Source organism: Pseudooceanicola batsensis HTCC2597, assembly GCF_000152725.1.
Taxonomy (GTDB): Bacteria; Pseudomonadota; Alphaproteobacteria; order Rhodobacterales; family Rhodobacteraceae; genus Pseudooceanicola; species Pseudooceanicola batsensis.
In genome coordinates this window covers 915326-971750 of record NZ_CH724131.1, presented here as the reverse complement: position 1 = coordinate 971750, position 56425 = coordinate 915326, and the positions used below count along the sequence as shown (strand labels likewise).

Annotated in this window: 53 protein-coding genes (1 of these 53 only partly in view); 39 read left to right on the top strand and 14 right to left on the bottom strand. The window is 68.8% G+C overall.

The window, feature by feature from the left end; all coding sequences use genetic code 11:
* The 16 genes from OB2597_RS08655 to cysE all read left to right on the top strand — a co-directional run.
* Window positions 1–481: the end of a phage portal protein gene (locus OB2597_RS08655; protein ID WP_009805166.1), read on the top strand. The gene continues 692 nt to the left of window position 1, outside the view; only the last 481 of its 1173 coding nucleotides appear in the window; its start codon lies beyond the left edge, outside the window; its stop codon occupies window positions 479–481.
* A complete protein-coding gene (locus tag OB2597_RS08650; RefSeq protein WP_009805165.1) occupies window positions 474–713 on the top strand; it encodes a GTA head formation protein, RCAP_rcc01685 family in 240 nt (79 codons plus the stop codon). The genes OB2597_RS08655 and OB2597_RS08650 overlap by 8 nt, the downstream gene beginning before the upstream one ends.
* Window positions 714–758: 45 nt before the next feature.
* Window positions 759–1295 carry an HK97 family phage prohead protease gene (locus OB2597_RS08645; RefSeq protein ID WP_009805164.1) on the top strand — a complete coding sequence of 179 codons (537 nt, stop codon included), beginning with the start codon at window positions 759–761 and terminating at the stop codon, window positions 1293–1295.
* A 17-nt stretch (window positions 1296–1312) separates the two neighbouring features.
* Window positions 1313–2503: a phage major capsid protein gene (locus tag OB2597_RS08640; RefSeq protein WP_009805163.1), complete on the top strand. Its 1191-nt coding sequence runs from the start codon at window positions 1313–1315 to the stop codon at window positions 2501–2503.
* Between the two features lie 136 nt (window positions 2504–2639).
* Window positions 2640–3236, top strand: a complete 597-nt coding sequence (locus OB2597_RS08635; RefSeq protein WP_009805162.1) for a head-tail connector protein — start codon at window positions 2640–2642, stop codon at window positions 3234–3236.
* Complete coding sequence (locus tag OB2597_RS08630) at window positions 3233–3568, top strand: head-tail adaptor protein (protein ID WP_009805161.1); 336 nt, start codon at window positions 3233–3235, stop codon at window positions 3566–3568. Before OB2597_RS08635 ends, OB2597_RS08630 begins: the two co-directional genes overlap by 4 nt.
* Window positions 3565–3975 (top strand): DUF3168 domain-containing protein, encoded by a 411-nt coding sequence (locus OB2597_RS08625; RefSeq protein WP_009805160.1) that lies wholly within the window; start codon window positions 3565–3567, stop codon window positions 3973–3975. The genes OB2597_RS08630 and OB2597_RS08625 overlap by 4 nt, the downstream gene beginning before the upstream one ends.
* A gap of 22 nt (window positions 3976–3997) precedes the next feature.
* Complete coding sequence (locus OB2597_RS08620) at window positions 3998–4411, top strand: phage major tail protein, TP901-1 family (RefSeq protein ID WP_009805159.1); 414 nt, start codon at window positions 3998–4000, stop codon at window positions 4409–4411.
* Window positions 4411–4734 (top strand): gene transfer agent family protein, encoded by a 324-nt coding sequence (locus OB2597_RS08615; RefSeq protein WP_009805158.1) that lies wholly within the window; start codon window positions 4411–4413, stop codon window positions 4732–4734. Before OB2597_RS08620 ends, OB2597_RS08615 begins: the two co-directional genes overlap by 1 nt.
* Window positions 4731–4937 carry a rcc01693 family protein gene (locus OB2597_RS08610; RefSeq protein WP_009805157.1) on the top strand — a complete coding sequence of 69 codons (207 nt, stop codon included), beginning with the start codon at window positions 4731–4733 and terminating at the stop codon, window positions 4935–4937. Before OB2597_RS08615 ends, OB2597_RS08610 begins: the two co-directional genes overlap by 4 nt.
* Entirely contained in the window at window positions 4921–5583 is a 663-nt protein-coding gene (locus tag OB2597_RS08605) for a phage tail tape measure protein (protein ID WP_009805156.1), read from the top strand. The genes OB2597_RS08610 and OB2597_RS08605 overlap by 17 nt, the downstream gene beginning before the upstream one ends.
* Window positions 5584–5779: 196 nt before the next feature.
* Window positions 5780–6412: a DUF2460 domain-containing protein gene (locus OB2597_RS08600; protein ID WP_009805155.1), complete on the top strand. Its 633-nt coding sequence runs from the start codon at window positions 5780–5782 to the stop codon at window positions 6410–6412.
* Complete coding sequence (locus tag OB2597_RS08595; protein WP_009805154.1) at window positions 6412–7296, top strand: DUF2163 domain-containing protein; 885 nt, start codon at window positions 6412–6414, stop codon at window positions 7294–7296. Before OB2597_RS08600 ends, OB2597_RS08595 begins: the two co-directional genes overlap by 1 nt.
* Before the next feature lie 309 nt (window positions 7297–7605).
* Window positions 7606–8031 (top strand): C40 family peptidase, encoded by a 426-nt coding sequence (locus OB2597_RS08590; protein WP_009805153.1) that lies wholly within the window; start codon window positions 7606–7608, stop codon window positions 8029–8031.
* Window positions 8032–8034: 3 nt separating this feature from the next.
* Window positions 8035–11925: a baseplate multidomain protein megatron gene (locus tag OB2597_RS08585; protein ID WP_009805152.1), complete on the top strand. Its 3891-nt coding sequence runs from the start codon at window positions 8035–8037 to the stop codon at window positions 11923–11925.
* 94 nt (window positions 11926–12019) lie between these two features.
* Complete coding sequence (cysE, locus tag OB2597_RS08580; protein WP_009805151.1) at window positions 12020–12823, top strand: serine O-acetyltransferase; 804 nt, start codon at window positions 12020–12022, stop codon at window positions 12821–12823.
* 76 nt (window positions 12824–12899) lie between these two features.
* On the opposite strand, the gene OB2597_RS08575 is transcribed toward cysE, so the two are convergent.
* The 4 genes from OB2597_RS08575 to OB2597_RS08560 all read right to left on the bottom strand — a co-directional run bounded on the left by OB2597_RS08575 (window position 12900) and on the right by OB2597_RS08560 (window position 16270).
* Window positions 12900–13721 (bottom strand): hypothetical protein, encoded by an 822-nt coding sequence (locus OB2597_RS08575; protein ID WP_009805150.1) that lies wholly within the window; start codon window positions 13719–13721, stop codon window positions 12900–12902.
* Between the two features lie 305 nt (window positions 13722–14026).
* Window positions 14027–14803 carry a transglutaminase-like domain-containing protein gene (locus tag OB2597_RS08570; RefSeq protein WP_009805149.1) on the bottom strand — a complete coding sequence of 259 codons (777 nt, stop codon included), beginning with the start codon at window positions 14801–14803 and terminating at the stop codon, window positions 14027–14029.
* Window positions 14804–15222: 419 nt separating this feature from the next.
* Window positions 15223–15771, bottom strand: coding sequence for a peptidylprolyl isomerase (locus OB2597_RS08565; protein ID WP_009805148.1), 549 nt, complete (start codon window positions 15769–15771; stop codon window positions 15223–15225).
* Entirely contained in the window at window positions 15764–16270 is a 507-nt protein-coding gene (locus OB2597_RS08560) for a peptidylprolyl isomerase (RefSeq protein ID WP_009805147.1), read from the bottom strand. The genes OB2597_RS08565 and OB2597_RS08560 overlap by 8 nt, the downstream gene beginning before the upstream one ends.
* Window positions 16271–16996: 726 nt before the next feature.
* Here OB2597_RS08560 and OB2597_RS08555 point away from each other — a divergent pair.
* The 8 genes from OB2597_RS08555 (at window position 16997) to OB2597_RS08520 (ending at window position 25963) form a co-directional block, all read left to right on the top strand.
* Window positions 16997–18181 (top strand): phosphoglycerate kinase, encoded by a 1185-nt coding sequence (locus OB2597_RS08555; RefSeq protein ID WP_009805146.1) that lies wholly within the window; start codon window positions 16997–16999, stop codon window positions 18179–18181.
* Window positions 18182–18285: 104 nt separating this feature from the next.
* The gene (locus tag OB2597_RS08550) at window positions 18286–19179 is read left to right on the top strand and encodes a fructose bisphosphate aldolase (protein WP_009805145.1); all 894 of its coding nucleotides are present in this window, start codon (window positions 18286–18288) and stop codon (window positions 19177–19179) included.
* A gap of 804 nt (window positions 19180–19983) precedes the next feature.
* The gene (locus tag OB2597_RS08545; RefSeq protein WP_009805144.1) at window positions 19984–20283 is read left to right on the top strand and encodes an FtsB family cell division protein; all 300 of its coding nucleotides are present in this window, start codon (window positions 19984–19986) and stop codon (window positions 20281–20283) included.
* A gap of 546 nt (window positions 20284–20829) precedes the next feature.
* Window positions 20830–21879 (top strand): pyruvate dehydrogenase (acetyl-transferring) E1 component subunit alpha, encoded by a 1050-nt coding sequence (gene pdhA, locus OB2597_RS08540; RefSeq protein ID WP_009805143.1) that lies wholly within the window; start codon window positions 20830–20832, stop codon window positions 21877–21879.
* Window positions 21879–22259, top strand: coding sequence for a VOC family protein (locus OB2597_RS22400; RefSeq protein WP_009805142.1), 381 nt, complete (start codon window positions 21879–21881; stop codon window positions 22257–22259). Before pdhA ends, OB2597_RS22400 begins: the two co-directional genes overlap by 1 nt.
* Window position 22260: 1 nt before the next feature.
* Window positions 22261–23697: a pyruvate dehydrogenase complex E1 component subunit beta gene (locus tag OB2597_RS08530; RefSeq protein ID WP_009805141.1), complete on the top strand. Its 1437-nt coding sequence runs from the start codon at window positions 22261–22263 to the stop codon at window positions 23695–23697.
* 12 nt (window positions 23698–23709) lie between these two features.
* Complete coding sequence (locus tag OB2597_RS08525; RefSeq protein ID WP_009805140.1) at window positions 23710–25119, top strand: pyruvate dehydrogenase complex dihydrolipoamide acetyltransferase; 1410 nt, start codon at window positions 23710–23712, stop codon at window positions 25117–25119.
* 127 nt (window positions 25120–25246) lie between these two features.
* Window positions 25247–25963 (top strand): VPLPA-CTERM sorting domain-containing protein, encoded by a 717-nt coding sequence (locus OB2597_RS08520; protein ID WP_148234700.1) that lies wholly within the window; start codon window positions 25247–25249, stop codon window positions 25961–25963.
* Window positions 25964–26096: 133 nt separating this feature from the next.
* Here OB2597_RS08520 and OB2597_RS08515 read toward each other — a convergent pair whose 3' ends face one another.
* On the bottom strand, window positions 26097–26915 hold the full coding sequence (locus OB2597_RS08515) for an isocitrate lyase/PEP mutase family protein (RefSeq protein ID WP_009805138.1): 819 nt from the start codon (window positions 26913–26915) through the stop codon (window positions 26097–26099).
* 476 nt (window positions 26916–27391) lie between these two features.
* The gene (locus tag OB2597_RS08510) at window positions 27392–27739 is read right to left on the bottom strand and encodes an MmcQ/YjbR family DNA-binding protein (RefSeq protein ID WP_009805137.1); all 348 of its coding nucleotides are present in this window, start codon (window positions 27737–27739) and stop codon (window positions 27392–27394) included.
* 520 nt (window positions 27740–28259) lie between these two features.
* On the opposite strand from OB2597_RS08510, the gene cysS reads away from it, so the two are divergent.
* The 4 genes from cysS to OB2597_RS08485 all read left to right on the top strand — a co-directional run bounded on the left by cysS (window position 28260) and on the right by OB2597_RS08485 (window position 33372).
* Window positions 28260–29693, top strand: coding sequence for a cysteine--tRNA ligase (gene cysS / locus OB2597_RS08500; RefSeq protein ID WP_009805135.1), 1434 nt, complete (start codon window positions 28260–28262; stop codon window positions 29691–29693).
* 304 nt (window positions 29694–29997) lie between these two features.
* Window positions 29998–31626, top strand: coding sequence for a citramalate synthase (gene cimA / locus OB2597_RS08495; RefSeq protein WP_009805134.1), 1629 nt, complete (start codon window positions 29998–30000; stop codon window positions 31624–31626).
* Window positions 31623–32606 (top strand): alpha/beta hydrolase, encoded by a 984-nt coding sequence (locus OB2597_RS08490; protein ID WP_009805133.1) that lies wholly within the window; start codon window positions 31623–31625, stop codon window positions 32604–32606. The genes cimA and OB2597_RS08490 overlap by 4 nt, the downstream gene beginning before the upstream one ends.
* Window positions 32599–33372, top strand: a complete 774-nt coding sequence (locus OB2597_RS08485) for a squalene/phytoene synthase family protein (protein WP_009805132.1) — start codon at window positions 32599–32601, stop codon at window positions 33370–33372. Before OB2597_RS08490 ends, OB2597_RS08485 begins: the two co-directional genes overlap by 8 nt.
* A 194-nt stretch (window positions 33373–33566) precedes the next feature.
* Here OB2597_RS08485 and OB2597_RS08480 read toward each other — a convergent pair whose 3' ends face one another.
* From OB2597_RS08480 to truA, 4 genes are all read right to left on the bottom strand, one after another.
* Window positions 33567–34790: an MFS transporter gene (locus OB2597_RS08480; protein ID WP_009805131.1), complete on the bottom strand. Its 1224-nt coding sequence runs from the start codon at window positions 34788–34790 to the stop codon at window positions 33567–33569.
* 59 nt (window positions 34791–34849) lie between these two features.
* Complete coding sequence (locus OB2597_RS08475) at window positions 34850–36133, bottom strand: cobyrinate a,c-diamide synthase (RefSeq protein ID WP_009805130.1); 1284 nt, start codon at window positions 36131–36133, stop codon at window positions 34850–34852.
* A 4-nt stretch (window positions 36134–36137) separates the two neighbouring features.
* A complete protein-coding gene (cobA, locus tag OB2597_RS08470) occupies window positions 36138–36998 on the bottom strand; it encodes a uroporphyrinogen-III C-methyltransferase (RefSeq protein WP_040609218.1) in 861 nt (286 codons plus the stop codon).
* Between the two features lie 189 nt (window positions 36999–37187).
* Window positions 37188–37955, bottom strand: a complete 768-nt coding sequence (gene truA / locus OB2597_RS08465; protein ID WP_009805128.1) for a tRNA pseudouridine(38-40) synthase TruA — start codon at window positions 37953–37955, stop codon at window positions 37188–37190.
* 120 nt (window positions 37956–38075) lie between these two features.
* Here truA and OB2597_RS08460 point away from each other — a divergent pair, with 120 nt between their 5' ends.
* The 5 genes from OB2597_RS08460 to ileS all read left to right on the top strand — a co-directional run bounded on the left by OB2597_RS08460 (window position 38076) and on the right by ileS (window position 45190).
* Window positions 38076–39503: a YcjX family GTP-binding protein gene (locus tag OB2597_RS08460; RefSeq protein ID WP_009805127.1), complete on the top strand. Its 1428-nt coding sequence runs from the start codon at window positions 38076–38078 to the stop codon at window positions 39501–39503.
* Window positions 39500–39949, top strand: a complete 450-nt coding sequence (locus OB2597_RS08455; RefSeq protein WP_009805126.1) for a GNAT family N-acetyltransferase — start codon at window positions 39500–39502, stop codon at window positions 39947–39949. The genes OB2597_RS08460 and OB2597_RS08455 overlap by 4 nt, the downstream gene beginning before the upstream one ends.
* On the top strand, window positions 39946–41025 hold the full coding sequence (locus tag OB2597_RS08450; protein WP_009805125.1) for a YcjF family protein: 1080 nt from the start codon (window positions 39946–39948) through the stop codon (window positions 41023–41025). The genes OB2597_RS08455 and OB2597_RS08450 overlap by 4 nt, the downstream gene beginning before the upstream one ends.
* A 53-nt stretch (window positions 41026–41078) precedes the next feature.
* A complete protein-coding gene (locus OB2597_RS08445; protein WP_009805124.1) occupies window positions 41079–41732 on the top strand; it encodes a VPLPA-CTERM sorting domain-containing protein in 654 nt (217 codons plus the stop codon).
* 461 nt (window positions 41733–42193) lie between these two features.
* Window positions 42194–45190 carry an isoleucine--tRNA ligase gene (ileS, locus tag OB2597_RS08440; RefSeq protein ID WP_009805123.1) on the top strand — a complete coding sequence of 999 codons (2997 nt, stop codon included), beginning with the start codon at window positions 42194–42196 and terminating at the stop codon, window positions 45188–45190.
* A gap of 351 nt (window positions 45191–45541) precedes the next feature.
* Here ileS and OB2597_RS08435 read toward each other — a convergent pair whose 3' ends face one another.
* On the bottom strand, window positions 45542–46558 hold the full coding sequence (locus tag OB2597_RS08435) for a ketopantoate reductase family protein (protein ID WP_009805122.1): 1017 nt from the start codon (window positions 46556–46558) through the stop codon (window positions 45542–45544).
* Between the two features lie 299 nt (window positions 46559–46857).
* On the opposite strand from OB2597_RS08435, the gene OB2597_RS08430 reads away from it, so the two are divergent.
* The 5 genes from OB2597_RS08430 to preA all read left to right on the top strand — a co-directional run bounded on the left by OB2597_RS08430 (window position 46858) and on the right by preA (window position 52806).
* Window positions 46858–49026 (top strand): anthranilate synthase component I, encoded by a 2169-nt coding sequence (locus OB2597_RS08430; RefSeq protein WP_009805120.1) that lies wholly within the window; start codon window positions 46858–46860, stop codon window positions 49024–49026.
* Window positions 49027–49403: 377 nt separating this feature from the next.
* Window positions 49404–49733 (top strand): H-NS histone family protein, encoded by a 330-nt coding sequence (locus OB2597_RS08425; RefSeq protein ID WP_009805119.1) that lies wholly within the window; start codon window positions 49404–49406, stop codon window positions 49731–49733.
* Window positions 49734–49999: 266 nt separating this feature from the next.
* A complete protein-coding gene (locus tag OB2597_RS08420) occupies window positions 50000–51334 on the top strand; it encodes an NAD(P)-dependent oxidoreductase (protein WP_009805118.1) in 1335 nt (444 codons plus the stop codon).
* A gap of 5 nt (window positions 51335–51339) precedes the next feature.
* Window positions 51340–51486, top strand: a complete 147-nt coding sequence (locus OB2597_RS22495; protein WP_009805117.1) for a hypothetical protein — start codon at window positions 51340–51342, stop codon at window positions 51484–51486.
* Between the two features lie 15 nt (window positions 51487–51501).
* Complete coding sequence (gene preA, locus OB2597_RS08415) at window positions 51502–52806, top strand: NAD-dependent dihydropyrimidine dehydrogenase subunit PreA (RefSeq protein WP_009805116.1); 1305 nt, start codon at window positions 51502–51504, stop codon at window positions 52804–52806.
* A 30-nt stretch (window positions 52807–52836) separates the two neighbouring features.
* Here preA and OB2597_RS08410 read toward each other — a convergent pair whose 3' ends face one another.
* The 3 genes from OB2597_RS08410 to OB2597_RS08400 all read right to left on the bottom strand — a co-directional run bounded on the left by OB2597_RS08410 (window position 52837) and on the right by OB2597_RS08400 (window position 54900).
* Window positions 52837–53283 (bottom strand): DUF892 family protein, encoded by a 447-nt coding sequence (locus OB2597_RS08410; RefSeq protein WP_009805115.1) that lies wholly within the window; start codon window positions 53281–53283, stop codon window positions 52837–52839.
* A 12-nt stretch (window positions 53284–53295) separates the two neighbouring features.
* The gene (locus tag OB2597_RS08405; RefSeq protein ID WP_009805114.1) at window positions 53296–54117 is read right to left on the bottom strand and encodes a manganese catalase family protein; all 822 of its coding nucleotides are present in this window, start codon (window positions 54115–54117) and stop codon (window positions 53296–53298) included.
* Window positions 54118–54282: 165 nt separating this feature from the next.
* Complete coding sequence (locus tag OB2597_RS08400; protein ID WP_009805113.1) at window positions 54283–54900, bottom strand: TetR family transcriptional regulator C-terminal domain-containing protein; 618 nt, start codon at window positions 54898–54900, stop codon at window positions 54283–54285.
* A 200-nt stretch (window positions 54901–55100) separates the two neighbouring features.
* On the opposite strand from OB2597_RS08400, the gene OB2597_RS08395 reads away from it, so the two are divergent.
* Window positions 55101–56351: a Zn-dependent hydrolase gene (locus OB2597_RS08395; protein WP_009805112.1), complete on the top strand. Its 1251-nt coding sequence runs from the start codon at window positions 55101–55103 to the stop codon at window positions 56349–56351.
* Window positions 56352–56425: the final 74 nt, after the last annotated feature.

Sequence of the window (56425 nt, the reverse complement as noted above, 5' to 3'; positions counted from 1 at the left end):
GGACCAGTTCGACCGTCTTTCCAACGAGTTGGAGGCGCATCACATGGGCGCGCGCAACGCGGGCCGGCCGATGCTGCTGGAAGGCGGGCTCGACTGGAAACCGATGGGGTTCTCGCCCTCGGACATGGAATTCCACCGCACGAAAGAGGCCGCGGCGCGCGACATCGCGCTGGCCTTCGGGGTGCCGCCCATGCTGCTGGGGATTCCCGGCGACGCGACCTACGCCAATTACCAGGAGGCGCATCGCGCGTTCTTCCGCCTGACCGTGCTGCCGCTGGCGACGCGGGTGACGGCGGCGGTCTCGGCCTGGCTGCAGGGCTTTACCGGAGACGCCGCAGCCATGACGCCGGACCTCGACCGGGTGCCCGCTCTCTCGGCGGAACGGGACGCGCACTGGGCCCGGGTGGCATCGGCGGACTTCCTCACGCGGGCCGAGAAACGGTCGATGCTCGGACTGCCGGCGGAGTCGCCCGATGACTGAGCAACGCCCGCCAAGACGTTACGGATTCGAGAGTTTCGACTGCGCGCCCGCGCTGCGGCTGGAGGCCCATGAACGCGTCTCAAGGTTGCAGATCGACGGGTTGCAGGACCGGCTTGCCCGGCTGGAAACGGCGATCGAACGGCTCGAGCGGCGATTGTGGCTGACCGTCTACGGGGTGGTTGCGGTGATACTTGCAGAAGCCTTCCAGAGCTTCTTAGTCCAGCTGCCTTAATGATGAGTTTACCTCTTCTCCGATCACAGGGACAGGGATCAACCAATGGAACTTGAACATAAATTCTGCGCCTTCGACGCCGATCTCTCGGTCTCCGACGACCTCGGGATCGCGGGCTACGCCTCGCGCTTCGGGGCCGAGGATCAGGGTGGCGACGTGGTTCAGAGGGGCGCTTTCGCGGCTTCGCTGGCCTCGGGGCGCGGGGCAAAGATGCTCTGGCAGCACGATCCGGCACAGCCGATCGGTGTCTGGACCGAGATGCGTGAAGACAATCAAGGGTTGTGGGTCGCGGGTCGTCTGCTTGACGGCGTGGCCCGGGCGAAAGAAGCCGCCGCTCTGATCCGGGCGGGCGCGATCGACGGGCTGTCGGTCGGCTACCGGACGCGGCGGGCGACCAAGAACGAGGGGGGCGGACGCACCCTCATGGAACTGGAGCTTTGGGAGGTGTCGCTGGTGACCTTCCCGATGCTGCCCAGTGCGCGGGTGGCGGCCAAGGGGGATACCCCGGGCGACACGCTGCGCGACCTGGCGGCGGTCTTCGACGACGCGCGGCTGACCATGGCGGGGCGCAGGCCCGGCTGAACCGAAGGGACAGAGAGATGGAAACACCCGAGAGCATTTCTCGGCACGGAGAAGCCTTGTCTCCGGCCGCCGAGGTGAAGGCCGCCGTCGCGGGCTTCGTGACCGAATTCCAGACCTTCCGGGACCAGGTGACGGACCGGATGAAACAACAGGAAAACCGTATGACCATGCTTGACCGCAAGACGAACATCGGCCACCGCCCCGCGCTGGCCACCGAGGCCGACCGGGGCGCGCCGCATCAAAAGGCGTTCAACGCCTATCTCCGCTCGGGCGATGACGACGGGCTGCGCGGGCTCGACCTCGAGGGCAAGGCGATGACCACCGCCGTCGCGGGGGATGGCGGCTATCTCGTCGATCCGCAGACCTCCGAGACGATCCGGGGCGTGCTGCATTCCGCCGCCTCGCTGCGCCAGGTGGCCAATGTCGTGACGGTCGAGGCGACCTCGTATGACGTGCTGGTCGATACCACCGATGTGGGCACCGGCTGGGTCACGGAAACCGGTGCGCTGAGCGAGACCGACACCTCGACGATGGACCGCATCTCGATCCCGCTCTTCGAGCTGGCCGCGCTGCCCAAGGCCTCGCAGCGGCTGCTCGACGACAGCGCCTTCGACATCGAGGCCTGGCTGGCCGAGCGCATTGCCGACAAGTTCGCCCGCTCCGAGGCCGCGGCCTTCATCTCGGGCGACGGCAGCGACAAGCCCACGGGGATGCTCGATCATCCTGCGGTTGCGAATGCCGGCTGGTCCTGGGGCAACCTGGGCTACATCGCCACGGGGCAGGACGGGGGGTTCGATCTGAACGATCCGGTCGATGCGGTGGTCGATCTGGTCTACGCGCTCGGTGCGCGCTACCGGGCCAACGGCACCTTCGTGATGAACTCCAAAACCGCCGGTGCCGTGCGCAAGCTCAAGGATGCCGAGGGGCGGTTCCTCTGGACCGACAGCCTCGCCGCCGGGGAACCCGCGCGGCTGATGGGCTATCCCGTGCTGCTGGCCGAGGACATGCCCGACATCGCCTCGAACAGCTTCGCCATCGCCTTCGGGGATTTCCACGCCGGCTACACGGTCGCCGAGCGTCCCGACCTGCGGGTCCTGCGTGATCCGTTCAGCGCCAAACCGCACGTTCTGTTCTATGCGACCAAGCGCGTCGGCGGCGACGTGAGCGATTTCGCGGCGATCAAGCTGCTGAAATTCGGGGCCTCCTGAGGCCTCGGGTCGTCGGGGGCCTGACGGCCTCCGGCGGGCGCGTGGCCGTCGGACAAGGCGCTGACCAGCTGCTCCCTCCGTCCGCATCAGCGTGGACGGGCACGCGCCGGAGGGCGGCAATCGAAAGGGTTCGGGAATGTTGATCGAAGACACCGATGTAGAAACGGCCGCCTTGCCGGTCGAGGATTTCAAGGCGCATCTGCGCCTCGGACGGGGGTTCACCGGCGACACGGTGCAGGATGCGGTGCTCGACTCCTTCCTGCGCGCCGCCATGTCGGCCATCGAGGGGCGGACCGGCAAGGTCCTGATGACGCGCGATTTCACCTGGTCCTTTCCGACCTGGCGCGACGACCTGCGCGCGGTGCTGCCGGTCGGGCCGGTCACCGCGCTGATCGAGGTCGCGCTGCTGGACGGCGACGAAGCCGTGACGGTGGTCGACCCGGCGCGCTACCGGCTGGAAAAGGACCTCAGCTTTCCCGCGCTCTGCGGCCGGAGCGGCGGGTTGCCCTGGCCCCCCGCCGACGGGCGGATCCGCATCCGCTTTACCGCCGGCTTCGGCCCCGCGTGGTCCGACCTTCCGGCGGACCTGGCGCAGGCGGTGATGCTGCTGGCCGCGCATTACTACGAACACCGCGAGGCGACGGGGCTGGGCGGCGGCTGCATGCCCTTCGGCGTGACCTCTCTCATCGAACGCTACCGGCCGTTGCGCCTGCTGCACGGGGGCCGGACATGACCGCGCATCTCAACCGCCTGCTCAAGCTCGAGGATCCGCAGCGTGTGCCGGATGCCTCGGGCGGGTTCACCGAGGTCTGGGTCGAACTGGGCGAGGTCTGGGCCGACGTCACCGCCCGCACCGGGCGGGGCACGGAATACGGCCAGGTGGCCACGGGGCGCACCGCCTATCGCATCGTGGTGCGCGGCGCGCCGGTCGGCGTGGTCTCGCGCCCGCAGGCCGGGCAGCGGTTCCGCGAGGGCGCGCGGCTCTTCCGGATCGAGGCGGTGGCGGAACGCGATCCGCAGGGCCGGTTCCTGACCTGTTTCGCGACCGAGGAGGTGGCGGCATGACCTATGCGCTTTCGGTCGCGTTGCAAAAGGCGGTCTATGCCGCGCTCAGCGCCGATGCGGCCCTGCAGGCCCTTGTCGGCACTGCGGTTTTCGACGCGCCGCCGGCCGGTTCGATCCCGGCGCTCTATGTCTCGCTCGGCCCCGAACGGGCGCGCGAGCGGTCGGATCGGACGGTGCAGGGCGCGCGGCATGATTTCGTGATCTCGGTCGTGACGGATGCGGGCGGGTTCCAGGAGGCCAAGGCCGTGGCCGGTGCCGTATCGGACGTTCTGGCCTCTGCCTTGCCCGCGCTCGATCGCGGCCGGGTGGTGACGCTGAATTTCGTGAAGGCCCGCGCGCGGCGCGACGAGGCCGGGCAGCAGAGGCGGATCGACATGACCTTCCGCGCCCTGCTCGACGACGATTAACCCCTTGTAAGGAGACGGAAAGATGGCAGCCCAGAATGGCAAGGACCTTTTGATCAAGGTCGACATGTCCGACGACGGGACATTCCAGACGCTGGCGGGCCTGCGTGCCACCCGCGTCAGCTTCAACGCCGAGGCGGTCGATGTGACCAGCCTGGAGAGCCAGGGCGGCTGGCGCGAATTGCTGGGGGGCGCGGGGGTCCGCTCGGCCTCGATCTCGGGGGCGGGGGTGTTCCGCGACGAAGGCTCGGACGAACGCGCGCGGCAGATCTTCTTTGACGGGGAGACGCCGGATTTCCAGGTGGTCATCCCCGATTTCGGCATCATCGAGGGGCCGTTTCAGGTGACCGCGATCGAATACGCCGGGGCCCACGACGGCGAGGCGACGTATGAAATGGCCCTGGCCTCGGCCGGGGCCCTGAGCTTCACGGCGATCTGATGGCCAATCCCCATGCAGGAGAGGTCGCGCTGGTGATCGACGGGCAGCGGCAGGTGATGCGGCTGACCCTCGGCGCGCTGGCGGAACTCGAGGCGGGTTTGGGCGCGGGATCGCTGGTCGACCTGGTGCAACGGTTCGAAACCTCGTCCTTTTCCTCGCGCGATGTGCTTGCGCTGATCGTCGCGGGCCTGCGCGGGGGCGGGTGGCAGGGCGCGGCGGCGGACCTGATGACGGCGGATATCGCGGGCGGGCCGGTCGGCGCGTCGCGCGCCGCGGCCGAGCTTCTGACGCGGGCCTTCGCCCTGCCGGGGGAAGCGGAATGACCGGTTTCGACTGGCCCGCGCTGCTCCGGACTGGGGTGAAGGGGCTGGGCCTGCGCCCGGCGGAATTCTGGGCGCTGACCCCGGCGGAACTGCGGCTGATGCTGGGCGATGCCGCCCCCGCGCCGTTGCGGCGCGCGCGGCTGGACGAATTGCTGGCGGCCTATCCGGATGGCGAAGGAGGCGGGAATGATCGAGGAATTTGAGGGGCTTGGCGATCTTCAGTCGCAGGTCGAGGCGCTCGAGGTCTCGCTTGGCGGGGCGGCGGGCATGGCGGCGGGCTTCGACAGCGAGTTGCGCCGGATGCGCGCCGCGCTGGCCGAGACGGGCAAGGATGTGCAGACGCTGGAGCGGGGCCTGTCGCGCGGTCTGCGCCGGGCGCTGGATTCCGTCGTCATGGACGGGGCGAAGCTTTCCGATGCGCTCGGCACCGTGGCGAATTCGGTGATTTCCTCGGCCTATTCGGCGGCCGTGCGGCCGGTGACGGACCATTTCGGCGGGCTGATCGCCCGGGGCGTCGGCGGGCTGTTCCAGACCATGATGCCCTTTGCGCAGGGGGGCGCGTTCTCGCAGGGGCGGGTGATGCCCTTCGCCGATGGCGGCGTGGTGCGCGGGCCGGTCACTTTCCCGATGCGCGGCGGCACCGGGCTGATGGGCGAGGCGGGGCCCGAGGCGATCATGCCGCTCTCGCGCGGGCCGGACGGACGGCTGGGCGTGAAGGCGCAGGGCGGGCGGCCGGTGACGGTGGTGATGAACATCCAGACGCCCGACGCCGAGAGCTTTCGCCGCAGCCAGGCGCAGGTCGCCAGCCAGATGAGCCGCGCGCTGGCGCGGGGGCAGCGGAACCGGTGAGGGGGGTGCTGAGCGTGTGGGACGGGATAACATCCATGAGTGCACCATTGTCGAACGTCCCGCCCGGCGTTCACGCCGGGCAGCGCCGACCCGCCCCCCTGGGGCGGCGCTTATGCGCCACCCCGCGGGCCGGCGCTGCCCTCGACTTGATGCCCGTCCGTGAGCTTTGTGCCGATCCACCACAGGAGCCAACCCCATGACCTTCCACGATATCCGCTTTCCCGCCGCGCTCTCCTTCGGTTCGTCCGGAGGGCCGGAGCGGCGGACCGAGATCGTCACCCTTGCCAACGGGTTCGAGGAACGCAACGCGCCCTGGTCGCAGTCGCGCCGGCGCTACGACGCGGGCGTCTCGATGCGGTCGCTCGACGATATCGAGACGCTGCTGGCCTTTTTCGAGGCCCGGCAGGGCCAGCTTTGCGGGTTCCGGTGGAAGGACTGGTCGGACTACCGCTCCTGCCTGCCAACGGGGGAAATCTCGCATACCGATCAGCTGCTTGCACGGGGCGACGGGCTGACCGACACCTTCCAGCTTTGCAAGACCTATCGATCCGGCATGCAAACGGCGCGGCGCGAGATCACCAAGCCGGTCGCGGGCACCGTTCGGGTCGGGGTGAACGGGTCCGAGCTTCGGGAGGGGGCGCATTTCGAGGTCGACACCACGACCGGCACGATCGTTCTGCAAGAGGCCCCGGTTCACGAGGCCGAGGTGACGGCGGGGTTCGAATTCGACGTGCCGGTGCGGTTCGACACCGACCGGATCGCCACCTCGGTCGCCTCGTTCCAGGCCGGCGACATGCCGAGCGTCCCGGTGGTGGAGCTTCGGGTCTGATGGCGTTCCACGAGGGGCTGGCCGCGCATCTGGCCACCGGCGTCACCACGACCTGCCATGCCTGGGCCATCGACCGGGCGGATGGTGTGGTGATGGGGTTCACCGATCATGACCGGGGGCTGGTCTTCGAGGGCATCGACTTCCGCGCCGACAGCGGGCTCTCGGCGCTGGCGCTGCAACGGGGGACGGGGCTGGCGGTGGACAATTCCGAGGCCATCGGCGCGCTGACCGATGCGGCGATCCGCGAGGCGGATATCGACGCGGGCCGGTTCGACGGGGCCGGGGTGCGCGCCTGGCTGGTGAACTGGACCGACGTGGCGCAGCGGCAGCTGATGTTCCGCGGCACGATCGGAGAGATCCGGCGCGCGGGCGGGGCCTTCACGGCGGAACTGCGGGGCCTGACCGAGGCGCTGAACCAGCCGCGCGGCCGGGTCTACCAGACGCCCTGCGGGGCGGTGCTGGGGGACGCGGCCTGCGGGGTGGACCTGGGGGCGCCGGGCTATGCCGCCGAGGCCGAGGTGCTGGGGGTCGAGGAGGGGCAGCGGCTTGTTCTGCCGGGCCTTCCGGATTTCGAAGCCGGGTGGTTCGCCCGTGGCAGACTGGTGGTTCTGGATGGCGCGGCAGAAGGGCTTTCCGGCGTGGTGAAACGGGACGTGATCGCCGAGGGCGCGCGGCATGTCGACCTCTGGCAGGCGCTGCGCGCGCCGCTGTCGGTGGGCGACCGTATCCGGATCGAGGCGGGCTGCGACAAGCGAATGGAAACCTGCCGGTACAAGTTCAACAACCTTCTGAATTACCAAGGTTTCCCGGACATCCCGGGCGAGGATTGGATGACCGTCATGCCCGCGCAGAGCGGCGCGACCGGCGGCGGGAGCCGGCGGTGATATGGCGGCGTGCGGTGGAGGTTTTTCGGTCGGCGGGGCCCCGGGGCGCAGCGGTGGTCTTATGGTCGGCGGGGTTCCGGGGCGGAGTAGAGGTATCCCGATCCGCGGGGTCCCGGCTCGGGGGCCGGGACGCGTGGGGCGTGGGTGTCCCGGCCTTGCGCCGGGACCTCGCGGAGACGCGCCAACCCCCCGGGAGTCGCTCCAACGCCCGGAAAACGCACCAAGCCCCCCCGGAAAGACGCGCCGGGACCTCGTGACCCTGATCGGACCCGGACGGCCCCGTGGAGGGCCACAAGGAAGGAGAACCCCATGACCGACGTGGTCGCCATCGCACGGGGCTGGATCGGCACGCCCTATCTGCACCAGGCCTCGGTCAGGGGCGCGGGGACGGATTGCCTCGGGCTGCTGCGCGGCATCTGGCGCGAGCGGCACGGGGCCGAACCCGAGGCGATCCCCGCCTACAGCCGCGACTGGTCCGAACCGGGCGGAGAGGAACGGCTCTGGCGCGCGGCGCGGCGGCACCTGGTGCCCGCCACCGGACCCGGGCGCCCGGGCGAGGTGCTGCTGTTCCGCATGATGGACGGGGCCGTGGCCAAGCATCTGGGCGTGCAGGCCGAGACCGGCGCGCGCGCCTCCTTCATCCATGCCTACGCGGGGCACGGGGTCGTCGAAAGCCCCCTGTCGCGCCCCTGGCGCCGGCGCATCGTGGCGCGGTTCGCATTTCCGGAGGTCTGATCCATGGCAACCCTTCTACTCTCTGCCGCCGGCGCGGCCATCGGCGGATCGCTCGGCGGGACGGTCTTCGGCCTGTCCTCGGTCGTGGCGGGCCGCTTCGTGGGCGCGGTCATCGGACGGGCCATCGACCAGCGGCTCATGGGGCAGGGCTCGGACCCGGTCGAGACGGGCCGGGTCGACCGGTTGCGCATCATGGGCGCGGGCGAGGGCGATCCGGTGGCGCGGGTGCATGGCCGGATGCGCGTCCCGGGACAGGTGATCTGGGCCACCCGGTTCGAGGAGATCGTGACCGAGACCGGCGGCGGCAAGGGCGCGCCGCCGCAACCCAAGGTCCGGCGCTACAGCTACCGGGTCAGCCTGGCCATCGCGCTCTGCGAGGGCGAGATCGCGGGCGTGAGGCGGATCTGGGCGGACGGGGCCGAGATCGCGGGAACCTCGCTGGCGATGCGGGTCTATACCGGCGCGGCGGACCAGCTGCCCGATCCCAAGATGGAGGCGGTCGAGGGCGCGGGCGCGGTTCCGGCCTATCGCGGCACGGCCTACGTGATGATCGAGGACCTGGATCTCGGGACATGGGGCAACCGCGTCCCGCAGTTCTCGTTCGAGGTGATCCGTCCGGCGCCGGAGGAGATCGGGCCGGACGATCCGGCGCGCGCGATCCGGGGCGTGGCGATGATCCCGGGCAGCGGGGAATACGCGCTGGCGACGGTGCCGGTCAGCCGGGACCTGGGCGCGGGCCGGGTCGAGATGGCGAATGTGCATTCCCCCTCGGGCAAGGCCGATCTGCCGACGTCGCTGGATCAGCTCGAGGCCGAGTTGCCGGGCTGCGACCATGTCTCGCTGGTGGTGAGCTGGTTCGGGGACGATCTGCGCTGCGGGTCGTGTTCGGTGCAGCCGGCGGTGGAGCAGCAGGAGAGCGACGGCGCCGAAATGCCCTGGACGGTGGCCGGGCTGACGCGGGGGACCGCGCCGGTGGTGCCGCGAGAGGACGGCCAGCCGCTCTATGGCGGGACGCCCTGCGACGCCTCGGTGATCCAGGCGATCCGCGAGATGACGGCGCGCGGTCGGAAGGTGATGCTTTATCCCTTTCTGCTGATGCGGCAGGCGGCGGGGAACGGGCTGGCGGATCCCTACGGCGGGAGCGGCCAGCCGGTGTTTCCGTGGCGCGGGCGGATGACCTGTTCCGTGGCGCCCGGCATCGAGAGCTCGCCCGACGGGACGGCGGCGGCGGGGGCCGAGGTGGCGGCCTTCTTCGGAACGGCCCAGGCGTCGGATTTCACCGTGACGCCGGGGGCGGCAAATTATTCCGGCCCGGCGGAATGGAGTTACAGACGGTTCATTCTGCACCTGGCCGCGCTCTGTGCGGCGGCCGGGGGCGTGGACAGCTTCTGTATCGGGTCCGAGATGCGGGGACTCACGCAGATCCGCGACGACCAGGGATTTCCGGCGGTGGCGGCGCTGCGGGCGCTGGCGGCAGAGGTGCGGGCGATCCTGGGGGCCGTGACGCGCATCGGCTATGCCGCCGACTGGTCGGAATACGGGGGGTACCAGCCCGAGGGCACGGCGGACCGGTATTTCCACCTCGATCCGCTCTGGTCCGATCCGCAGATCGATTTCATCGGAATCGACAATTACATGCCGCTGTCGGACTGGCGCGACGGCGAGGGGCACGCGGATGCCGAGGCCGGGTCGATCTATGACCTCGATTATCTCAGGGCCAACATCGAAGGCGGCGAGGGCTACGACTGGTTCTATCATTCCGACGCGGCGCGGGCGGCGCAGATCCGCACCCCGATCACCGATGGCGCCCATGACGAGCCCTGGGTCTGGCGGGTCAAGGACATCCGGTCGTGGTGGGAGAACGCCCATCACGAGCGGATCGGCGGGGTCCGGCAGGCGGAACCGACCGGCTGGGTGCCGCAGTCGAAGCCTGTGTGGTTCACCGAACTGGGCTGCGCGGCGGTGGACAAGGGAACGAACCAGCCGAACAAGTTTCTCGACCCCAAGTCGTCGGAATCCGCGCTGCCGCATCACTCGACCGGGCGGCGCGACGACCTGATCGCGATGCAGTACCTGCGGGCGATGCATTCCTACTGGGGCGACGGGGCGAACAACCCGGTCTCGGCGGTCTATGGCGCGCCCATGGTGGACATGGCCCGCGCCCATGTCTGGGCCTGGGACGCGCGGCCCTTTCCGTGGTTCCCGGCCAATTCCGATGTCTGGTCGGACGGGGGCAACCATGCGCGGGGGCACTGGCTGACGGGGCGCGCCTCGGCCCGGTCGCTGGCCGGCGTGGTGCGCGAGATCTGCGCGGCCTCGGGGCTGCGGGACGTGGATGTGAGCGGGCTGCACGGTCTGGTGTGGGGCTACGAGGAACCGGCGGGCGGGACGGCGCGGCAGGCGCTCCAGCCGCTGATGCTGCGCTTTGGCTTCGACGCGGTCGAGCGCGAGGGGGCGCTGCGCTTCGCCATGCGCGACGGAAGCATCGACCGCGAGATCGCGCCGGAGCGCCTGTGCCACAGCACGGAGCTGGACGGCACGCTGGAGCAGACCCGCGCGGCCGAGGCCGAGATGGCGGGCCGGGTGCGGATCCGCTTTGTCGAGTACGGCGCGGATTTCGAGACGGTGGCGGAAGAGGCCACCCTCCCGCGGGAGGACAGCGACGTGGTAGCCGGGCAGGAGCTGCGGCTTGCGATGCTGCGCGGCGAGGGGCGGCAGGTGGCCGAGCGATGGCTGGCCGAGGCGCAGGTGGCGCGGGACACGCTGCGGTTCGCCCTGCCGCCCTCGCTGGCGGATCTGGGGCCGGGCGACGTGGTGCGGATCGGCGAGGGGCCCGAGGGCTACCGGATCGACCGGGTGGAGCGCGGCGCCTTCCAGATCGCCGAGGCGGTGCGGGTCGAACCCGAGAGCTACCGCGCGGTCGAGGTGGCCGACACGCTGCCGAAACAGAGCGCCTTCGTGCCGCCGGTGCCGGTACTGCCGCTGTTCCTGGACCTGCCGCTGATGCGTGGCGACGAAGTGCCTCATGCGCCGCACCTGGCGGTGACGGCGCAGCCCTGGCCGGGGACGGTCGCGGTCCATTCCGCCGCCGAGGATGCGGATTACGCGCTGGACCGGGTGATCGACGCGCGGTCGGTCATCGGCGTAACGGAAACGCCGCTGGCCGCCGCCGCGCCGGGGCGGATCGACCGGGGCGTGCCGTTGGCGGTGCGGCTGACGAGCGGGGCCGTGGCCTCGGTCACGGACGCGGGGCTGCTGGCGGGGAAGAACCTGATGGCGATCGGGGACGGAACGCCGGGCGGATGGGAGCTTTTCCAGTTCCGCGACGCGGTGCCGGGGGGCGAGGGGCTCTTTCTGCTCAGCCACCGTCTGCGGGGGCAGTTGGGCACCGATGCCGAGATGCCGGACGTCCGGCCGGCCGGGTCCTATGTGGTACTGATCGACGGCACGCCCGCGCAGATCGGGCTGAGCCCGGCGCAGCGCAACCTTGCGCGGCACTTTCGGATCGGCCCGGCACGGCGCAGCTATTCCGACGGCTCCTATCGCCACCTCGTTCATGCCTTCGCCGGGATCGGGCTGCGGCCGCTCTCTCCGGTGCATCTCCGGGTCGCGCCCTCGGGCGGCGACCTCGTGGTGCGCTGGACGCGCCGGACCCGGATCGGGGGCGATGGATGGGAGGGGCTGGACGTGCCGCTGGGCGAAGAGTCGGAGCGCTATCTGCTCCGCGTGATGGACGGGCCGCAGGTGGTGCGCGAGGTGACGCTCGACGCGCCGGTCTGGACCTACCGGGCGGCGGACCAGGCGACGGACGGGGGGACCCCCGGGCGGCGGATCACGGTGGCGCAGGTCTCGGCGAGCTTCGGGCCGGGGGCCTGGGCGGGACAGGAACTCTGACCCATTCGGGCCCGCAATCGCGCTCATCACATCATTGCGTTTTCACCCCGGGCGGCTATTTGCTAGGCTGGCGGCGAACAGGAAAGGATGCGCCATGGCCCATACGCAACCCTCGGTCACCGCGGTCGACCCCGTCTGGGATCGCATGACGCAGGAAGCCGAAGACGCCATCTCGGAGGAACCGCTCCTGGGCGGGCAGATCCATTCCGCCCTGCTGCATCATCCGTCGATCGAGAACGCGCTGGCCTATCGCATCGCGATGAAGCTGACCAATTCCGAGATGTCCGAGCAGCTTTTGCGGGAGATCTGCGACGAGGCCTATCGCGCGGATCCCGATCTGGCGGCCTCGGCCCGGGCGGATATCGTGGCGACCTACGACCGCGACCCGGCCTGTCACCGGTTCATCCAGCCGTTGCTGTATTTCAAGGGCTTCCAGGCGGTGCAGGCCTATCGCGTGGCGCATTGGCTGTGGCGGGAGGGCCGGCAGGACCTGGCCTATTTCTTCCAGATGCGCTGTTCCGAGGTCTACGGGATCGACATCCACCCGGCGGCCCGGATCGGGCAGGGGATCATGATCGACCACGCCCATTCCATCGTCATCGGCGAGACGGCGGTGGTCGGCAACAACGTGTCGATGCTGCATTCGGTGACACTCGGCGGGACCGGCAAGGAAGAGGAGGACCGGCACCCCAAGATCGGCGACGGAGTCCTGATCGGTGCGGGGGCCAAGGTGCTGGGCAACATCCGCATCGGCCACTGTTCGCGGATCGCGGCGGGATCGGTCGTTCTGCACGACGTGGACTCCTGCAAGACGGTGGCCGGCGTTCCCGCGAAGGTGGTGGGCGAGGCGGGCTGCGACCAGCCCTCGCTGACGATGGATCACCTGTTCGGGGGGTGAGGCCCTTGGGTATATGAGCGAATGAAAAGGGGGGCCTGCGTTCAGGCCCCCCTTTCTTCCGTCGATCGGCGAGGCGTCAGCCTTTGCGCCGCCGCATGCGCAGTCCGCCCAGTGCCAGCGACCCGGCAAGAAGCAGTGGCAGCGAGGCCGGCAGCGGAATGGCGGGCGTCGTGGCTTCGAAATCGTAGTTGCCGTCGAGCAGCGTTCCCGAGATCCGAATGTCGTCGACGTAACCGGTCTCGGACGGATTGTAGGACCCGAGGCCGACGGAGATTCCGACAAGGTTCGCGTCGAGGAAAGCGGGGTCGGACAGGGCCGCCCACTCCGTGATCGTCTGGTTGGGAGGACCTCCCGCGGAGCTGGCGACGCCGAACATGCCGGAGTTCCAGAACTTGCCGCTGTTCAGGTTGATCGTTTCGGTCACCCAGTCGCCCTGGGTCGGAGTGATCGATGCATTCGTCGGTCCCTGCCAATAGGGTTCGAAAATCAGTTGGCCGTAACCATCGTTCCCTGCACCCGCGTCGTAGGTGGGATTGTCGAACGCCAGTTTCAGGGACGGAGCCGCGACCGGCGTTCCCGCCGTGTCGTACCAGGAATACTGAACCGTCAGGCCTCCATTGAGGAGGTCGGAAACCAGCCCGAAATTACCTTCAAGGCTGACCTCGGCCCGTCCGGCGTTCGTGGCGTCCGTGGTGAGCTTGACCGCGCCGGTCGGCTGCGGCGCATTGTTCTCGAGCGCGCCTCCTTCCCCGGTCAAATCGACGATTTCTGCCGTGCCGTTGGCGTTGGTCGGACCCTTGTCCCAGCCTTGCGAACCGTCCAGGTAGTTGATCTCGACAGCCCATGCAGGCGACGAGATCGCCGCAATCGCTGCGGCAATCAGAAGTTCTCTTCTCATTGTATCTCCCCCAATAAAATATTTGTCTGGTTCAATCTCAGTCCCAAACACGTTCAGCCAAACATGTTCTTGCTTGCCATGTAAACGAGTTCCGGGAATAGATGGCTCACGTCATACGTGCATTGCTAAAAATGTTATCGTATATTCAGCGACTTGCGTTTCTGCAACGGCGCAATTGCATGAAAAGAAATTCTTCAGGGCGCGTGCACCATTTCCCGAGTACAGGACGGGCCCGGCTGAAAGCCGGATACGGCCGCCAACGAGGACGCAATGCTGGGTGGTGCCCACATGCGGCCCAAGCCCGGCTACACCCGCCAGACCTGGACCTGCAGCAACAGCAGTTGCGCGGGCGCTTGGCTTTCCATGAAGGCGATGTCGTAGGCGTCGCGGCCCACGGCGATCACGGCGAGGGTTTCCGGGCCGCCCATGCCCGTCGCATCGACGAGGTGCCAGGCGCCGTTCAGCCAGACCTCGGCCACGGCGTGAAAATCCTGCGGCCAGACGTCCGGGCCGTAGGCCGCGACGGCGCGGGCCGGGATCTGGGCGGCGCGGACCATGGCGCAGAGCAGGTGCGCATAGTCGCGGCAGACCCCCTGCCGGCTGGCGAAGGTTTCCAGAACGTTCGTGTCGGAATCCGAGGCGCCGGGCACGTAGGTAAGGTTCTCCTCGATCCAGTCGCGGATGGCGGCGACCTTGGCCCCGCCCTGAAGATGGCCGAAGCGCTTGTCGATGAAGGCGACGAACTTGTCCGACTGGCAGTAGCGCGAGGGGCGCAGGTAGGGTGCGGCCTCGGCCGGGATCAGGTGGACGGGCGTGGCGGGCAGCATCTCGAGCGGGGTGGCGGTGCGGGTGATGTCCACCGTCGCGGCGTAGTCCACGACAAGGTCGTTGCCCGGCACCGTGGCCCAGAACCGTTCGCCGACGCCGGCATCGCCCGCGATCCGGTACTGGGTGGCGTTGCCGGTCAGGAGGGATTGCGCGCGGAGGATCTGCCCGTCGGTCTCGGCGGCCTCGAGCGCGAGGAAGACCGTATTCGGGACCGGAAAGCGGTAGTGCATCTTCACGTCGATGGCGAGGCGCATCGCGGCTCCTTCTGCGGGGTACGGGGTGATCCAACCACAGGAGAAGCTGGAGGGAAACGTGCGGATTTCAATGACGCCGGCGCGCGGAGGCTGGGGAAGGGCGCCGGAGGGGCGCCTTGCGGATGGCGTGTCGGCTCTGCCGCTCTTCTGGCGTCGTGGGGGAGCGGGGAGGCGGTTTTGGCGCGGGGTGTCCCGGGATCTCCGGTCGGGGCCGGGGATGAGGTTGATACGGGCTGGCGAAAGACCCGCAGTTGCGACCGGGCACGGCGGTGGTGCGGGGGAGGGAGATCCGCGGCCGGCGATGAGGTTCGCGCGAGGTGGCTGGAGATCCCCGGTCGGGGCCGGGGATTCCGTCGGTGTCGGGTGACCGGTGCCTCGGTGCGGTCCGGGGCGGACGGAAGGCCGCCGGTCGGGGTGGGTCAGTCGGTGACGGTGACCGTGACCATCCGGTCCGGCTCGCCGATGACGGCGCCGTTGGGGCCGTCGCCGCGCTTGATGGCGTCGATCACCTCCATGCCCTCGGTCACCTCGCCGACGACCGTGTACTGGCCGTTGAGGAAGTGCCCCCGGTCGAACATGATGAAGAACTGCGAATTGGCGCTGTCCGGGTCCTGCGACCGGGCCATGCCGACCACGCCGCGGTCGAAGGGGCGGTCGGAGAACTCCGCCGGAATGTCGGGCCGGTCGGAGCCGCCGGTGCCGGCGCGGCGCATGTCGCCGCCGGCATGGGCATATTGCACGTCGCCGGTCTGGGCCATGAAGCCCTCGATCACGCGGTGGAAGTAGACGCCGTCATAGGCGCCGCTTTCCGCGATGGCGGTGATCTGGGCGACGTGGTCCGGGGCGAGGTCCTCGAAGAGGTCGATGTGGACGGTGCCGCTGGCCTGTCCGCCGATCTCGATGTCGAGACCGGTGGCGTGCAGCGGCGCGGCGGCCAGCAGCGCCAGGGCGATCAGGGCGTCACGCATCCGCCGCCACCTTGACCGAGACCATGCGGTCGGGATTGGCGGGCGGCTCGCCCCGGGTGATGGCGTCGACATGTTCCATGCCCTCGATCACGCGGCCGTAGACGGTGTACTGGCCGTTGAGGAAGTGGTTGTCGGAGAAGTTGATGAAGAACTGGCTGTTGGCGGAATTGGGGTTCTGCGACCGCGCCGCGCCGAGCGTGCCGCGGTCGTGCGGCAGCTTGGAGAATTCGGCCGGCAGGTCGGGCAGGTCGGAGCCGCCGGTGCCGGCCATGCGGGGATTGTAGTCCTGTTCCATGTTGGCGTGCTGGACGTCGCCGGTCTGGGCCATGAAGCCGTCGATGACGCGGTGGAAGGCCACGTTGTCGTAGGCGCCGGCGCGGGCGAGTTCCTTCATCCGGTCGGCGTGCTGCGGGGCCACGTCGGGCAGAAGCTCGATGGTGACGGTGCCGTCCTTGAGTTCCATCAGGATGGTGTTCTCGGGGTCTTTGATCTCGGCCATGGGGTCCTCCGGTCCGGGTGTTGCCGGGTGATGTAGTCGGACGGGCGGCAAATGCCAAGCGGTCGCGCGGGCGGAAGGGGGCGGAGCGAGGGGCCGGCCCCTCGCGCTCCCCGGGATATTTCGGGCAAGAAGAAGCAGGGGTGGGGCGCCTGACGGGCCGGGTGGCGAGAGGGGCCTGGCGGCCGGTCGAGGCGGGACGGCGGCGCGGGCGCCGCGCCGGGGGCGGGTCGGCGCTTGCGGGCGGGAGACGATTTCCGGGGTGCCGAGGGGAGCCGCGAGACCCGGCCGAGCGGGCCGAGCCTGAAAGGACTGCTCCTGTTGGAGGGGCGGGTGGTCGTCGTGTCGGGGTCGTGGGATCGTCCGGCGTCTTCGCGGGCGGTGCCGGCCTGCATTCGGGGCGGCGTCTATGTCACTGCCGGGACAGGGGGCGGGGTGGCCCTGAACGGCCGGGGGAAACGCTCGCGTGTCAGTGCGAGGGCCTGTCGGCCCCCTTGTGTGCGGCCGGGCAGGTTCGCCGGGGCGGGGGCGGCCGGGGCGGAAACCGCGCGTTGCCCGGGAGGCGGCGACCCCTTGCGGGATCGGGTGCTTCGGAAGGAGGGGTGGAATCGGCGGCAAACCGGGCCATTGTTTCCCCTCACGCGGCGCGAGCGCTACCGGTGTTGACGCCTCTGGCCGCGCACGCGAAAAGGCGCGGGACTATGGACCGGACAGGCGGGAGCGGCCGATATGGGATGGAAAACCCTTGACGATCTGGAACTTGACGGCAAGCGGGTGCTGGTGCGCGTCGACATAAACGTGCCGGTCGAGGCGGGCCGGGTGACGGATGCCACCCGGATCGAGCGGATCGTGCCGACGGTCCGGGATATCCTGTCGCGGGGGGGCAAGCCGGTTCTGATCGCGCATTTCGGCCGGCCCAAGGGCAGGGTCGTGCTGGACATGTCGCTGCGGCAGGTGCTGCCGGTGCTGGAGGAGAAGCTGGGCGAGAGGGTCGCCTTCATCGAGACGCTGGAAGGCGGCGAGAGCCCGACCGAGGAACAGGCCGGGGCGCGCGTCATCCTGCTGGAGAACATCCGGTTCCATCCGGGCGAGGAGGCGAACGACCCGGCCTTCGCGAAACGGCTGGCGGGGCTGGGGGATGTCTATTGCAACGACGCCTTCAGCGCGGCGCACCGGGCCCATGCCTCGACCGAGGGGGTGGCGCATCACCTGCCCTCCTGCGCGGGGCGGCTGATGCAGGCGGAGCTGCGGGCGCTGGAGGCGGCGCTCGGCGAACCGGAGCGGCCGGTGCTGGCGGTCGTGGGGGGCGCGAAGGTGTCGACCAAGCTCGACCTGCTGGGGAACCTCGTGGAAAAGGTCGACATGCTGGTGATCGGCGGCGGGATGGCGAACACCTTTCTCGCCGCGCAGGGGCTGGATGTGGGGCAGTCGCTCTGCGAGCACGAGATGGCCGGGACGGCGCGGACCATCGCCGAGAAGGCGGCGGCGACGGGCTGCGAGCTGCTGCTGCCGCGCGACGTGGTGGTGGCGCGGGAGTTCAAGGAGGGCGCCGAGAGCCAGGTGGTGAAGGCCGAGGACTGCCCGGCGGACGCGATGATCCTGGATGCGGGGCCGGATTCGGTGGCGCATGTGGGGCAGGCTCTGGACCGGGCGAAGACGCTGATCTGGAACGGGCCGCTCGGGGCCTTCGAGATCCCGCCCTTCGACGCGGCGACCAACGCGGCGGCGGCGCGGGCGGCGGAACTGACGCGGGCCGGGCGGCTGACCTCGGTCGCGGGCGGCGGCGACACGGTGGCGGCGCTGAACGGCGCCGGGGCGGCGGAGGCCTTCACCTATGTCTCGACCGCCGGGGGGGCCTTTCTCGAGTGGATGGAGGGCAAGGAGCTGCCCGGCGTCGCCGCATTGTCGGGTTGAGGCGGGGCGTTAGCGCCAACGGGCTGGCCAGGGCGTGCCACGCGGCCTAGAAACCCGACAAGGCGGTCCGAGCCGCGCAGGGAATTGAAGAAACAGGGCGTATCATGACGAAAGCACAGCAGAAACAGCAGATTGCCGCGGGCCAGGGATTCATCGCCGCGCTTGACCAGTCGGGGGGCTCGACGCCCAAGGCGCTGAACCTATACGGGATCGGGGAGGATGCCTATTCCGGCGAGGAGGAGATGTTCGGCCTGATCCACGAGATGCGGGCGCGGATCATCAAGTCGCCGGCCTTTTCGGGCGACAAGGTGGTGGGTGCGATCCTGTTCGAGCGGACCATGGACGGCGAGATCGACGGCATTCCGACGGCGCGGTACCTCTGGGAGGAGCGGCAGGTCGTGCCCTTCCTCAAGGTCGACAAGGGGCTGGCCGGGGAAGAGAACGGCGTGCAGGTGATGAAGGACATGCCCGATCTGGACGCGCTTCTGGAAAAGGGCGTGTCGAAGGGGATCTTCGGGACCAAGATGCGCTCGGTCATCTCGGCTGCGCACCCGGCGGGCGTGCGGTCGGTGGTGGCGCAGCAGTTCGAGGTGGGCCGTCGGATCCTCGGCCACGGGCTGGTGCCGATCATCGAGCCGGAGGTGACGATCTCGATCGCCGACAAGGCCGAGGCCGAGGAGATGCTGCTGAACGAGATCGTGGCCGAGCTGGATGCGCTGTCCGAGGGGCAGGAGGTCATGCTGAAGCTGACGCTGCCGGAGGTGGACAACCACTACAAGCCGCTGGTGGATCATCCGCGGGTGATCAAGGTGGTGGCGCTGTCGGGCGGGTATTCGCGGGAGGAGGCGAACGCGCGGCTGGCGCGGCAGTCGGGCATGATCGCGTCGTTCTCGCGCGCGCTGACCGAGGGGCTGTCGGCGCAGCAGTCGGATGCGGAGTTCGATGCGGTGCTGGCGGAGACGGTGGACGCGATCCACGCGGCCTCGGTTTCGGGGTGAGCGCCGCTCCGCGCAGCGGCGATTGATCCGGTGGATCAATCGAGGCGCGAACGGGCGGAGCCCCGGGGTCGAGCGCCGCTCCGCGCAGCGGCGATTGATCCGGTGGATCAATCGAGGCGCGAACGGGCGGAGCCCCGGGGTCGAGCGCCGCGTCTGGGGAGCGGCGATTGATCCGGTGGATCAATCGAGGCGCGAACGGGCGGAGCCCCGGGATCGAGCGCCGCGTCTGGGGAGCGAGTCTCTCGTTTCGGCGGCGAACCGGGGGAGCGAAGGGTCCCGGTGGACCGGGACTGGCTTGTTCTGATGTCATACTCGGACGCGTTGCGAGGAGCTCCCGGGGGAGAATCCCGGGTGGAGCCTTGGGACGAGGGTTGGCGCGGGTGACGAGAGATCCCCGGTCGGGGCCAGGGAAGAGGGTTGGCGCGGGCGACGGGAGATCCCCGGTCAGGGCCGGGGATCACGGTTGGTGCGGGTGGCGGGAGATCCCTGGTCGGGGCCGGGGATGATGGTTGGCGCGGGTGGCGGGAGATCGTCGGTCAAGGTCGGGGATGATGGTCGTAGGGCACCTTGGGGAGCTTGAGGAGGACGGGGCTTCCGCGGGTTGACGTCGGCGCGGGGTGTCGATGGCGGGACCGGGGGCTGTCTGCCCCCGGACCCCCGAGGATACTTGCCGGACCAAAGAAGGGGGTAGGCGCGGTGATTGTGATGGGAATTTAAGACAGGCTTAACGGAAAAGGGATTCACAGGGCGAATCGCTTGTGGCATTGTGTCTGCACCGTCCGGAAGAGGCGGGATGAGGTCATCATGAGCAATCCGGGACGCCCCGCCTTTTCGGGGCTGATCTATTTCGCGGGCGTTTTCTGTGTCGGCATGTATTTCACCTTTTCCGCCGTCCAGGGCGAGATGGGGCTCTTTCGCCGTACCGAGATCGAGGCGGATCGGGATGCGCTGATCGAGCAGCTGGATGTGCTGCAGGCCGATATCGCGCGGATGGAGAACCTGACGGAGCGGCTCTCGGACGAGTACCTCGATCTCGATCTGCTGGACCAGCAGGCGCGGGATGTGCTGGGGCTGATGCGGTCGGACGAGATCGTCATTCGCTGACCCCCGGACGTGGCGGCGCGGGGCTGCCTTGGTCTCGGGGCCCGTATTGCATGCATTCGAACAGTCGAGGGGGCCGGCGGCCGGCCGGGATGAGGCGCCGTCGGGGCGGCGCGGGGTTCCGTTGCGGTCGGAAGCGTCTCGGGCGCCCGCCCGCTTGGCCCGCATAGCGGGGAGATGCCTAGCGGCAGGTCGGGTTCTTGACGCCGCAGGCGGCGAAAAAGGGGGGGATCGGGCGCTTGGGGGCTTTGCGGGTCGAGAAGGGGCGCAGGCGCCGCCTCCCGTCCTCCTGCCGCCCACGGTCGGCGGGGTCTTCGGGGCCTGCGTGGCAGGCTCCGGCGACGGCGGCGAAGCTTGCGGTTGTCGCGGGCGGCTCGGGCGGATCGGCGCGACGCGCGGGTCTCGATGCCTGTCTTCTCGGGGGAGGGTGCGCCTTCCGGCGGCAAGAGGCCGCGGCGCCGGTGCCGGGGGCAATTTCGTCCTCGCATGCGGGGCGGAAATGCTTTATGAGATAGTTCAACGTTAAACTATCGGATCGGAGGAGGCCTGATGGCGACCCGTAAATCCGCGGCCGGGGCAAAGCCCAACGTCTCGGCGGACGCGTTAAAATCCTACTATCGCGACATGCTGCTGATCCGCCGGTTCGAGGAAAAGGCCGGCCAGCTTTACGGCATGGGCCTGATCGGGGGCTTCTGTCACCTCTACATCGGCCAGGAGGCCGTGGTCGTCGGGCTCGAGGCCGCGGCGGAGGAGGGCGACAAGCGCATCACCACCTATCGCGACCACGGCCACATGCTGGCCTGCGGGATGAACCCCGACGGTGTGATGGCGGAACTGACGGGGCGCGAGGGCGGCTATTCCAAGGGGAAGGGCGGCTCGATGCACATGTTCTCGAAGGAAAAGCACTTCTATGGCGGGCACGGGATCGTGGGGGCGAACGTGCCGCTCGGGGCCGGGCTGGCCTTCGCGGACAAGTATCTCGGGAACGACCGGGTGACCTTCACCTATTTCGGCGACGGCGCGGCCAACCAGGGGCAGGTCTACGAGACGTTCAACATGGCGGCGCTGTGGCACCTGCCGGTAATCTTCGTGATCGAGAACAACCAGTACGCCATGGGGACGGCGCAGAAACGCTCGACCTCGACGCCCGATCTCTACACCCGGGGCGAGGCCTTCGGCATCCCCGGCGAGGTCGTCGACGGAATGGACGTTCTGGCGGTCAAGGCCGCCGGGGACAAGGCCGTGGCGCACTGCCGCTCGGGCAAGGGGCCCTATATCCTCGAGATCAAGACCTACCGCTATCGCGGGCATTCCATGTCCGACCCGGCCAAGTACCGGACGCGGGAGGAGGTGCAGAAGATGCGCGAGGAGAAGGACGCGATCGAGCGGGTGCGGCAGATGCTGCTGGACGAGGATCACGCCTCAGAAGACGACCTCAAGGCGATCGACAAGGAGATCAAGGAGATCGTCAACCAGTCGGCCGAGTTCGCCAAGGAAAGCCCCGAGCCGGCGGTGGAGGAGCTCTATAGCGACATCTACGCCGAGGACCTGCCGCAGGGCGAGGCGATCGAGACCTCGGACGAGACGGAGGACGCCTGATGCCGCATTTCGAGATCCACGTCTCGGACATGGGCAGGGCCAAGACCTTCTACGGCGGGCTCTTCGGCTGGTCCTTTGCGCCGATGCCGGGCGGCGAGGAGGTGGAGTACCACCTGGTGGAGGGGATCGCCGAGGCCACGGCGATGACGGCCGCCCTGATGAGGCGCGCGGATGCCGCGCCCGCCGCCGGCTCGCCCATCCGGGGCGGCACCATGACCTTCGAGGTCGACGATTGCGACGCCCGATATGGCTGGGCGCTGGAGAACGGCGGGGCCGAGGCCCTGCCGCCGATGGATTATCCCGGCGTGGGCCGCTGCGCCTATGTCGAGGACGGCGAGGGAAACGTCGTCGGACTGATTGCACCGCTGGAGGAAGACTGAGATGCCGACCGAAGTACTGATGCCCGCGCTCAGCCCGACGATGGAGGAAGGCACGCTGGCGAAATGGCTGGTGAAGGAAGGGGACAGCGTCGCCTCGGGCGATATCCTGGCCGAGATCGAGACCGACAAGGCGACGATGGAATTCGAGGCGGTCGAGGAGGGGACGGTCGGCAGGATCCTCGTCGAGGCCGGGACCGAGGGCGTGAAGGTGAACACGCCGATCGCCGTGATGCTGGACGAGGGCGAGAGCGCCGACGATATCGACAGCGCGGCGCGCGCCCCGGCCGACGAGCCGGGGCCCTCTGGCGGGGGTGAGAAAGCTCCGGCCGAGGCGAAGACGGCGGGGGATAGCGGGGCGGACGCGGGCCAGGCAAAGGCCGAGGCCGAGGGCGGTCCCGGGGCGGACCCGGGACAGGTGACGTCGAAGGCGTCGCCCGACTGGCCCGAGGGGACCGAGATGCGCCAGCAGACCGTGCGCGAGGCGTTGCGGGACGCGATGGCCGAAGAGATGCGCGCCGACCCCAACGTCTTCGTCATGGGCGAGGAGGTGGCCGAGTACCAGGGCGCCTACAAGGTGACTCAGGGGCTGCTGGACGAGTTCGGCGCCAAGCGGGTGATCGACACCCCGATCACCGAGCACGGCTTCGCGGGCATCGGCGTGGGCGCCGCCTTCGGAGGGCTGCGCCCGATCGTGGAGTTCATGACCTTCAACTTCGCCATGCAGGCGATCGACCAGATCATCAACTCGGCCGCCAAGACGCTCTACATGTCGGGCGGGCAGATGGGGGCGCCGATGGTGTTCCGCGGCCCCAACGGCGCGGCGGCGCGGGTGGCGGCGCAGCACAGCCAGGATTACGCGGCATGGTACGCGCATATCCCCGGCCTCAAGGTCGTGCAGCCCTATTCGGCCTCGGATGCCAAGGGCCTGCTCAAGACCGCGATCCGCGACCCCAACCCGGTGGTCTTCCTCGAAAACGAGATCCTCTACGGACGGTCCTTCGACGTGCCGGTGCTGGAGGATTTCACCATTCCCTTCGGCAAGGCCAGGATCTGGCGCGAGGGATCGGACGTGACCATCGTGAGCTGGGGCATCGGCATGACCTATGCGCTGGAGGCGGCGGACAGGCTGGCCGAGGACGGGGTCGAGGCCGAGGTGATCGACCTGCGGACCCTGCGCCCGATCGATTACGACACGGTGCTGGCCTCGGTCATGAAGACCAACCGCTGCGTGACGGTGGAAGAGGGCTTTCCGGTCGCCTCGCTCAGCAACCACCTGTCGGCGGTGATCATGGAGCGCGCCTTCGATTATCTGGATGCGCCGGTGATCAACTGCACGGGCAAGGACGTGCCGATGCCCTATGCGGCTAACCTTGAAAAGCTGGCCCTGACCACGACCGACGAGGTTCTCGAGGCCGTGCGCAAAGTCACCTACAGGTAAGGAGAGGACGCGATGCCAACGGAAATCCTGATGCCCGCCCTGTCTCCGACCATGGAGGAGGGAACGCTGGCCAAGTGGCTGGTCCAGGAGGGGGACACCGTCTCCTCGGGCGACCTGCTGGCCGAGATCGAGACCGACAAGGCGACGATGGAGTTCGAGGCGGTCGACGAAGGCACGATCGGCAAGATCCTGGTCGAGGCCGGGACCGAGGGCGTGAAGGTCAATTCGCCGATCGCGGTCCTGCTGGAAGAAGGCGAGAGCGCCGAGGATATCGGCGAGGTCTCGAAGGAGCCCAAGCCCGTGGACGAGGACACCGGGACCGAGCCCGCCAGTCCCAAGGAAGGGGAGAAGCCCGCCGGCGGTTACGCGGGCGAGGTGCAGGTGAGCCAGGGCAAGGCTGGCGGAGGCTCCGGCACGGGAGGCGGTGAAGAGACGACGGAGGTCGTCGCGCCTGCGGCGCCGAAGGATGCCGATGGCAAACGCATCTTCGCCTCTCCCCTCGCGCGGCGGATCGCGGCGCAGAAGGGGCTGGACCTGGCACAGATCAAGGGGTCGGGCCCGCGCGGGCGGATCGTCAAGGCGGATGTGGAGAGCGCCCAGGCCGGCGCGACCAAGGCGGCGGCGGGAGACCCCGGCGCGGAGGCCGGGGCAGGTGGCGCCAGGGCCGCGGATGCGGCGGTCATGCCGGCGGGGCCGTCCACGGATGCGGTGCTCAAGATGTATGCCGACCGCGAGTTCGAGGAGATCAAGCTCGACGGGATGCGCAGGACCATCGCCGCGCGGCTGACCGAGGCCAAGCAGACGATCCCGCATTTCTACCTGCGCCGGGACATCCGGATCGACGACCTGCTGGCCTTCCGCTCGCAGATCAACAAGCAGCTGGAAAAACGGGGCGTGAAGCTGTCGGTGAATGACTTCATCATCAAGGCCTGCGCGCTGGCGCTGCAGCAGGTGCCTGCCGCCAATGCGGTCTGGGCCGGCGACCGGGTGCTTCAGCTGAAACCCTCGGACGTGGCGGTGGCCGTGGCGATCGAGGGCGGGCTCTTCACGCCGGTGCTCAGGGACGCCGATGCCAAGTCGCTGTCCACCCTTTCGACCGAGATGAAGGACCTCGCCGCGCGGGCGCGCGATCGCAAGCTCGCGCCGCACGAATACCAGGGCGGGTCTTTCGCGGTCTCGAACCTCGGGATGTTCGGCATCGACAATTTCGACGCCGTGATCAATCCGCCGCATGGCGCGATCCTCGCCGTTGGGGCCGGGGTGAAGAAGCCGGTGGTCAATGCCGAGGGCGCGGTCGAGGTGGCGACGGTCATGTCCGTCACGCTGTCGGTGGATCACCGGGTGATCGACGGGGCGCTCGGTGCGGAGCTGTTGCAGGCCATCGTCGAGGGTCTGGAAGCGCCGATGACGATGCTGGCCTGAGGCCGGCATCGCCCGACCGGATTAACTGGTTGAATTTAAGGGGCTCATGAACAGTCTGTCCGCGGCTTTCGGGCGGCGGGGCCGTTGACAGGTCTCGAGCCGGGCCTTTAGCTGAGGATCAGTTATTATGATCGTCCGGCTGCTCTGCCAACGTTCCAAAAAGCCCTCTGGTCGGAGGCCCGGACCGCTCTTGCATCTTGGGGTTCCTCAAATGAAAAATTTTCTGCGCGCCGTGGGCGTGTTTGCCGGCCTTGCCCTGGGCGGTCCGGCCGTCGCTGCCACCACCGCTTTCGACAGCTACGGAACGGACGAGCCGACCGGCAGGCTCGCGGGTCTGACCATCGGTCATTTGGACTATCAGGCCGGGATCGTCTTTTCGGCGCAGAATACCGGCAAGGTCAGCAGTATCGATGCCTATTTCTGGTCTAGCCCAGGCGCGGCAGACCTGGAGCTGACATTCTATGAATGGACCGGAAGCGAATTCGGCAGCCAGCTGGGAACGGCGACCCGTAACGTGACGGAGGACCAGACATACAATTTTGCCTTCTCTGATGTCGACGTGACCGCAGGACAATCCTATGCGATCATCGGCCGGTCCCTCAGCCTGATTGTCTGGGAAATGACGAGTGCATCTGACGGGCTCTTGTACCTTGTTTCGGACTTTTCCGGGCCAATGAAGCCGATCAGCGACCCGAGAGCGGTCTATCTCCGCGTCAACCTGGGCGATCCCGGGTTCGAGGATGGAGGCGTCTCGGGGCAGGTGCCTCTTCCCGCGGGTGCCGTCCTGATGCTGTCCGCCCTGGGCGGCCTCGGCGTCTCGCGGCTGCGGGCGCGCCGCAGCTGACCCTGCCGGACAGTCCGACCGCTCGGCCCGGTGCAGGTTCTGCGCCGGGTCTTTTCTTTCGCAGAGGGGGGCGTCTCGGGTCTCGGACCGATTGAGCGACCGGGCGCCGCGTCCCGCAGCCCCGGCCGGGGGCTCACCTCATGTAGCGCCGCAACATGCTGTCGACCCTGTCGCCGGATACCGTCTTTTTCAGCATGGCAAAGCTGCCGTCGTCGATGATCTCGGTAAAGGCATCCATGATCCGGCGCTGCGCCGCGCGCGCCAGCGCCCCGCCGAGCGAGATGCGGGCCACGCCGGCGCGGGCGAAATCCTCGCGCGTGTAGCTGGCGAAGAACCCCGAGGCGAGGGCGTTGACCGGCTTGCTCGTCCGGGCGCAGATGCGGGCGAGGTCGTCGAAGGTGGGCGGAATCGGCGCATAGAGGCAGTCGGCCCCGGCCTGGTCGAAGGCGGCGAGGCGGGTCATGGCCTCGTCGATGCCGTAATGGCCGTTCAGGATGCCGTCGGCGCGGGCCACCAGCACGAAATCGCGGGGCAGGGCCCGGGCCGCGGCGGCGGCGGCGCGGATCCGTTCGACCGCCAGTTCCCGGTCATAGCAGGCGCCGGGCGGGGCGGGATTGTCTTCGATCGAGATGCCGGCGAGGCCGATCTCGGCGGCAAGGCGCACGGTTTCGGCCACGGTTTCCGGGGCTTCGCCGTAGCCGTCCTCGAAATCGCCCGAGACGGGCAGTGGCGTGGCCGCGACGATGTCCTGGGCATGGGCCAGGGCCTCGTCCCGGCCGAGACCGCCGTCCGGCACGCCGCGGGTGAAGGCGAAGGCGGAAGAGGAGGTCGCCAGCGCCTCGGCCCCCAGGGCGGCGAGCATCCGGGCGCTGCCGATGTCCCAGACATTCGCCAGGACGAAGGGATCGCCGGGACGGTGCAGCCGGCGGAACTCGGGGCCTGGGTCGTGCATGGGGCGCTCCTTTCATCCTCTGCGGGCAGGATTGGCCGGGCGAACGTGGTTGGCAACCACAAAGCGACCCGGCCGGTGCGTTTCCGGCGGGGGGCGCAGGGGGCGGGCAGGTGGCCGGCCCCCCGTGACGGCCGCCCTCGTGCCGGTGCGTGCCGGGCTGGGGCGATGTCGGGGGGCGGTCGATTTTTCGGACGCCGCGGGCCCCGGAGAGCAGAAGGGCCGTGCTGCCTCGCGCCCGCCTCGCCCGTGGAGATGAGGTCCGCCGTGCCGGAGGTCGGGCAGGCAGGGCGTCCTCTGGTTGCCGCCGAGGCGGCTTCGGATCCGCGTGGGGGGCAGGATCAAGGTTTTAAGGCAAGCGGTTCCGCGAGGGCGGCGGCCGTCAGGGCACTGGCGGATGCCGGTGCGGTCGGTTCGGCCCGGGCGGGCACGCGGCCCGAGCGGCCTCCCGTTCCGGAACGAACGGTCTGGACGCGGGCCTATTCCGGGCGCGGCGGGAGGGCGGCCTGCGCCTTCTTCGTCAGCCCGGCACGGACGATATCGTAGGAGATGACGATGCGGTCGCGGATCAGGCACTCGTCGCTGCCCCAGGGCAGGAGGACCCAGCTGCGGTGGAAATAGGGCGCGCGTTCCGCATCGCCCGCTTCGATCATCATCCGGGCAAAATCGATATCCGCGGTCTTGACCGCGACGCCCCGGTCCATCGCACCGATGCAGGCGAACATCTTGCCGCCGACCTTCCAGGCGTCGTGCCCGCCGCCCCAGGGGTCCGAGACCTCGGCCCCGGGCAGGGTTTCGCAGACGGAACGGACAATCGCGCGGCTCATGCGGGCAGTCTGGGCGTCGCGGGCGGCGTTGGCAATGGGGCGTTGCGTGGGCCTGGGCGCGGGAGGGCGGGAGATCCTCGGGGCGAGCCCGAGGATGACGGGTGCGCGGGAGGGTGACGGTGCACGTGGGGGAGAGGTCATTCTCGGACCTGATCCGAGGCGTGGCGCCGGGCCGCTTCTGTTGGCAGAGGGCTGCACGTGCGGGCAGCTGGAAGGCCTCGGCGCGAGGTGACGGGCGATCCTCGGGTCGAGCCCGAGGATGACGGGTGCGCGGGAGGGCGACGGTGCGCGGGCGCGTGGGGCTGACGGCGTGCAAGGGCGACGGTGCGCGTGGCGAGGGTCATTGGCGCCGGCCCCCCTTGGCAGACCGTCCGTTCCACGCTATGCGGGAGGCATGAAGACGTGCCGCATCATCATCTGCTGCATTGTCGCCTGCTGAGATATCACGCGGGCCGCTTCTTCGTTTCCAAAACCTGACGATCTTGCTAAGCCGCCCGCGGACCAACCGCGAGGGACCCACATGGTCGAGATCCGACTGACGAACTCAAAGACCCGCCGCAAGGAGGTCTTTGCGCCGATCGATCCGGAGAACGTGCGGATGTATGTCTGCGGCCCAACGGTCTATGACCGGGCGCATCTGGGCAACGCGCGGCCCGTGGTGGTGTTCGACGTGCTCTACCGGCTGCTGCGGCATGTCTACGGGGCCGAGGCGGTGACCTATGTCCGGAACTTCACCGATGTGGACGACAAGATCAACGCCCGGGCGGAGCGGGACGGGCGCGCCATCCGCGAGATCACCGACGAGACCATCGGCTGGTATCACCAGGACATGGAGGCGCTCGGCACCCTGCGCCCGACGCATGAGCCGCGGGCGACCGACCACATCCCCCAGATGGTCGCGATGATCGAGGGGCTGATCGCCTCGGGCCATGCCTACGCGGCCGAGGGGCATGTGCTCTTCTCGGTCGACTCCTATGCCGATTATGGCGCGTTGTCGGGGCGGTCGGTCGAGGACATGATCGCCGGCGCCCGGGTCGAGGTGGCGCCCTACAAGCGCAACCCGATGGATTTCGTGCTGTGGAAGCCGTCGCCGGGGGACCTGCCGGGCTGGGACAGTCCCTGGGGACGGGGTCGGCCGGGGTGGCACATCGAGTGCTCGGCCATGGCGGACGAGCTGCTGGGGCCGTCCTTCGACATTCACGGCGGCGGCATCGACCTGCAGTTCCCGCACCACGAGAACGAGATCGCGCAATCGTGCTGTGCCCGCCCGGAAGGCGGTTTCGCGAATGTCTGGCTGCACAACGAGATGCTGCAGGTCGAGGGGAAGAAGATGTCGAAATCGCTCGGCAATTTCTTCACCGTCCGGGATCTGCTCGACCAGGGCGTGCCCGGCGAGGTGATCCGGTTCGTCTTTCTCGGGACGCATTACCGGAACAACATGGATTGGACTGAAGAGAAGTCACAACAAGCCAAAGAAACGCTCAAAGCCTGGTTCCGCCTGACATCTGGGGTCGAGAGCGACCCCTACGGCCTGACGAGTGTCGTGCCATATCTGGCGAACGACCTGAACACGCCGGGCGTTTTGCACGAGCTTCGGAATTTGGCCCAACATGACGCGGCTGGCCAGTTGAAGGCTGCGATGGAATTCATCGGCCTGGAAGCTTCCGGGGATTGGTGGGTTCCGGGGTCTGTGAGCAAGGAGATCGATGGCTTCGTGTCACATGTGAGTTGGTCGGGCGACCTTGATCCCAATGTCGAAAGCAGACTTTCCGAAATATCGGCAGCGCTCTTGAGAGCGCGCATTCAAGCCATGAAGACCAAAGACTTTTCTTCGGTCGACGAGATGAAAGCATATCTGGTCGCGGCCGGTGTTGAAGTTCGAATGTCCAAGGAGGGCGTCGAACTGACGCCAAGTCCGAACTTCGATCCTACCAAGCTGGAGGGTTTGGTGTGATGTTCTCTCGCGGGGATGGCGGGGTGAACCCCGCCCTGAGGTTTGCTCCGGCGGAGGGCGGCGCCCGACCGCGGGGGGGCGCTCGTCCGGGGGAGGTTTTCGGTTTATCGCCTCGTGGCAGCGCGTGTTCGATCCCCGCGCAAACGGTGACCAAGCGCCCGCCCGGGGGGCGGTCGGGCGCTGCCCGGCGGCACTTCGTGCCTCGATTCCGGGCGGGTGCTGATCCTGGCGCGCGCAATGAGGGGCGCTGCCCCTCAAACTCCCCGGAGTATTTCGGGCAAGATGAAGCTGGGAAGGCCGGGTGATGGCGGAGCGTCTCTATCTCTACGACACGACCCTGCGGGACGGGCAGCAGACGCAGGGGGTGCAGTTCTCGGCGCATGAGAAGCACCAGATCTGTGCGATGCTCGACCGGCTCGGGGTCGATTACATCGAGGGCGGCTGGCCGGGCGCGAACCCGACCGACAGCGCCTTCTTTGCCGAGGCGCCGGCCACGCGGGCGCGGATGGCGGCCTTCGGGATGACCAAGCGGGCGGGGCGGTCGGCGGAGAACGACGACGTGCTGGCGGCGGTGGTCAACGCGGGAACGGGGAGTGTCTGCCTCGTCGGCAAGACACATGATTTCCACGTGACGACTGCGCTCGGAATCACGCTGGAGGAGAATGTCGGCAACATCCGCGCCTCGGTCGCGCATCTGGTGGGCCTGGGGCGCGAGGCGCTGTTTGATGCGGAACATTTCTTCGACGGCTACAAGGCCGATCCGGACTATGCGCTGGAGTGCCTGCGGGCGGCGCTGGAGGCGGGGGCGCGGTGGATCGTGCTCTGCGATACCAACGGGGGCACACTGCCGGTCGAGATCGGGCGCATCGTGGGCGAGGTGATCGCCGCCGGGATCCCGGGGGACCGGCTGGGTATCCATACCCATAACGACACGGCCAACGCGGTGGCGGGAAGCCTCGCGGCGGTGGATGCGGGGGCGCGGCAGATCCAGGGGACGCTGAACGGTCTGGGAGAGCGCTGCGGCAATGCCAACCTGATCACGCTGATCCCGACGCTGCTGCTCAAGGAGCCGTATCGCAGCCTCTACGAGACCGGGGTGCGCCACGAGGCGCTGGCGGAGCTGACGCCGGTGTCGCGCCAGCTGGACGACATCCTCAACCGGGTGCCGGTAAAGCAGGCGCCCTATGTCGGGGCCTCGGCCTTCGCCCACAAGGCGGGGCTGCATGCCTCGGCGATCCTCAAGGATCCGTCGACCTACGAACATGTCGATCCGGCCGTGGTCGGCAATGCGCGGGTCATCCCGATGTCGAACCAGGCGGGGCAGTCGAACCTGCGGCGGCGGCTGGCCGAGGCGGGAATCGACGTGGCCCCGGGGGATCCGGCGCTGGGGCGGATCCTCGAGGAGGTGAAGGCGCGGGAGGACAAGGGCTATACCTACGACAGTGCCCAGGGGTCGTTCGAGGTGCTGGCGCGGGATGTGCTGGGGCAGTTGCCGGAGTTCTTCGAGGTCAAGCGCTACCGGGTGACGGTTGAGCGGCGGAAGAACAAGTACAACCGGATGGTGAGCCTGTCCGAGGCGGTGGTCGTGGTGAAGGTCGACGGCGAAAAGCGCCTCTCGGTCAGCGAGTCGATGGACGAGGACGGGACGGACCGGGGGCCGGTGAACGCGCTGGCGACCGCGCTGGCGAAGGACCTGGGTCAGTACCAGGAGGCGATTTCGGACATGCGGCTGGTGGACTTCAAGGTGCGGATCACGCAAGGCGGCACCGAGGCGGTGACGCGGGTCATCATCGACAGCGAGGACGGGGCCGGGCGGCGCTGGTCGACCGTGGGCGTCTCGCCCAACATCGTCGATGCCTCGTTCGAGGCGCTGCTGGACGCGATCAACTGGAAGCTGCTGCGCGAAACCGGCCTGTCGCAGGTGGCGGAATGATCGGCAGGGTTCTCGGATTTCTCGCGATCTCGGCGGTGGTCACCGGGGGGATCGCACTCGGGCTGATCGTGAGCGACAGGCCCGGGGGCGCGGCGGCGACCGGACCGGGCGGTCTGGACTTCGGAAGCCAGCTGGGCCGGTCGGTCGAGCCGCTGCCGGTCGAGAGGGTGGAGATGCGCGACGGAAGCACCGCGCTGGTGCGGCATCTGGCCGGTCCGGAGGGGGCGCCGCTGGTGGTGATGGCCCATGGGTCCGGCTGGGACGGCGGGCAGTTCGATGCGCTTGCCCGGGCGTTGAGCGACGTGGCCGAGGTTGTGGCGCCGGACCTGCGCGGTCACGGGGCCGAGCCGGAACGGCGGGGCGACGTCGATCATGTCGGGCAGATGGAGGACGATCTGGCCGATCTGATCGCCTTCTACAGACGTGATGAGACCCGACGGGTTGTACTGCTTGGTCATTCCTCGGGCGGAGGGCTGGTGATCCGGTTCGCGAACGGCGCTCATCGCGGTCTGCTGGACGGGGCGGTGCTGCTGGCGCCCTTCGTGCAGTACGATGCGCCGATGCAGCGCGAGAATTCCGGGGGCTGGGCGCGGCCGCTGACCCGGCGGATCGTGGGGCTGACGATGCTGAACACGGTCGGGATCACGGCCCTGGACCATCTGGTCGCCATCGAGTTCGCCATGCCCGAGGCGGTGGTGCAGGGGCCGGAGGGTCACCGGGCCACCACGGCCTATTCCTGGCGGCTGAACAAGGGCTATGCGCCGCGCCGGGACTGGCGGTCCGACGTGTCGGCCCTGCCCGGGTTCCTGCTGGTGGCGGGGGCGGAGGACGAGGCCTTCGTGGCCGAGCTCTACGAGCCGGAATTCACCAAGGAGACGGACCGGGGCGAGTACCTCGTCGTGCCGGACGCGGGGCATCTGGATATCGTCGATGCACCGGGGACGGTGGCGGCGGTGAAAGCGTTCCTGAACGATGTCTGAAGGGTATGACATCGGCGCCTGTGCCGCGCTGGTCGAGCGTGGCGACCCGGTGCGGTTCCGGGCGGCGATGGCGGCGCCGGTCCCGGCGCGGATGGTGCTCTTTCCGCTCTATGCCTTCAACATCGAGGTGTCGCGTGCGCCCTGGGTGACACAGGAGCCGATGATCGCGCAGATGCGGCTGCAGTGGTGGCGCGACGCGCTCGAGGAAATCGCCTCGGGCGGGGTGGTGCGGCGGCACGAGGTGGTGACGCCGCTCGCCATGGCGATCCGGGCCGAGGACGTGCCGGCGCTGGACCGGCTGGTCGCGGCGCGCGAGGCGGATATCGAGCCGGGCGGATTTGCCGATCTGGCGGAGTTGCTGACCTATCTCGAAGCGACGGCGGGCGGGCTGATCGGGGTGGCGGCCCGGCGGCTGGGCGGCGGCGCCGCTCTGGCCGGGGCCGCCGGCCGGGCGCTCGGCGTGGCGAACTGGCTGATGGCGGTGCCGGCGCTGGAGGCGGCGGGGCGGCGGCCGCTCGATATCGGCGGGGCGGATGTGCCCGCGCTGGCGCAAGCGGGGCAGGAGGCGATGGCGGAGCTGCGCGCCGGCTGGTCCTCGGTCCCCTCGGCGGCGCGACCCGCGTTCTTTCCGCTGGCCTCGACGCCGGGCGTGCTGCGGCGCGCAAAGGCCGAGCCGGATCGGGTCCGCGCGGATACGCTGGAGCCGGGACCGTTCGGGGCGCGGCTGCGGCTGGCCCTGACGGCTGCGACGGGGCGGATCTGGTGACCGGGACCGGCCTCGGCGCCGGGTGATCCTCGGGCTCGATCCGAGGAACTCCCGTTAGTCGGCACCGCCGTGGTCCTCGGGTTCGACCGGGGGACGTCGTGTCACAAGACGCTCGGGTCGAGCCCGAGGATGACGTCTCACGGGGAACGACGTCTCACCGGGGATGTCCGTGGGACGTCGCGGCAGGCCCTGCCTCAGGCCGGCCGGCCCTTCGGCCGCAGCACCAGCCAGATCAGCGCGCCGCCCGCCAGCACCAGGAAGGGGGCCATCGCCAGGTTCACCGCCGTCCAGCCCGCCTGCGCCGTGCCGCCCGAGCAGTTCATCAGGCCGCCGGAGGCAAAGGAGGCCACGGTGACGCCGCCGAAGACGATCAGGTCGTTCAGCCCCTGCATCCGGCCGCGCTCATGCGCCTCGTGCGCGCCGGCCAGCATCGTCGTCGCGCCGATGAAGCCGAAGTTCCAGCCGATGCCCAGCAGGACGAGGGCGAGGAAGAAGTTCCCGAGCTCCACGCCCTGCAGCGCCACGGCCCCGGCGGCGGCAAGGATGACGAGGCCCGCCGCGACGATCTTCTCGACCCCGAAGCGGGCGATCAGATGCCCGGTGAAGAAGCTCGGGACGTACATCGCCAGCACATGCGAGGACACCACGTCGGCCGCGTTGGCCTTGTCGAAGCCGCAGCCCACCACGGCCAGCGGCGTCGAGGTCATCACGAGGTTCATCAGCGCATACGAGACCATGGCGCAGATCACCGCCACGGCGATGCGCGGCGTCGCGAGCAGGTCGCGCCGGCTGCGTCCGCGCGGCGCATCCTCGGCCGGGCGCGGCGGCCGGGGGATGTCGAGAAAGAGAAAGAGCAGCGATCCGAGAACGTTGACGGCAATGACGGCGAAATAGGTGCCCATGAAGGGGACGACCATCGCATCGGCGGTGACCTTGACGACCTGCGGCCCGATCAGCGCCGAGAGCAGCCCGCCCGCCATGACATAGGAGATCGCCTTGGGGCGGAACGCATCCGAGGCGGTGTCGGCGGCGGCGAAGCGGTAGAACCCATGCGCGGACATGTAGAGCCCGGTGAAGAGCGAGCCCAGCAGGAAGAGCGGAAAGGAGGCGTAGTAGAGCCCGAGCGCGCCGACGATGCCGCCGAGCGTGCCGCCGCCCGCGCCAAGGAAAAAGCCCGCGCGGCGCCCGTAGCGCTGCATCAGGGCCGAGACGGGGGTGGCCGAGAGCATCGACCCCAGAACGATCAGCGAAATGGGCAGGGTGGCGAAACAGGGGTTCGGCGCCAGCGATTGTCCGGCCAGCCCGCCGATGGTGAAGATCATCGGCATCTGCGCGCCGAGGATCGCCTGCGCCATGACCAGCACCGCCACGTTGCGCTTGGCGCGGCCGTCGTCCGGCGTATATTCGGAAACCGTCATGCGAGGCTCGTAGCCCGCGGTGCGGAGCGACGCAAGACGGTCGCTCTGTGCGGCGGCGATCAGGCCCGGTCGATGATATGTGCGAAAGAGCCCGAGACCGGGCCGCGGCGCAACCCCATCGGCGGCAGCCGGGCGCCTTCGGCGTCGGTGGCCTGGAACAGGGGCTCGCCCTCGGCGCGGAGCGTGGTGGCATAGTGAAACTCGTGCGCGCGCCATCTCCCCGCCAGCGGACCTTCGTCGGCGCGGACCGTGCGATAGCCGAGATGCAGGCGCCTCTCGGCAAAGCTCGTCTCGAGGGCGAGCAGGCCGGCCATCGCGTGTCGCGTGCCATCGGCATCCGTCAGCGTCTCGCCCAGCACCATGTATCCGCCGCATTCGCCATGCACCGGCCGGGTTGCGGCATGGGTGCGCAGCGTGGTGAGAAACCGTCCGGCGGCGGCGATCCGGCCGGCGTGCAGCTCGGGGTAACCCCCCGGCAGGTACAGGAAATCCGCATCCGGCACCGGCTCGTCGGCCAGTGGAGAAAAGGGCAGGATCTCGGCCCCCGCCGCCCGCCAGTCGGCCAGAAGATGCGGATAGGCGAAGGCGAAGGCCCGGTCGCGCGCCACGGCGATCCGCTGGCCCGGAGGCGCGATGCGGGGCGCGTGTTTGGGGGCGGGCAGCGGGGCGGCCAGCTCCAGCAGGGCGGAAAGGTCGGTCGGCTCCTCGCCCGGGACCCCCGCCGCCAGGGCCTCGGCCGCCCGGTCGAGAAAGGCGTCGAGATCGGCGCGCTCTCCGGCCTGCACCAGCCCGAGGTGGCGCGAGGGCAGGGCCAGCCCCGCCTGCCGGGGAAGCGCCGCCACCACGGGCAGGCCCAGCGGTCCGAGCGCGCGGCGCAGCATGGCGGCGTGCCGGGCCGAGCCGACCCGGTTCAGGATCACCCCGGCCAGGCGCACCTCCGGGTCATGGGCGGCGAACCCCGCGACCAGCGGGGCCACCGACTGCGCCATGCGCGCCGCGTCGACCACCAGGACGACCGGCAGCCCCAGGATCCGGGCAAGCTCCGCCACCGATCCGCGTCCGTCGGGCGGGGCGCCGTCGAAGAGGCCCATGGCCCCCTCGACGATCAGCGTCCCGGGCCCGGCGGCCAGGGCCCGGATCCGCGCCGGCGTCATCGCCCAGGCGTCGAGGTTGGGACAGTCGCGGCCGCAGGCGGCCTCGTGAAACCGGGGGTCGATGTAGTCGGGGCCGGATTTCGCGCCGCGCACATCGTGTCCCTGCCGGGCCAGCAGGCGCAGCAGGGCAAGCGTCAGGGTCGTCTTGCCCGCGCCGGACTGCGGCGCGGCGAGGATCAGCCCCGGCACGGGATCAGGACACTTCCGCCGGCCGCCCGCGGTTCAGCGGATCGAGGTTGCGCGGCGCCGCGCCCGCCATCAGCGCCTGCCAGTCCAGAACCTGCCGCATCAGCACCGACCGGCCGATGCACAGGATCGCGGGCGGCTCCATCTCCGCGGCGCCGATATCCGCCGCCATGCGCCCGAGCGTGGTCTCCAGCACGCGCTGGTCCGGCGTGGTGGCGGAACAGACCACGGCGACGGGTTCGTCGGCCGGGCGCCCGGCCTCGAGCAGCGCAGCGGCGATCTGGTCGACATGCTTCATGCCCATGTAGATCACGAGCACCTGCGCCCCCTCGGCGATGGCGCGCCAGTTCAGCGATTGCGGCGTCGCGCCCGACTGGTCGTGGCCGGTGACGAAGGTGACCGACTGGTTGACGTCCCGATGGGTGACGGGGATGCCGGCATAGGCCAGCCCGCCGATCCCCGCGCTGATGCCGGGGATGATGCGGACGGGCACCCCGTGCTGGATCAGCGTCTGCGCCTCTTCCCCGCCGCGCCCGAAGACGAAGGGATCGCCGCCCTTGAGCCGCAGCACCCGCTTGCCCGCCCGCGCCAGGTCGACGAGGCGCAGCGAGATGTCGCGCTGCTTCGCCGAGGGCTTGCCGCCGCGCTTGCCGGCGTAGACATGCTCGGCCTGCGGGGCCCAGTCGAGGATCTCGGCCTGCACCAGCGCGTCATAGACCACCACGTCCGCCTGGCGCAGCGCGTTGACCGCGTGCAGCGTCAGGAGGCCCGGATCGCCCGGGCCGGCACCGCACAGCCAGACCCAGCCCGGCTCGAGCGCGGGCCAGGCCCCCATGGGGCCGGCAGGAAGGGACAGAGAGTCGCTCATGCCCCCTATATGGCCTGTCGCGCGGCGCCTGCAAACCCCGGCACCGACATCCGCCGCATCCGGACCGGCATGGCGATCGCGCCGCGCCCCCCTTCTTTGGTCCGGCAAATATCCCAGGGGGAGTCGCGGCCCCGCCGCGACGGGGGACAGCGTCCCCCTGCCGCCCTCGCCGCCCGCGCCACGGCGATCTCAGGCAAAGGGATCGTCCGGGTAACCCACCCCCACCAGGTACAGCCCCTGCGGCGGGCAGACCGGCCCGCAGGCGGCGCGGTCGCGGGCCTCCAGCGCCTCGGCCACGCGGGAGGGCGGCCAGCGTCCCGCGCCGACCCGTTCCAGCGTGCCGACGATGGAGCGCACCTGGTTGTGCAGGAAGGACCGGGCGCGGAGGTGGAACCGCAGCTCCGGCCCAGAAAACCCGTCGTGTTCCTCGATCCGGATCTCGTCGAGCGTCTTCACCGGGCTCTTCGCCTGGCAGATCACCGAGCGGAAGGTGGTGAAGTCGTGATGCCCGACGAGATGCGCCGCGCCCGCCCGGATCGCCTCCGGATCCAGCCGGTGCGGCACCTGCCAGACAAGCCCCGCGTCATGGGTCGCGGGGGCGCGGCGCATCAGCAGGCGGAACATGTAGCGCCGCTCGAGAGCCGAAAAGCGGGCGTGCCAGTCCTCGGCGACCCGCGCACAGGCGCGGATGGCCACGGGGGCGGGCCTGAGGTGGTGGTTCAGCGCCTCGGACAGGCGGAACGGGTCCCAGTCCTTTTCCAGATCGCACTGCGCCACCTGCGCCGTGGCATGGACCCCGGCATCGGTGCGCCCGGCGGCGGCGATGGTGTGGGGGCCGGGTTCCAGACGGGCCAGCGCCGCCTCGATCGCGCCCTGGACCGAGGGCTGGTCGGCCTGCCTCTGCCAGCCGGCAAAAGGGGCGCCGTGATATTCGACCTGGAGCGCGTAGCGGGGCATGAGGGCGCTTTAGCGCGGCGGGCGGGGCGGGTCCAGAGGGCGGCCCCCCGGGGGAAACCACTGGCAGGGCCGGGTGCGGGCGCCTATGTTCGCAACCATGGCAGGACGGGAACCGGGGCAGTGCTGATAAACGATATTGCCGATGGCGTGGCGCGGCAGGTCGAGGCGGTCGGCGGCACGGTGTCGGAGACCTTCTTCGAACCGGTGATCCGGCTCGGCGTGACCGGGCTGGCGCGTTCGGGCAAGACCGTCTTCATCACCTCGCTGGTGGCCAACCTGCTGGACCGGGCGCGCATGCCCGGGCTGGTGGCGCAGGCGGACGGGCGGATCGTCACCGCCTATCTTCAGCCGCAGCCCGACGACATCGTGCCGCGCTTCGATTACGAGACGCATCTCGCCGCCTTGACCGCCGCCGCCCCGCACTGGCCCGAGAGCACCCGCGCGGTTAGCGAACTGCGCCTGTCGCTCAAGGTTCGGTCGGGCGGTCTTCTGGGCGGGTTGCAGGGGCCGCGGGTGATCCATCTCGACATCGTCGACTATCCCGGGGAATGGCTGCTCGACCTGGGTCTTCTGGACCGCAGCTATGCCGAATGGTCCGCCGAGATGCTGGCCCGGCTGGCCTCGCGTCCCCAGGCCGAGGCGTTCCTGCGCGCGGCGCAGGCGGCCTCGGACCGGGAGGGTTGGGACGAGCCGGAGGCGCAGGCGCTGGCGCGGTCCTACACCGCCTATCTCGAGGCCGCGCGCCTGGCGGGCTACTCCGATCTCACCCCGGGGCGGTTCCTTCTGCCGGGCGAGATGGCGGGCTCGCCCGCCCTGACCTTCGCGCCGCTGCCGCCCGAGGAGCGGCCGGCGCGCAGGGGCCTCTGGCGCGAGATGGAGCGGCGCTACGAAGCCTACAAGTCGCAGGTCGCCAAGCCCTTCTTCCGGGACCATTTCGCGCGGATCGACCGGCAGGTGGTTCTGGTCGACGCGCTCGGCGCGATCCACAAGGGGCCGCCGGCGGTCGAGGATCTGCGTCAGACCATGTCCGACATCCTGTCGGCCTTCCGGCCCGGCCGGAACTCGTTCCTGTCGCGGCTGCTGATCGGCAAGCGGGTCGAGAAGATCCTCTTCGCCGCCACCAAGGCCGATCACCTGCACCATTCCCAGCACGGCGCGCTGAGCGCGATCATGGAGGCGCTGGTGCGCGATGCGGTGGACCGGGCGCGGTTCGCCGGCGCGCAGACCCAGGCCATGTCCCTCGCCGCCCTGCGCGCCACCGTCGAGGAGAGGCTGACGCATGAGGGGCGGCCGCTCGACTGCGTGCGCGGCACCCTGCTGGACCCGGACGGCGGGCGGGGCCGGATGGCGGCGATGTACCCCGGCGAGCTGCCGGAGGATCCGGCGCGGCTGCTCAATCCCGCGCGGGCGGGGCAGGAAAGCTGGCTCGACGGAGAGTATGACCTGATGAGCTTCGCGCCCGCGGTGCTGCGCCTGAAACCGGGCGAGGGGCCGCCGCATATCCGGCTGGACCGCGCCGCGCAGTTCCTGGTCGGAGATCGGCTGTGAGCCCGCTGGTGATCCGGGATGCGCGGCCGCTCGATGCGGGCTCGGTCGGGGCGATCCTGACGCAGGCGGTGCGCGAACATCGGTGGATGCCGCTGCTGCACAGCGCGGCCGAGGACATCGCCCATGTCGGGCACCTGATCGACCTGGGCTGGGTGCGGGTGGCCGACAACGGCGCGATCCGGGGGTTCCTGGCGCGCGAAGAGGAGTTCGTCCACGCCCTCTACGTGGCGCGGGGCGCGCGCGGCTCGGGCGTCGGGCGGCGGCTGATCGAGGATGCCATGGCCGCCTGCGCGCGGCTGGAGCTGAACACCTTCGTCGCCAACGTGGGCGCGCGGAAGTTCTACGACCGGCTCGGCTTTGACGAGGCCTGGCGGACGGACGGGGCGGAGAATGACGAGAGGCTGCCGGACATCCGGCTGGTCTGGCAGGCGGAGGCCGTGAGATGAGCGAAGACAAGCGCCGGGGCCCGGTCATCATCGAGCTGGAGGGCAAGCCGGGGCCGGGACCGGCCGATGCGCCGCCCGTACCCGATGCCTCGGGGCCCGTTTACCCGGGGGGCGACGACCGGCCCGGCACGGCCCCGCGGGGACAGGCGATGCAGATGGCGGCGACATTGGCCGCGCGGCGCCCGTCGCGACTGGCGCGGTGGTTCTGGTCGCTCTTGCTGGCGGTGCTGGGGGTGGCGGTCACGGCGGCGGCCTGGAGCTTCGTCACGGGTCTGATCGCGGCCACGCCCTGGGCGGGCTGGGCGGTGGCGGCGCTTCTCGTGGCCTTCGCGGGGGTCTGCCTGGCGATCGTGGTCAGGGAATTCGCGGCCTTCGCGCGCCTGTCGCGGATGGACGAGCTGCACCGGCTGGCCGAGGCGGCGCTGAGCGAGGCGGACCTGACCAAGGCGCGCCGCCTGGCGGAACGGCTGGATGCGCTCTACCGCGGCCGGGACGAGCTGCGCTGGCACCACGAGCGGTTCGCGGACCGCCGGGACGAGCAGTTCGACGCGCCGGCGCTGCTGCAGCTGGCCGAGGCCGAACTGCTGGCGCCGCTCGACGCCATGGCCCTGCGCGAGGTCGAGGCGGCGACGCGGCAGGTGGCGACGGTGACCGCGCTGGTCCCGCTGGCCTTCGCCGACGTGGTGGCGGCGATGACGTCGAACGTGCGGATGATCCGGCGCGTCGCCGAGGTCTATGGCGGCCGGTCGGGCACGCTCGGCTCGCTCCGGCTGACGCGGGCGGTGATGACGCATCTGGTGGCCACCGGAGCGGTGGCTATCGGCGACGACATGATCGGTTCGGTCCTCGGCGGGAACGTCCTGGCACGGCTCTCGCGCCGCTTCGGCGAGGGGGTGGTCAACGGCGCCCTGACCGCGCGGGTGGGAGTCGCGGCGATGGAGGTCTGCCGGCCGATGCCCTTCGGCGAGGGGCGGCGGCCCCGGGTCACGACCCTGCTGCGCCGGGCCCTCACGGGGCTCTTCGGTGCGGGTTCCGACGGGGGACGGGATGGCGGAGAGGCCGGGCGGCGGGGTTGAGAATCGCACTTCTTTCCGATAGTGAAAACCCATTGCACAAAAGGAGTTCCAAGATGAATTACATGACTTCGATCCTCGGCGCGGCAGCCGTTTTCCTCGGCGTCCAGTCGGCAGAGGCCGCTCCGGTCACCTACGACGGGATCACCTTTCCTGAGGGGGACGTGTCCTTCGCGGATGCGGTTCACGACTATTCGCCCGGCAGCGGTTTCGCCACATCGGGGAATTGCCAGACCGCGTCTCTCGCGCTCGGTGCGCCGAACTTCACGAGCGGGAATTGCGACAATTACGTGTCGCTGGGCGGCGGCGGCTCGATCACGCTGCGGTTCACCGACAATGCGCTGACCACCTCGGGAGACGATACGCCCGACCTGCATATCTTCGAGATCGGCTCCGCCACCGAATCCATCCGGGTCGAGATCTCGGTCGATGCGTCCAGCTGGATCGACTTCGGATACTTCTCGGGACAGCCCTCGAGCCTGGACATCGACGCCAAGGCCGGTGTCGTTCCGTTCGAAAAGTACTATTACGTGCGGCTGACGGACAATCCGGGCCTCGGACCGCATGAGGGCGTCTACTCCGGCGCGGATATCGACGCGGTCGGCGCGATCAGTTCGACGGCCCCGGCAATTCCGCTGCCGGCCTCGGGCCTGCTCCTGCTGGGCGGTGTCGCGGGCCTCGGCGCCCTTCGGCGGCGCGCGCGCGGCTGAATCCCCATACCCGTCCGCCGTGCCCGGCCGCGCCCCGCGCGTCGGGTGGCGGACGACGCCGTGCTCCGGCGCGCGCTGTTCCCGGCGGTTCGGCCGACACCGGCCTCGGTCGGGGGGGCTCTGCCCCCCGGCACGTTCCGTGCCTCCCCCCGGGATACTTGCCGGACCAAAGAAGGGGGCGCCGCGGCCCTGCTTCTTTGGTCCGGAAAATATCCCCGCCGGAGGCATCGCGCCCGCAGGGCGCGACCCGGGGCGCGCGCGGCGGGGATGCGGGGACGAGGGCCGTTCGCGGCTTTACGCTCAGGCTCCGCCCGCCTATAAGGCCGCGCATGATGGGCCGCACCGTGATCATCATTCGAATTATGTGCCCGGCGCTCTGAGCAGAGACGCCGGGACAAGGCGTATGGACAGCCGCGCCGACCTTTCCCAGAAATCGAAGATCAAGAGACGGACCGCGAGACATGTGCGCCGACACGCCTGACTACAAAGACACCCTGAACCTGCCGAAGACCGATTTCCCGATGCGCGCGGGCCTGCCCAAGAGAGAGCCCGACTGGCTGAAGAGGTGGGAGGAGATCGGGGTCTACGACCGCCTGCGCGAGAAGGAGGGACGGGAGCCGTTCGTCCTGCATGACGGGCCGCCCTATGCCAACGGCAACCTCCATATCGGCCATGCGCTGAACAAGATCCTCAAGGACATGATCGTGCGCTCGCACCAGATGATGGGACGGGATGCGCGCTACGTGCCGGGCTGGGACTGTCACGGGCTGCCGATCGAGTGGAAGATCGAGGAGCAGTACCGCGCCAAGGGCATGGACAAGGATGCGGTGGACGTCGTGGATTTCCGGCAGGAATGCCGGGCCTTCGCGGACTCCTGGATCGACGTGCAGCGGGAGGAGTTCAAGCGGCTGGGCGTGACCGGCAACTGGGCCGATCCCTACCTGACGATGGATTTCCACGCAGAACGGGTGATCGCCGAGGAATTCATGAAGTTCCTCATGAACGGGACGCTCTACCAGGGGTCGAAGCCCGTGATGTGGTCGCCGGTCGAGGAGACCGCGCTGGCCGAGGCCGAGGTCGAGTACCACGACAAGGAAAGCCCGACCATCTGGGTCAAGTTCCGCGTCGCCGAGTTCGACCGGCGCGAGATGATCCCCTCGGACGAGGAGGAGACCGACGAGGGGCGCGCGGCGGTGGCCGAGGCCGATGCCCGGCTGCGCCGCGAGCTCGAGGGTGCCCATGTGGTGATCTGGACCACGACGCCCTGGACCATCCCGTCGAACCGCGCCGTGGTCTACGGCGAGGACATCTCATACGGGCTCTATGAGATCACCGGCCGGCCGGAGGAATGCTGGGCGCGCATCGGCGACCGCTACATCCTCGCCGACAACCTCGCGGCCGAGGTCATGGGCCGGGCGCGGCTTGACGAGGGCATGTACCGGCGACTGCGCGACGTGCGGCCCTCGCAGCTCGAGGGGATGCGGCTGACGCATCCGCTTGCGGGCGCCGAGGGGTCGGAGGGCGAGTGGGACGAGCTGCGCGATTTCCGCGCCGCCGCGTTCGTCACCGACACCGAGGGCACCGGTTTCGTCCATTGCGCGCCCTCGCACGGGATGGAGGAATACGAGCTCTACCGCGAGCTGGGAATGCTGGAACAGGTCATCACCTACAACGTGCTCGACGATGGCTCGTTCCGGGCGGACCTGCCGTTCTTCGGCGGCAAGCGCATCCTGCGGGCCAAGCCCAAGAAGAACGATTGGGAGGGCGACGCCAACGCGGCCGTCATCCAGAAGCTGGCCGAGGTAGGCGGGCTGCTCGCCCGGGGGCGGATCAAGCACTCCTACCCGCACAGCTGGCGCTCCAAGGCGCCGGTGATCTATCGCAACACGCCGCAATGGTTCGCCGCGATCGACAGGCCGGTCGGGGGCGACGACACCTATGGCAGGACGATCCGCGAAAGGGCGCTGGCCTCGATCGACAAGCTGGTGCAGTGGCATCCGCGGACGGGGCGCAACCGTCTCTATTCCATGATCGAATCCCGTCCCGACTGGGTACTGTCGCGCCAGCGCGCCTGGGGCGTGCCGCTGACCTGCTTCGTGAAGAAGGGGGCGCTGCCGACGGACGAGGATTTCCTGCTGCGGAACGAGGCCGTCAACGCCCGGATCGCGGAGGCCTTCGAGGCCGAGGGCGCGGATGCCTGGTACAAGCCCGGCGCGAAGGAGCGGTTCCTTGGCACCGACGCGGATCCGGAGGGCTACGAGCAGGTCTTCGACATCCTCGACGTGTGGTTCGACAGCGGCTCGACCCATGCCTTCGTGCTGCGCGACCGCGCGGATGGCGCACCCGACGGGATCGCTGACGTCTACCTCGAGGGGACGGACCAGCACCGGGGGTGGTTCCATTCCTCGATGCTGCAGGCCTGCGGGACCAAGGGGCGCGCGCCCTATCGCAACGTGGTGACGCACGGCTTCACGCTGGACGAGAAGGGCAACAAGATGTCCAAGTCGCTCGGCAACACCATCCTGCCCGAGGAGGTGGTGAAACAGTACGGTGCCGATATCCTGCGGCTCTGGGTGGCGCAGGCGGATTATTCCGCCGACCAGCGGATCGGGCCGGAGATCCTCAAGGGGGTGGCCGACAGCTATCGCCGGCTGCGCAACACGCTGCGGTTCATGCTGGGCTCGCTCGCCGATTTCCGCGAAGAGGATCGCGTGGCGCCCGAGGAGATGCCGGAGCTGGAGAGATGGGTGCTGCACCGCATGGCCGTTCTGGATGAAACGGTGCGCGAGGGCTACCGCAGCTTCGATTTCCAGGCGATGTTCCAGGCGGTCTTCAACTTCGCCACGGTGGAGCTGTCGGCCTTCTACTTCGACATCCGCAAGGACGCGCTCTACTGCGATGGCGACACGACCCGGGCCAGGGCGGCGCGGACCGTTCTCGACCTGCTCTATCACCGGCTGACGACGTGGCTGGCGCCGATCCTCGTCTTCACGATGGAGGAGGTCTGGCTGGAGCGTTACCCGGGCGAGGGATCTTCGGTGCACCTGGTGGACTTCCCCGACACCCCGTCGGCCTGGCGCGACGATGCGCTGGCGGAGAAATGGGCCAGGGTCCGGGCCGCGCGGCGTGTGGTAACGGCGGCGCTCGAGGTGCAGCGGACCGACAAGGTGATCGGCGCCTCGCTCGAGGCGGCGCCGGTGGTGCATGTCGAGGATCCCGAGATGCTGGCGGCGCTCAAGGCCGTGGCCTTCGAGGATGTCTGCATCACCTCGGGCATCTCCCTGACCGGCGATCCGGCCCCGGCCGAGGCCTACCGCCTGCCCGAGGTGCCCGATGTCGCGGTGGTCTTCGAGAAGGCCGAGGGCGAGAAATGCCAGCGCTGCTGGAAGATCCTGCCCGATGTGGGGACCCATTCGCATCCCGGCGTCTGCGGACGGTGCGACGCGGCGCTCGGCTGAGGGACTGCTTTCCTCGGGTCAGGGCCGGGACTCTGCGGTCTGGCCGTGCGCCCGATGGGGTGACCATCGGATCGGGGTCCGAGGGTGACACTGGCGTGGGGTAATCAGGGGGGCGCGGGATGCCTCTGGCGGCGGTGCTGTGCGCGTCGCGCTCAAAGGCGGGGCGTCGCTCGACTTGCTCGGCATACGCTGCGCTTCTGGCGTTGATACCTCGGCGCGCGCCGCTGCAAGCCGTTGCGAGGGAAACAGCATCTCCGCGTGCGCCGGAAGACAGGTCGCAACCCTTGTCGTCCCGCGCTCCGTCATCCTCGGGGCCCGAGAAGCGCGGCGGCCCGGGTCGGTCCGTCGTGGCTACGATGCCAGGCTGCGGTCGACCTGGCGCAGGATCTCTGTGGCGAGGTCCAGGTTGGGGCAGGGGACGCCGCGGGCCCGGCCGACGGCGACGGCGGCCGCGAAGATCGGCTCGATCTCCATGGGCCGGCCCTTTTCGAGGTCCTGAAGCGTGGAGGTCTTGAACTCGGGATTGCGCCCGGCAAGGTCCAGCCGCTTGTCGGTCGCCATGGCGATCTCGGCCTGCTCGGCGGCGGCGATGGCCCGCACTTCCTCCATGATCGCGGCGGTGAAGTCCCGGATCGGCTGCGATTTCAGGTTGAGGCCGTTCGAGGTCCGGGTGATGGCCGACACGGCGTTCAGCGAACAGTTCGACATCATCTTGGTCCAGAGGGCGTTCTGGAAGGGCTCGGTCTGCCGGATCATCCAGCCGGCGCCCTCGAGCAGGGCGGCGATGCGGGCGACGTCGCCACGGTCCTGGCCGGGCAGGCGGCCGAGGTCGAGATAGCCGGCAATGTCGTAGGAGATCAGCCCCGGTTCCGGAACCGAGGCGCCGAGATAGGCGATGGAGCCGATCGCGCGTTCGGGGCCGATGGTGCGCCAGAGAACGCCACCGGGATCGACCTCCTCGACGCCCTTCGTGCCGCCCGCGCCGTCGGGGATCGGATACCACCAGGGCACGCCGTTGACGACCGGCAGGATGCGGGCATGGGGGGCCATGAGCGCGGCGAGGCGGTCGGCCTCGGGTGGGATCTGGTGGCCCTTGAGCGCGGTGATCACCACGTCCTGCCGCGGGAGGGATGCGGGGTCGTCCGTGGCGGTGACGGCGATCGTCTCGTGGCTGCCGTCGGGGGACCGCAGGCGGAGCCCCTGCCGCTGCATCGCGTCCAGATGCCGCCCCCGCGCGATCACCGTCACCCTGCCGAGATCGCCCGTGCCCGCCGCCCTGGTCAGGGTCGCGGCGAGGACGCCGCCGATGGCGCCGGCGCCGTAGACGCAGATGTCGAGAGGACGGTCAAGAAGGGGGGGCAAAGTCATGGCGGACCTCGTGGTGGTGGCGTTGCGGCGGACGTTAAGCGAGAGGGTTCGCGGGGTCGAGGGTGGGCGCGCAGACCGCGGCGGGATCATCAATGCACGGCTGCGCGCGGGCGGGCATTTACAAGACCCGGAGCGATTGATAAGCGATTGGCGTTGAACGGAAGGGACGTGCCATGACCGGCATCCTCTGGCAGGGCAATCAGATCGAAGGGCGATGGCGCGGCAAGCTCCGCAGCTGATCCCTTTTCCTGTCAACGCGGCGTCCGGACCCGGCGCCCGCCTTTCGAAACGAGACCTCAATGACCGATCTGACCTATCGGACCGCCGGCGGCCTGACCGTGACCCGACGCGCCGTCCCCGCCGATTACCATCAGGATACCGAACGCCTTGCCGAGACGCTGGATTCGCATCGGGGGGCGCTGTTCTCCTCGAATTACGAATACCCGGGGCGCTATACCCGCTGGGAATTCGGCTTTACCGAACCGCCCGTCATGATCGAGGCGCGCGGGCGGGCGATGCGGATTGCTGCTCTCAATCCGCGGGGCCGGGTCCTGCTTGCCATGATGCGGCCCGCCGTCGAGGAATTGCCGGAGGTGGCCGAATTCGATCCCGGCGACGAGGCGATCGCATTGCGCCTTCGCGATCCGGACCGGGTCTATGACGAAGAGGAACGGTCGCGCGCGCCGTCGGTCTTTTCCGTTCTGCGCGCGATCGTGGCGCTGTTCAAATCGGACGAGGATCATCACCTCGGGCTGTACGGCGCCTTCGGTTATGACCTCGCTTTCCAGTTCGAGCCGATCGAATTCCATCTGGAGCGGCCCGCCGATCAGCGCGACCTGGTGCTATTCCTGGCCGACGACATTCTGGTGGCCGATCACTATTCGGCCAGCGCCGTCCGTTACCGGTACGATTTCGACGATGGCCGGATGCGCACCGCCGGATTGCAGGGCGGCGGCACGGCCGAGCCGTTCGAACGCGGGCCGCAGGACGTGCCGCGCGGCGATCACAATCCGGGCGAATATGCGGAACTGGTGCGCGAGGCGAAGAAAAGCTTCCGGCGCGGCGATCTGTTCGAGGTGGTCCCGGGACAGGTTTTCTACGAGCCCTGCAAGGACAGCCCTTCGGCCATTTTCAAAAGGCTGAAGAAGATCAACCCCGCGCCGTTCGGGTTCATCATGAACCTGGGCGAACGGGAATACCTCGTCGGCGCCTCGCCCGAGATGTTCGTCCGGGTGACGGGCCGACGGGTCGAGACCTGCCCGATCTCGGGCACGATCCGGCGCGGGGCGGACGCCATCGAGGACAGCGAGCAGATCCTCAAGCTGCTCCAGTCCAAGAAGGACGAGAGCGAGCTGACGATGTGTTCGGACGTGGACCGCAACGACAAGAGCCGGGTGTGCGATCCCGGCTCGGTGCGGGTGATCGGGCGGCGCCAGATCGAGATGTATTCGCGGCTGATCCACACGGTCGACCATATCGAGGGGCGGCTGCGCGAGGGGATGGATGCCTTCGATGCCTTCCTGTCGCATGCCTGGGCGGTCACGGTGACGGGGGCGCCGAAACTCTGGGCGATGCGCTTCATCGAACGGCACGAGAAATCGACGCGGTTCTGGTATGGCGGGGCCGTCGGGGCCATGGGCTTCGACGGCGACATGAACACCGGCCTCACGCTGCGCACGATCCGCATCAAGGACGGCGTGGCCGAGGTGCGGGCCGGCGCGACCCTGCTCTATGACAGCGATCCCGACGAGGAAGAGGCCGAGACCGAGCTCAAGGCCAGCGCCATGCGCGCGGCGATCCGGGGCGACGTGCGGGCGAACGAGGGTCCGGGCGACGGCTGGCGGCTTGAAACGGGCCGGGGGCGGCGGGTGCTGCTTGTCGATCACGAGGACAGTTTCGTGCACACGCTGGCCAACTATTTCCGCCAGACCGGGGCCGAGGTGCGGACGGTGCGGACACCGGTGCCGGACGATGTCCTTGCCGAATACCGGCCCGATCTGGTCGTGCTGTCGCCCGGCCCCGGCAATCCGCAGGATTTCGACTGCCGCGCCACCATCGACAAGGCGCTGGCCCGCGCGCTTCCGGTCTTCGGCGTCTGCCTCGGGCTGCAGGCGATCGCCGAGTATTTCGGGGCCGAGCTGGCGCAGCTCGAGGTGCCGATGCACGGCAAACCCTCGCGGGTGCAGGTGACCGAGCCGGGGCTGGTCTTTGCCGGTCTGCCCGAGACGGTGACGATCGGACGGTATCATTCGCTGCACGCGCGCGCCCAGACCCTGCCCGAGGCCCTGCGCGTCACCGCACGCACGTCGGATGGTGTCGTCATGGGTCTGGAACACCGGGAACTGCCGGTTGCGGCGGTGCAGTTCCATCCGGAATCGATCATGTCGCTGGGCCAGGAGGCGGGTCTTCGGATGATCGAGAACGTCGTGAGCCGCCTCGTGTCCGGGGACAGGAAGATCCCGGCCTGAGGGCGGCGATGCCGTTTTTCGGGGGGCGGCCGGTTCGGCCGGCCCCTGTGATGCAAAGGCTTCAACCCAATTCCCTGCATGCGCTTGGCGTGATCGGAGCTCTCCCGGGGCCGGGCGTTTTCTTTGCGGTCAATGGGCCGCGCCAATAACTGGCACGGGGATTCCGCATCTCTTGCGGTCCGTTCGATTGGGGCGGCGGTGGCTGTCGCGGGAATTGCCGGAGGGTATCGGCCCGGCGCCGAAACGCCGGTTTTCGTCTGACACAACTCCGGTCTTGCGATTCTGAAAAACTCGTAATAATTCGAATAACCATATATCGGTAATGGAAGCGACGATGTTGTTAACCATTACGCCACTATGGATTGGATGAACACGGAATGGCGAATATCGATCTGAATTCGATGGACCTGAGCGAGCTGAAGTCCCTCCGCAAGGATGTGGATGCCGCGATCAAGACCTTCGAAGATCGCAAGAAAAAGGCAGCGCTGGCTGAACTCGAGGCCAAGGCTGCGGAAATGGGCTTCTCGCTCAACGATCTGACGGGCAGCGGTGGCGGACGGGGCCGCAAGGTCAATCCTCCGAAATACCGGCATCCCGAAAATGACGCCCTGACCTGGAGTGGACGCGGCCGCCAGCCGGATTGGTACAAGGAACAGGTTTCCAAAGGCACGGCGCCCGAGGATCTGTTGATCGTCAAGCCGAGATAGTCCGTTTCCGATTGCAGGGGCAATTGGCGCTTATTGGCGTCGCTCTTTTTCCCGGAGGCTTGTCGCCAATTGGCGTCAGGCCTCTTTCTTTTTCCGACGTTGCGAATTGGCGTCGCGGTGGCTGCAGGGGCCGTCGACCGGATTGCCCGAAAAAGCATCAGGCGAGCCACCCGAGGGACCGCACGGGGGGGGGTCGCGAAAATTTACCATTTGATAAAAAATATTCCTGTGTCACCCTGAACCGGCAGAGACCGCCGGAGAGATCGATGACGCATTCCCCCCGAACCGCAGGTATCGCCGCACAGAGGCTGAGCGCCGAAGCGCTCGCGCAGAACTTTGCGGATCTCCATCCGCCGCTCGACGGACACGAGGCCCGGGTGGCGGCGGATCGCTGCTATTTTTGCCACGACGCGCCCTGCGTGACGGCCTGTCCCACCTCGATCGACATTCCCCTGTTCATCCGTCAGATCGCCACCGAAACGCCTGAGGCGGCGGCGCGGACGATCTTCGACCAGAACATCCTGGGCGGCATGTGCGCGCGGGTCTGCCCGACGGAAACCCTGTGCGAAGAGGCCTGCGTCCGCGAGATCGCCGAGGGCAAGCCGGTCGAGATCGGACGGCTGCAACGCCACGCCACCGACCGGCTGATGGCGCGCAACGATCATCCCTTCGAACGGGGCGCGCCGACCGGCAAGCGGATCGCCGTGGTCGGGGCCGGCCCCGCGGGCCTGTCCTGCGCGCACCGACTGGCGATGAAAGGGCATGACGTGGTGATCTACGACGCGCGGCCCAAGCCGGGGGGGCTGAACGAGTACGGCATCGCGAGCTACAAGTCGACCGAGGATTTCGCGCAGCGCGAGGTCGACTGGCTGCTGGGCATCGGCGGCATCACCATCGAGACCGGCAAGGTGCTCGGGCGGGATGTCGATCTGTCCGCGCTGAGGTCCGACTATGACGCTGTCTTCCTCGGCATGGGGCTGGCAGGGGTCAACGCGCTCGGCCTGCCGGGGGACGATCTGGGGAACACGGCCGATGCGGTGGACTTCATCGCCGATCTGCGCCAGGCGGCGGACGTGGCCGCGCTGCCGGTCGGGCGCGACGTGGTGGTGATCGGCGGCGGGATGACGGCCGTGGATGCGGCGGTGCAGTGCCGGCTGCTCGGGGCCGAGACCGTGACAATCGCCTACCGGCGCGGCCAGGACCGCATGGCGGCCTCTGTCTACGAGCAGGAACTGGCCACCGCCCGGGGCGTCCGCATCCTCACCAACGTGCAGCCGGTCGCGGTGCACGGCAATGGCGCGGTGCGTGACGTCGAGTTCGAGTTCACCGCAGAGATCGACGGCCGGCTGACCGGCACGGGCGAGACCGTGCGCATTCCGGCGGACCAGTGTTTCCGCGCCATCGGCCAGGTGCTCGAGGGCGTGCCCGAGGGGCTGAAGACCGAAGGCGGCAAGATCGCCGTGACCGGCGCCGGCCGCACCTCGGCAGAGGGGGTCTGGGCCGGGGGCGACTGCGCCGCCGGTGGCGAGGACCTGACCGTGACGGCGGTGGCCGAAGGGCGCGACGCGGCCGAAGACATCCACGCAACGCTGATCGGATAGGGCCCATGTCCGCCGCGTCCCTGTCTCCGGCCGAACGAAACGCGCTGTCCCGCGTGGAGAGCGCCGACGTGCGGGAGGCGGCGCGCGTGCGGCTCGCGGCTCATGGTGTGGAACTGGACGCCGGTGCCGGCGCGGACCGCGACAACAGTTAACTGGGAGACTTGGAAATGGCCGACCTGACGACAGACTTCCTGGGCATCCGCAGCCCCAACCCGTTTTGGCTGGCCTCGGCCCCGCCGACGGACAAGGAATACAACGTCCGCCGCGCCTTCGACGCGGGCTGGGGCGGCGTGGTGTGGAAGACGCTCGGAGAGGAAGGCCCTCCGGTCGTCAACGTGAACGGTCCGCGCTATGGCGCGATCTGGGGGGCGGACCGGCGGCTGCTGGGGCTCAACAACATCGAGTTGATCACCGACAGGCCGCTGCAGACCAACCTCGACGAGATGACGCGCGTCAAGAAGGACTATCCCGACCGCGCGCTCATCGCCTCGATCATGGTGCCCTGCGACGAGGAGAGCTGGAAGGCGATCCTGCCGCGCGTGGCCGAGACCGGCGCCGACGGGATCGAACTGAACTTCGGCTGTCCGCACGGGATGAGCGAACGCGGCATGGGGTCCGCCGTGGGGCAGGTGCCCGAGTACATCCAGATGGTCACCGAGTGGTGCAAGAAATACTACGACCGCCCTGTGATCGTGAAGCTGACGCCCAACATCACCGACATCCGCAAACCGGCCGAGGCCGCGCGGGCCGGGGGCGCGGACGCGGTGTCGCTGATCAACACGATCAACTCGATCACCCATGTCGACCTCGACCTGATGGCGCCGGAGCCGACGATCGACGGCAAGGGCAGCCATGGCGGGTACTGCGGCCCGGCGGTCAAGCCGATCGCCCTGTCGATGGTCTCGGAAATCGCGCGCAACCAGGCCACCCACGGTCTGCCGATCAGCGGGATCGGCGGCGTGACCACCTGGCGCGACGCGGCCGAGTTCATGGTGCTGGGCTGCGGCAACGTCCAGGTCTGCACGGCGGCGATGACCTATGGCTTCAAGGTGGTGCAGGAGATGATCTCGGGCCTGTCGCAGTGGATGGACGAGAAGGGCTATACCTCCACCGACCAGTTCATCGGCCAGGCGGTTCCGAACGTGACGGACTGGCAGTACCTGAACCTCAACTACGTGACCAAGGCGCGGATCGACCAGGACCTGTGCATCAAGTGCGGCCGCTGCTATGCGGCCTGCGAGGACACCTCGCACCAGGCCATCGGCATGAACGAGGGCCGGGTCTTCGAGGTGATCGACGAGGAATGCGTGGCCTGCAATCTCTGCGTCAATGTCTGCCCGGTCGAGGACTGCATCACCATGGTGCAGATGGACAAGGGCGCGGTGGATCCCCGGACCGGTCGCGAAGTCGGCGACTATGCCAACTGGACGACCCATCCGAACAACCCCGGCGCGGCGAAGGCGGCGGAGTAGGGGCCGGGCGGCCCGGCCCCTGTTCGCGCCTCAAGACGAGGCGGTGGAGTCCATCCAGGCCCGATGCCGGCGCTCGTCCTCGAGCGCCTTGGCGAAGACGGGGCGCATGTCGGTGCCGGCGACCGTGTTCTCACTTGCCTGTTCATAGGCCTGCACGGTGTCGTCCTCGTTCGTCTTCATCGCCTTCAGCACGGTGTCATCCCCGCCGAGACCGGCGATGGCGACCTTTCCGGTCGTCAGCATCTGCTTCATGTCGCCTTCCGAGGGCGCCTCGATCTTGAGGCGGGCCGCGATCTCCTCGAGGCGGGCGACGTGGTTCAGGTGGTCCTGGCGGAACGCTTCCACCTGCTGGCGCTTGCTGCTGTCGTCGAGCCGCGAGATCGTGGCGTCATAGGCGGCGATCGCGTCGTGTTCGAGGTGCAGCAGGTTCTGGATCAGCTGGGTTGCGTCGTTTTCGGTTCCGACTGTCGTAGGCATCTTTCGTCTCCTTTACATCTGTTCTTTCTGGGCGCCGCTGTTCTTGCGGGCCTTTCCGAGATCGGGCTTCTGCCCCAGCGGCTCGGGTGTTCGGACCGAGAATTCCGACCTCCCGTCGAGCGAGGGGCCGCTGGACCACCGGCCCTCGGGCGTGGGTTCGTCCATTGAGGTGTTGAGGAAATAATAGCTGTGGTCGGTCGCCTCGTGCTTCTCGGAGGTGGAATTGGGGATCGGCAGAACCGATTCCATCCCGCCGAGTTCCTCGATCACCGCCAGCCATTGCTGCTGGTGCATCGTGTCCCGCGCGATCAGGAAGGACAGCATGTCCTTCATCCCCGCGTCATCGGTCATGTTGTAGAGCCGGCTGGCCAGGACGCGTCCCGACCCCTCGGCCATGGCATTGGCCATCATGTCGGCGGCCAGGTTCCCGGTGGCGTAGACATGGCTCATGTCGAAGGGCACGCCATTGGAATTGACCGGCATCGCCGACAGTCCCGAGGACAGGATGTGGCGCGGGTTCGCGCCGCCCATGATGGCGTTGACGACCGGGTCCTTCGCCGCCTCTTCCTGGACGGTCACCGGCGCGCCCTCGAGGTTGAGCGCAACGGCGTGGCCGAGGAACTCGATATGGCTCAGTTCTTCCGTCGCGGTCATCATCAGCAGATCGCGGTACTTGCTGTCACCCCGCGCGCCCATGGCCTGGAAGAAATACTGCATCGCCACGCGGATCTCGCCCTCGACGCCGCCGATGGCCTGCTGGAGGAACTTGGCGAACTGCGGGTCGGGCGTGTCGACCCGAACCTCGTACTGGAGTTTGGATGAGTGATGGAACATGGCTTCTCCTTCTGCGTCCCGGCCGGCAACTGCGGCTGTCGGATCACTGAACCGGAGCGGAAAGAGAAGGTTCCAGACCGACGCGAAAAGTTGCGCCGGTGGCGAAGCGGGTGGGCTTGCGGGGGTGTGGGCGCGGGATGCGCCCGTTGGCCGGCAGTCGGCGGATCAGATCCGCAGCAGACGCCGGAACAGGGTCAGCAGATAGGCTTCGGCCTCGGGGAAGGGATCCCTGACCTCGGGGCCGAGAACGGCGCGGACCTGCACGTCGAAGTCGGCATAATGCTGGGTGAGCGACCAGATCGAAAAGATCAGGTGATGGGGATCGGCCGGTTTCAATCGGCCGTTCTGCATCCAGTGCGCGATAACGGCGGCCTTTTCATCGACCAGGGGTTTCAGGTCGCGTTCGAGAGAGGCGGACATCCACGGCGCGCCCTGGATGATCTCGTTCGCGAAGAGGCGGCTCTCGCGCGGCATGTCACGGCTCATCGCCAGTTTGCGGCGGACGTAGGTCAGCACCTCCTCGAGCGGATCGCCCTCGGGGTCGATCTGCCGGAGCGGGTCCAGCCAGGTGTCCATGAGAGCGGTCAGGAGGTGGGTGTGGATCGCCTCCTTGCTGGGGAAGTAATACAGAAGGTTCGGTTTGGAGAGGTTCGCCGCCCGGGCGATCTCGTCCACGGTCGAGCCGCGGAAACCGTTTGCCGAAAAGACATCGAGCGCGGCGTCGCTGATCGTGGCGATCTTGGTCCGCTGGATGCGGGTCTGCCCCCCGGTACTGTCTTTCACGGCGCGCCTCGTATTTTCTGAAAATTGCTTTTTGATCAATGTTCCGCAGAACCGTCCACAAGTCTACCCGTGATCAAAAAATGGACAAGCGGGTGATGCCGCATCGACCGGGGGCGGGCGATTTTCTTGACTGACGGGAGACCTCTGATAGCCTCCTCTTTGACCGATTGGTCAAAATGCGTGCAACTGCGGAGTCCCCGATGGCAGCCCCCGGCGAAAACCTCAGAATCAACGGTGACCGTTTGTGGGACAGCCTGATGGAGATGGCGAAGATCGGTCCGGGCGTCGCGGGCGGCAACAACCGCCAGACCCTGACCGACGAGGATGCCGAGGGGCGCGCGCTGTTCCAGCAGTGGTGCGAGGCTGCGGGCTGCGAGATGGGGCTCGACACGATGGGCAACATGTTCGCCATGCGGGCCGGGACCGATCCGGACGCGCTGCCGGTCTACGTGGGCTCGCATCTCGATACGCAGCCGACGGGTGGCAAGTACGACGGCGTTCTCGGCGTGCTCGGCGGGCTCGAGATCGTGCGGTCGCTGAACGACCTCGGCATCAAGACGAAGCACCCGATCGTGGTGACCAACTGGACCAACGAGGAGGGGACGCGCTATGCCCCGGCCATGCTGTCCTCGGGCGTCTTCGCGGGCGTCCATTCAGAGGACTGGGCCAAGGGTCGCGAAGATGCCAAGGGTCTGAAATTCGGCGAAGAACTCAAACGCATCGGCTGGGAGGGCGAAGAGCCCGTGGGCAGCCGCAAGATGCATGCCTTCTTCGAATTGCATATCGAACAGGGCCCGATCCTCGAGGCCGAGGGCAAGGATGTGGGCATCGTCACCCACGGGCAGGGGCTGAGCTGGACGCAGGTGACGATCACCGGCAAGGATGCGCATACCGGCTCGACCCCGATGCCGATGCGGAAGAATGCGGGGCTGGGCATGGCGAAGGTGCTGCAGCTCGTCGACGAGATCGCCCTCAGCCACGCGCCCCACGCGGTCGGGGCCGCGGGCCATATCGACGTCTACCCGAATTCCCGCAACGTGATCCCCGGCAAGGCGGTCTTCACCGTCGATTTCCGGTCGCCGGACCTGGCGGTGATCGAGGACATGGAACGCCGCCTGCGGGAGGGCGCGCAGGCGATCTGCGACGAGATGGGCCTGGGCGTGGACTTCGAGAAGGTCGGCGGTTTCGACCCGGTGGAATTCGACGCGGGCTGCGTCGCTGCGCTGCGCGACGCGGCGGACCGGCTGGGCTATTCGCACCGGGACATCATCTCGGGCGCGGGTCACGACGCCTGCTGGATCAACCAGGTGGCGCCGACCGCGATGATCATGTGCCCCTGCGTCGACGGATTGAGCCATAACGAGGCCGAGGAGATCTCCAGGGACTGGGCGACCGCGGGGGCGGATGTGCTGTTCCACGCGGTGGTCGAGACGGCGGAGATCGTGGAGTGACCGCCACGGTCCCACTCCCGTCGCGTCCCGGCCCAGCGGCGGGATCCCGCGAGGTGGCGGGATTTCACCGGGGT

Coding starts and splice junctions, on each gene's coding strand:
- OB2597_RS08650 (WP_009805165.1), top strand. CDS start 474: ATGACTGAGCAACGCCCGCCAAGACGTTACGGATTCGAGAGTTTCGAC.
- OB2597_RS08645 (WP_009805164.1), top strand. CDS start 759: ATGGAACTTGAACATAAATTCTGCGCCTTCGACGCCGATCTCTCGGTC.
- OB2597_RS08640 (WP_009805163.1), top strand. CDS start 1,313: ATGGAAACACCCGAGAGCATTTCTCGGCACGGAGAAGCCTTGTCTCCG.
- OB2597_RS08635 (WP_009805162.1), top strand. CDS start 2,640: ATGTTGATCGAAGACACCGATGTAGAAACGGCCGCCTTGCCGGTCGAG.
- OB2597_RS08630 (WP_009805161.1), top strand. CDS start 3,233: ATGACCGCGCATCTCAACCGCCTGCTCAAGCTCGAGGATCCGCAGCGT.
- OB2597_RS08625 (WP_009805160.1), top strand. CDS start 3,565: ATGACCTATGCGCTTTCGGTCGCGTTGCAAAAGGCGGTCTATGCCGCG.
- OB2597_RS08620 (WP_009805159.1), top strand. CDS start 3,998: ATGGCAGCCCAGAATGGCAAGGACCTTTTGATCAAGGTCGACATGTCC.
- OB2597_RS08615 (WP_009805158.1), top strand. CDS start 4,411: ATGGCCAATCCCCATGCAGGAGAGGTCGCGCTGGTGATCGACGGGCAG.
- OB2597_RS08610 (WP_009805157.1), top strand. CDS start 4,731: ATGACCGGTTTCGACTGGCCCGCGCTGCTCCGGACTGGGGTGAAGGGG.
- OB2597_RS08605 (WP_009805156.1), top strand. CDS start 4,921: ATGATCGAGGAATTTGAGGGGCTTGGCGATCTTCAGTCGCAGGTCGAG.
- OB2597_RS08600 (WP_009805155.1), top strand. CDS start 5,780: ATGACCTTCCACGATATCCGCTTTCCCGCCGCGCTCTCCTTCGGTTCG.
- OB2597_RS08595 (WP_009805154.1), top strand. CDS start 6,412: ATGGCGTTCCACGAGGGGCTGGCCGCGCATCTGGCCACCGGCGTCACC.
- OB2597_RS08590 (WP_009805153.1), top strand. CDS start 7,606: ATGACCGACGTGGTCGCCATCGCACGGGGCTGGATCGGCACGCCCTAT.
- OB2597_RS08585 (WP_009805152.1), top strand. CDS start 8,035: ATGGCAACCCTTCTACTCTCTGCCGCCGGCGCGGCCATCGGCGGATCG.
- cysE (WP_009805151.1), top strand. CDS start 12,020: ATGGCCCATACGCAACCCTCGGTCACCGCGGTCGACCCCGTCTGGGAT.
- OB2597_RS08575 (WP_009805150.1), bottom strand. CDS start 13,721: ATGAGAAGAGAACTTCTGATTGCCGCAGCGATTGCGGCGATCTCGTCG.
- OB2597_RS08570 (WP_009805149.1), bottom strand. CDS start 14,803: ATGCGCCTCGCCATCGACGTGAAGATGCACTACCGCTTTCCGGTCCCG.
- OB2597_RS08565 (WP_009805148.1), bottom strand. CDS start 15,771: ATGCGTGACGCCCTGATCGCCCTGGCGCTGCTGGCCGCCGCGCCGCTG.
- OB2597_RS08560 (WP_009805147.1), bottom strand. CDS start 16,270: ATGGCCGAGATCAAAGACCCCGAGAACACCATCCTGATGGAACTCAAG.
- OB2597_RS08555 (WP_009805146.1), top strand. CDS start 16,997: ATGGGATGGAAAACCCTTGACGATCTGGAACTTGACGGCAAGCGGGTG.
- OB2597_RS08550 (WP_009805145.1), top strand. CDS start 18,286: ATGACGAAAGCACAGCAGAAACAGCAGATTGCCGCGGGCCAGGGATTC.
- OB2597_RS08545 (WP_009805144.1), top strand. CDS start 19,984: ATGAGCAATCCGGGACGCCCCGCCTTTTCGGGGCTGATCTATTTCGCG.
- pdhA (WP_009805143.1), top strand. CDS start 20,830: ATGGCGACCCGTAAATCCGCGGCCGGGGCAAAGCCCAACGTCTCGGCG.
- OB2597_RS22400 (WP_009805142.1), top strand. CDS start 21,879: ATGCCGCATTTCGAGATCCACGTCTCGGACATGGGCAGGGCCAAGACC.
- OB2597_RS08530 (WP_009805141.1), top strand. CDS start 22,261: ATGCCGACCGAAGTACTGATGCCCGCGCTCAGCCCGACGATGGAGGAA.
- OB2597_RS08525 (WP_009805140.1), top strand. CDS start 23,710: ATGCCAACGGAAATCCTGATGCCCGCCCTGTCTCCGACCATGGAGGAG.
- OB2597_RS08520 (WP_148234700.1), top strand. CDS start 25,247: ATGATCGTCCGGCTGCTCTGCCAACGTTCCAAAAAGCCCTCTGGTCGG.
- OB2597_RS08515 (WP_009805138.1), bottom strand. CDS start 26,915: ATGCACGACCCAGGCCCCGAGTTCCGCCGGCTGCACCGTCCCGGCGAT.
- OB2597_RS08510 (WP_009805137.1), bottom strand. CDS start 27,739: ATGAGCCGCGCGATTGTCCGTTCCGTCTGCGAAACCCTGCCCGGGGCC.
- cysS (WP_009805135.1), top strand. CDS start 28,260: ATGGTCGAGATCCGACTGACGAACTCAAAGACCCGCCGCAAGGAGGTC.
- cimA (WP_009805134.1), top strand. CDS start 29,998: ATGGCGGAGCGTCTCTATCTCTACGACACGACCCTGCGGGACGGGCAG.
- OB2597_RS08490 (WP_009805133.1), top strand. CDS start 31,623: ATGATCGGCAGGGTTCTCGGATTTCTCGCGATCTCGGCGGTGGTCACC.
- OB2597_RS08485 (WP_009805132.1), top strand. CDS start 32,599: ATGTCTGAAGGGTATGACATCGGCGCCTGTGCCGCGCTGGTCGAGCGT.
- OB2597_RS08480 (WP_009805131.1), bottom strand. CDS start 34,790: ATGACGGTTTCCGAATATACGCCGGACGACGGCCGCGCCAAGCGCAAC.
- cobA (WP_040609218.1), bottom strand. CDS start 36,998: ATGAGCGACTCTCTGTCCCTTCCTGCCGGCCCCATGGGGGCCTGGCCC.
- truA (WP_009805128.1), bottom strand. CDS start 37,955: ATGCCCCGCTACGCGCTCCAGGTCGAATATCACGGCGCCCCTTTTGCC.
- OB2597_RS08450 (WP_009805125.1), top strand. CDS start 39,946: ATGAGCGAAGACAAGCGCCGGGGCCCGGTCATCATCGAGCTGGAGGGC.
- OB2597_RS08445 (WP_009805124.1), top strand. CDS start 41,079: ATGAATTACATGACTTCGATCCTCGGCGCGGCAGCCGTTTTCCTCGGC.
- ileS (WP_009805123.1), top strand. CDS start 42,194: ATGTGCGCCGACACGCCTGACTACAAAGACACCCTGAACCTGCCGAAG.
- OB2597_RS08435 (WP_009805122.1), bottom strand. CDS start 46,558: ATGACTTTGCCCCCCCTTCTTGACCGTCCTCTCGACATCTGCGTCTAC.
- OB2597_RS08430 (WP_009805120.1), top strand. CDS start 46,858: ATGACCGATCTGACCTATCGGACCGCCGGCGGCCTGACCGTGACCCGA.
- OB2597_RS08425 (WP_009805119.1), top strand. CDS start 49,404: ATGGCGAATATCGATCTGAATTCGATGGACCTGAGCGAGCTGAAGTCC.
- OB2597_RS08420 (WP_009805118.1), top strand. CDS start 50,000: ATGACGCATTCCCCCCGAACCGCAGGTATCGCCGCACAGAGGCTGAGC.
- OB2597_RS22495 (WP_009805117.1), top strand. CDS start 51,340: ATGTCCGCCGCGTCCCTGTCTCCGGCCGAACGAAACGCGCTGTCCCGC.
- preA (WP_009805116.1), top strand. CDS start 51,502: ATGGCCGACCTGACGACAGACTTCCTGGGCATCCGCAGCCCCAACCCG.
- OB2597_RS08410 (WP_009805115.1), bottom strand. CDS start 53,283: ATGCCTACGACAGTCGGAACCGAAAACGACGCAACCCAGCTGATCCAG.
- OB2597_RS08405 (WP_009805114.1), bottom strand. CDS start 54,117: ATGTTCCATCACTCATCCAAACTCCAGTACGAGGTTCGGGTCGACACG.
- OB2597_RS08395 (WP_009805112.1), top strand. CDS start 55,101: ATGGCAGCCCCCGGCGAAAACCTCAGAATCAACGGTGACCGTTTGTGG.